Source organism: Rhizobacter sp. P2_G4 (assembly GCF_056403575.1).
The window spans coordinates 1-54,419 of the sequence record NZ_JBFUFG010000001.1 but is presented as its reverse complement, the minus strand read 5'-3'; the positions used below and the strand labels follow the sequence as shown (position 1 = coordinate 54,419).

56 protein-coding genes (1 of these 56 running past the window's edge) are annotated in these 54,419 nt (G+C 66.6%); 20 read left to right on the top strand and 36 right to left on the bottom strand.

All coding sequences use genetic code 11. From position 1 onward, the window contains the following. The 9 genes from AC1DYS_RS00280 to AC1DYS_RS00240 form a co-directional block, all read left to right on the top strand. Positions 1-280, top strand: the end of a protein-coding gene (locus AC1DYS_RS00280; protein ID WP_477894914.1) for an ABC transporter substrate-binding protein. The gene continues 863 nt to the left of window position 1, outside the view; 280 of the gene's 1,143 nt are visible here — the last part of the coding sequence; its start codon lies off the left edge, out of view; the stop codon is at positions 278-280. A 136-nt stretch (positions 281-416) separates the two neighbouring features. Continuing rightward, on the top strand, positions 417-1,292 hold the full coding sequence (locus AC1DYS_RS00275) for a branched-chain amino acid ABC transporter permease (RefSeq protein WP_477894912.1): 876 nt from the start codon (positions 417-419) through the stop codon (positions 1,290-1,292). Positions 1,293-2,121: 829 nt separating this feature from the next. After that, positions 2,122-3,105, top strand: coding sequence for a branched-chain amino acid ABC transporter permease (locus AC1DYS_RS00270; RefSeq protein WP_477894910.1), 984 nt, complete (start codon positions 2,122-2,124; stop codon positions 3,103-3,105). Further along, on the top strand, positions 3,102-3,863 hold the full coding sequence (locus AC1DYS_RS00265) for an ABC transporter ATP-binding protein (protein ID WP_477894908.1): 762 nt from the start codon (positions 3,102-3,104) through the stop codon (positions 3,861-3,863). The genes AC1DYS_RS00270 and AC1DYS_RS00265 overlap by 4 nt, the downstream gene beginning before the upstream one ends. Before the next feature lie 4 nt (positions 3,864-3,867). Beyond that, entirely contained in the window at positions 3,868-4,614 is a 747-nt protein-coding gene (locus AC1DYS_RS00260; RefSeq protein ID WP_477894906.1) for an ABC transporter ATP-binding protein, read from the top strand. Further along, entirely contained in the window at positions 4,614-5,654 is a 1,041-nt protein-coding gene (locus tag AC1DYS_RS00255) for a Gfo/Idh/MocA family protein (protein WP_477894904.1), read from the top strand. Before AC1DYS_RS00260 ends, AC1DYS_RS00255 begins: the two co-directional genes overlap by 1 nt. Before the next feature lie 23 nt (positions 5,655-5,677). After that, entirely contained in the window at positions 5,678-6,136 is a 459-nt protein-coding gene (gene aroQ / locus AC1DYS_RS00250) for a type II 3-dehydroquinate dehydratase (protein WP_477894902.1), read from the top strand. 38 nt (positions 6,137-6,174) lie between these two features. Next, a complete protein-coding gene (locus AC1DYS_RS00245; protein ID WP_477894900.1) occupies positions 6,175-7,056 on the top strand; it encodes a 4-hydroxyphenylpyruvate dioxygenase in 882 nt (293 codons plus the stop codon). Positions 7,057-7,067: 11 nt separating this feature from the next. Then, the gene (locus tag AC1DYS_RS00240) at positions 7,068-7,967 is read left to right on the top strand and encodes a sugar phosphate isomerase/epimerase family protein (RefSeq protein WP_477894898.1); all 900 of its coding nucleotides are present in this window, start codon (positions 7,068-7,070) and stop codon (positions 7,965-7,967) included. Between the two features lie 30 nt (positions 7,968-7,997). Here the strand turns inward: AC1DYS_RS00240 and AC1DYS_RS00235 are convergent, their stop codons facing one another. From AC1DYS_RS00235 to AC1DYS_RS00205, 7 genes are all read right to left on the bottom strand, one after another. Then, positions 7,998-8,495 (bottom strand): nucleoside deaminase, encoded by a 498-nt coding sequence (locus AC1DYS_RS00235; RefSeq protein ID WP_477894896.1) that lies wholly within the window; start codon positions 8,493-8,495, stop codon positions 7,998-8,000. Continuing rightward, positions 8,492-9,508 (bottom strand): ABC transporter substrate-binding protein, encoded by a 1,017-nt coding sequence (locus tag AC1DYS_RS00230; RefSeq protein ID WP_477894894.1) that lies wholly within the window; start codon positions 9,506-9,508, stop codon positions 8,492-8,494. Before AC1DYS_RS00230 ends, AC1DYS_RS00235 begins: the two co-directional genes overlap by 4 nt. Positions 9,509-9,594: 86 nt before the next feature. Next, positions 9,595-10,659, bottom strand: coding sequence for an aromatic ring-hydroxylating dioxygenase subunit alpha (locus AC1DYS_RS00225; RefSeq protein ID WP_477894892.1), 1,065 nt, complete (start codon positions 10,657-10,659; stop codon positions 9,595-9,597). 231 nt (positions 10,660-10,890) lie between these two features. Further along, positions 10,891-11,238 (bottom strand): GFA family protein, encoded by a 348-nt coding sequence (locus tag AC1DYS_RS00220; RefSeq protein ID WP_477894891.1) that lies wholly within the window; start codon positions 11,236-11,238, stop codon positions 10,891-10,893. Next, on the bottom strand, positions 11,235-11,729 hold the full coding sequence (locus tag AC1DYS_RS00215; RefSeq protein ID WP_477894889.1) for an SRPBCC family protein: 495 nt from the start codon (positions 11,727-11,729) through the stop codon (positions 11,235-11,237). Before AC1DYS_RS00215 ends, AC1DYS_RS00220 begins: the two co-directional genes overlap by 4 nt. Then, on the bottom strand, positions 11,713-12,063 hold the full coding sequence (locus AC1DYS_RS00210; protein ID WP_477894887.1) for an ArsR/SmtB family transcription factor: 351 nt from the start codon (positions 12,061-12,063) through the stop codon (positions 11,713-11,715). The genes AC1DYS_RS00215 and AC1DYS_RS00210 overlap by 17 nt, the downstream gene beginning before the upstream one ends. 193 nt (positions 12,064-12,256) lie before the next feature. Next, positions 12,257-12,739 (bottom strand): hypothetical protein, encoded by a 483-nt coding sequence (locus tag AC1DYS_RS00205; protein ID WP_047497994.1) that lies wholly within the window; start codon positions 12,737-12,739, stop codon positions 12,257-12,259. Positions 12,740-12,907: 168 nt separating this feature from the next. Here AC1DYS_RS00205 and AC1DYS_RS00200 point away from each other — a divergent pair, with 168 nt between their 5' ends. Then, entirely contained in the window at positions 12,908-13,702 is a 795-nt protein-coding gene (locus AC1DYS_RS00200) for an SDR family NAD(P)-dependent oxidoreductase (protein WP_477894884.1), read from the top strand. 59 nt (positions 13,703-13,761) lie between these two features. Here AC1DYS_RS00200 and AC1DYS_RS00195 read toward each other — a convergent pair whose 3' ends face one another. Continuing rightward, on the bottom strand, positions 13,762-14,178 hold the full coding sequence (locus AC1DYS_RS00195; RefSeq protein ID WP_477894882.1) for a VOC family protein: 417 nt from the start codon (positions 14,176-14,178) through the stop codon (positions 13,762-13,764). A 150-nt stretch (positions 14,179-14,328) separates the two neighbouring features. After that, a complete protein-coding gene (ggt, locus tag AC1DYS_RS00190; RefSeq protein ID WP_477894880.1) occupies positions 14,329-16,065 on the bottom strand; it encodes a gamma-glutamyltransferase in 1,737 nt (578 codons plus the stop codon). Positions 16,066-16,251: 186 nt separating this feature from the next. On the opposite strand from ggt, the gene AC1DYS_RS00185 reads away from it, so the two are divergent. Both AC1DYS_RS00185 and AC1DYS_RS00180 read left to right on the top strand, forming a co-directional pair. After that, a complete protein-coding gene (locus tag AC1DYS_RS00185; protein ID WP_047497979.1) occupies positions 16,252-16,467 on the top strand; it encodes a hypothetical protein in 216 nt (71 codons plus the stop codon). Positions 16,468-16,553: 86 nt separating this feature from the next. After that, positions 16,554-17,165, top strand: coding sequence for a LysE family translocator (locus tag AC1DYS_RS00180; protein WP_477894878.1), 612 nt, complete (start codon positions 16,554-16,556; stop codon positions 17,163-17,165). A gap of 141 nt (positions 17,166-17,306) precedes the next feature. On the opposite strand, the gene AC1DYS_RS00175 is transcribed toward AC1DYS_RS00180, so the two are convergent. The 9 genes from AC1DYS_RS00175 to bla all read right to left on the bottom strand — a co-directional run bounded on the left by AC1DYS_RS00175 (position 17,307) and on the right by bla (position 25,393). Next, on the bottom strand, positions 17,307-17,630 hold the full coding sequence (locus AC1DYS_RS00175; protein WP_477894876.1) for a GNAT family N-acetyltransferase: 324 nt from the start codon (positions 17,628-17,630) through the stop codon (positions 17,307-17,309). A gap of 77 nt (positions 17,631-17,707) precedes the next feature. After that, positions 17,708-18,916, bottom strand: coding sequence for an MFS transporter (locus AC1DYS_RS00170; RefSeq protein ID WP_477894874.1), 1,209 nt, complete (start codon positions 18,914-18,916; stop codon positions 17,708-17,710). Then, positions 18,913-19,782, bottom strand: a complete 870-nt coding sequence (arsN2, locus tag AC1DYS_RS00165; RefSeq protein WP_477894872.1) for an arsenic resistance N-acetyltransferase ArsN2 — start codon at positions 19,780-19,782, stop codon at positions 18,913-18,915. Before arsN2 ends, AC1DYS_RS00170 begins: the two co-directional genes overlap by 4 nt. Then, positions 19,775-20,515, bottom strand: a complete 741-nt coding sequence (locus tag AC1DYS_RS00160; RefSeq protein ID WP_477894870.1) for an aquaporin — start codon at positions 20,513-20,515, stop codon at positions 19,775-19,777. The genes arsN2 and AC1DYS_RS00160 overlap by 8 nt, the downstream gene beginning before the upstream one ends. A gap of 9 nt (positions 20,516-20,524) precedes the next feature. Next, on the bottom strand, positions 20,525-21,022 hold the full coding sequence (locus AC1DYS_RS00155; protein ID WP_477894868.1) for an ArsI/CadI family heavy metal resistance metalloenzyme: 498 nt from the start codon (positions 21,020-21,022) through the stop codon (positions 20,525-20,527). 19 nt (positions 21,023-21,041) lie between these two features. Further along, a complete protein-coding gene (locus tag AC1DYS_RS00150) occupies positions 21,042-21,368 on the bottom strand; it encodes an ArsR/SmtB family transcription factor (protein WP_477894866.1) in 327 nt (108 codons plus the stop codon). 335 nt (positions 21,369-21,703) lie between these two features. Then, entirely contained in the window at positions 21,704-22,003 is a 300-nt protein-coding gene (locus tag AC1DYS_RS00145; RefSeq protein WP_477894864.1) for a hypothetical protein, read from the bottom strand. A gap of 159 nt (positions 22,004-22,162) precedes the next feature. Beyond that, positions 22,163-24,394 (bottom strand): hybrid sensor histidine kinase/response regulator, encoded by a 2,232-nt coding sequence (locus tag AC1DYS_RS00140; protein WP_477894862.1) that lies wholly within the window; start codon positions 24,392-24,394, stop codon positions 22,163-22,165. Positions 24,395-24,544: 150 nt separating this feature from the next. After that, positions 24,545-25,393 (bottom strand): class A beta-lactamase, encoded by an 849-nt coding sequence (gene bla / locus AC1DYS_RS00135; protein ID WP_477897223.1) that lies wholly within the window; start codon positions 25,391-25,393, stop codon positions 24,545-24,547. Between the two features lie 148 nt (positions 25,394-25,541). On the opposite strand from bla, the gene AC1DYS_RS00130 reads away from it, so the two are divergent. After that, positions 25,542-26,408: a LysR family transcriptional regulator gene (locus AC1DYS_RS00130; protein WP_477894860.1), complete on the top strand. Its 867-nt coding sequence runs from the start codon at positions 25,542-25,544 to the stop codon at positions 26,406-26,408. A 1-nt stretch (position 26,409) separates the two neighbouring features. On the opposite strand, the gene AC1DYS_RS00125 is transcribed toward AC1DYS_RS00130, so the two are convergent. Together AC1DYS_RS00125 and AC1DYS_RS00120 are read right to left on the bottom strand one after the other, a co-directional pair. Then, on the bottom strand, positions 26,410-27,246 hold the full coding sequence (locus AC1DYS_RS00125; RefSeq protein WP_477894858.1) for a phytanoyl-CoA dioxygenase family protein: 837 nt from the start codon (positions 27,244-27,246) through the stop codon (positions 26,410-26,412). A 1-nt stretch (position 27,247) separates the two neighbouring features. Next, entirely contained in the window at positions 27,248-28,441 is a 1,194-nt protein-coding gene (locus AC1DYS_RS00120) for a GGDEF domain-containing protein (RefSeq protein ID WP_477894856.1), read from the bottom strand. Between the two features lie 578 nt (positions 28,442-29,019). On the opposite strand from AC1DYS_RS00120, the gene AC1DYS_RS00115 reads away from it, so the two are divergent. Further along, entirely contained in the window at positions 29,020-29,469 is a 450-nt protein-coding gene (locus tag AC1DYS_RS00115) for a hypothetical protein (RefSeq protein WP_477894854.1), read from the top strand. A 615-nt stretch (positions 29,470-30,084) separates the two neighbouring features. Continuing rightward, positions 30,085-30,492: a GNAT family N-acetyltransferase gene (locus tag AC1DYS_RS00110; protein WP_477894852.1), complete on the top strand. Its 408-nt coding sequence runs from the start codon at positions 30,085-30,087 to the stop codon at positions 30,490-30,492. Positions 30,493-30,673: 181 nt separating this feature from the next. On the opposite strand, the gene AC1DYS_RS00105 is transcribed toward AC1DYS_RS00110, so the two are convergent. After that, positions 30,674-33,565: an autotransporter family protein gene (locus tag AC1DYS_RS00105; RefSeq protein ID WP_477894850.1), complete on the bottom strand. Its 2,892-nt coding sequence runs from the start codon at positions 33,563-33,565 to the stop codon at positions 30,674-30,676. A 397-nt stretch (positions 33,566-33,962) separates the two neighbouring features. Here AC1DYS_RS00105 and AC1DYS_RS00100 point away from each other — a divergent pair, with 397 nt between their 5' ends. Next, positions 33,963-34,367: a YybH family protein gene (locus tag AC1DYS_RS00100; RefSeq protein ID WP_477894848.1), complete on the top strand. Its 405-nt coding sequence runs from the start codon at positions 33,963-33,965 to the stop codon at positions 34,365-34,367. 62 nt (positions 34,368-34,429) lie between these two features. Then, entirely contained in the window at positions 34,430-34,924 is a 495-nt protein-coding gene (locus AC1DYS_RS00095; protein WP_477894846.1) for a GNAT family N-acetyltransferase, read from the top strand. A gap of 27 nt (positions 34,925-34,951) precedes the next feature. Here AC1DYS_RS00095 and AC1DYS_RS00090 read toward each other — a convergent pair whose 3' ends face one another. From AC1DYS_RS00090 to AC1DYS_RS00075, 4 genes are all read right to left on the bottom strand, one after another. Further along, positions 34,952-35,827 carry an AraC family transcriptional regulator gene (locus tag AC1DYS_RS00090; RefSeq protein ID WP_477894844.1) on the bottom strand — a complete coding sequence of 292 codons (876 nt, stop codon included), beginning with the start codon at positions 35,825-35,827 and terminating at the stop codon, positions 34,952-34,954. 132 nt (positions 35,828-35,959) lie between these two features. Then, a complete protein-coding gene (locus AC1DYS_RS00085; protein ID WP_477894842.1) occupies positions 35,960-36,481 on the bottom strand; it encodes a GNAT family N-acetyltransferase in 522 nt (173 codons plus the stop codon). Beyond that, positions 36,468-36,857, bottom strand: coding sequence for a hypothetical protein (locus AC1DYS_RS00080; protein ID WP_477894840.1), 390 nt, complete (start codon positions 36,855-36,857; stop codon positions 36,468-36,470). The genes AC1DYS_RS00085 and AC1DYS_RS00080 overlap by 14 nt, the downstream gene beginning before the upstream one ends. A 2-nt stretch (positions 36,858-36,859) precedes the next feature. Beyond that, complete coding sequence (locus AC1DYS_RS00075) at positions 36,860-37,279, bottom strand: DUF3574 domain-containing protein (RefSeq protein ID WP_477894838.1); 420 nt, start codon at positions 37,277-37,279, stop codon at positions 36,860-36,862. A gap of 286 nt (positions 37,280-37,565) precedes the next feature. On the opposite strand from AC1DYS_RS00075, the gene AC1DYS_RS00070 reads away from it, so the two are divergent. Together AC1DYS_RS00070 and AC1DYS_RS00065 are read left to right on the top strand one after the other, a co-directional pair. Beyond that, positions 37,566-38,483, top strand: coding sequence for a LysR family transcriptional regulator (locus tag AC1DYS_RS00070; protein ID WP_477894836.1), 918 nt, complete (start codon positions 37,566-37,568; stop codon positions 38,481-38,483). A gap of 430 nt (positions 38,484-38,913) precedes the next feature. Continuing rightward, positions 38,914-39,978: an acyltransferase family protein gene (locus AC1DYS_RS00065; RefSeq protein WP_477894834.1), complete on the top strand. Its 1,065-nt coding sequence runs from the start codon at positions 38,914-38,916 to the stop codon at positions 39,976-39,978. A 32-nt stretch (positions 39,979-40,010) separates the two neighbouring features. Here the strand turns inward: AC1DYS_RS00065 and AC1DYS_RS00060 are convergent, their stop codons facing one another. From AC1DYS_RS00060 to AC1DYS_RS00025, 8 genes are all read right to left on the bottom strand, one after another. Then, positions 40,011-42,944, bottom strand: coding sequence for a DUF2135 domain-containing protein (locus AC1DYS_RS00060; protein ID WP_477894832.1), 2,934 nt, complete (start codon positions 42,942-42,944; stop codon positions 40,011-40,013). Between the two features lie 80 nt (positions 42,945-43,024). Beyond that, a complete protein-coding gene (locus AC1DYS_RS00055; RefSeq protein ID WP_477894830.1) occupies positions 43,025-44,563 on the bottom strand; it encodes a sensor histidine kinase in 1,539 nt (512 codons plus the stop codon). Between the two features lies 1 nt (position 44,564). Continuing rightward, the gene (locus tag AC1DYS_RS00050; protein ID WP_477894828.1) at positions 44,565-45,368 is read right to left on the bottom strand and encodes an alpha/beta fold hydrolase; all 804 of its coding nucleotides are present in this window, start codon (positions 45,366-45,368) and stop codon (positions 44,565-44,567) included. 114 nt (positions 45,369-45,482) lie between these two features. Beyond that, a complete protein-coding gene (locus tag AC1DYS_RS00045; protein WP_477894826.1) occupies positions 45,483-46,529 on the bottom strand; it encodes an aldo/keto reductase in 1,047 nt (348 codons plus the stop codon). Between the two features lie 98 nt (positions 46,530-46,627). Beyond that, the gene (locus AC1DYS_RS00040; protein ID WP_477894824.1) at positions 46,628-46,825 is read right to left on the bottom strand and encodes a hypothetical protein; all 198 of its coding nucleotides are present in this window, start codon (positions 46,823-46,825) and stop codon (positions 46,628-46,630) included. A gap of 64 nt (positions 46,826-46,889) precedes the next feature. After that, positions 46,890-48,350: a DHA2 family efflux MFS transporter permease subunit gene (locus tag AC1DYS_RS00035; RefSeq protein WP_477894822.1), complete on the bottom strand. Its 1,461-nt coding sequence runs from the start codon at positions 48,348-48,350 to the stop codon at positions 46,890-46,892. A 102-nt stretch (positions 48,351-48,452) separates the two neighbouring features. Beyond that, positions 48,453-49,034 (bottom strand): TetR/AcrR family transcriptional regulator, encoded by a 582-nt coding sequence (locus AC1DYS_RS00030; protein WP_477894820.1) that lies wholly within the window; start codon positions 49,032-49,034, stop codon positions 48,453-48,455. 69 nt (positions 49,035-49,103) lie between these two features. Further along, on the bottom strand, positions 49,104-49,790 hold the full coding sequence (locus AC1DYS_RS00025) for an NIPSNAP family protein (protein WP_477894818.1): 687 nt from the start codon (positions 49,788-49,790) through the stop codon (positions 49,104-49,106). Between the two features lie 65 nt (positions 49,791-49,855). On the opposite strand from AC1DYS_RS00025, the gene AC1DYS_RS00020 reads away from it, so the two are divergent. After that, a complete protein-coding gene (locus AC1DYS_RS00020; protein WP_477894816.1) occupies positions 49,856-50,869 on the top strand; it encodes a helix-turn-helix transcriptional regulator in 1,014 nt (337 codons plus the stop codon). Positions 50,870-50,880: 11 nt separating this feature from the next. On the opposite strand, the gene AC1DYS_RS00015 is transcribed toward AC1DYS_RS00020, so the two are convergent. From AC1DYS_RS00015 to AC1DYS_RS00005, 3 genes are read right to left on the bottom strand one after another with little or no spacing between them, the layout of a single operon-like run. Next, positions 50,881-51,381, bottom strand: coding sequence for a MarR family winged helix-turn-helix transcriptional regulator (locus tag AC1DYS_RS00015; RefSeq protein WP_477894814.1), 501 nt, complete (start codon positions 51,379-51,381; stop codon positions 50,881-50,883). Next, positions 51,378-53,120, bottom strand: coding sequence for an acyl-CoA dehydrogenase family protein (locus AC1DYS_RS00010; RefSeq protein ID WP_477894812.1), 1,743 nt, complete (start codon positions 53,118-53,120; stop codon positions 51,378-51,380). The genes AC1DYS_RS00015 and AC1DYS_RS00010 overlap by 4 nt, the downstream gene beginning before the upstream one ends. Before the next feature lies 1 nt (position 53,121). Next, positions 53,122-53,862 carry an ABC transporter ATP-binding protein gene (locus AC1DYS_RS00005; RefSeq protein WP_477894810.1) on the bottom strand — a complete coding sequence of 247 codons (741 nt, stop codon included), beginning with the start codon at positions 53,860-53,862 and terminating at the stop codon, positions 53,122-53,124. Positions 53,863-54,419 lie beyond the last annotated feature (557 nt).

Here is a 54,419-nt window from a genome sequence, read left to right as displayed (position 1 = left end):
CGAGAAGGAATACAAGTACGTCTCGGACCACAACGGCATCAAGGGCTACACCAGCGTCTACATGCTGAAGGCCGCCATCGAGAAGGTCGGCAAGCTCGACCGCGTGGCCACCGCGAAGGCTCTGCACGGCCTCACGATCTCGGCCGCCAAGGAACCCGGCGTGCTGATGGACGTGACCATCGATGCAAACGGCGACCTCGACCGCGAGAGCTTCATCGTCGAGGTGAAGAACGGCAAGCAAGAGGTCAAGGAAGTGCTGCCGCCTTTGGGTAAGAAATGACGAGCACCCCCGGAGGCCGCTTCGCAATGAGCAGCGAGCAAGTTATCAAGCAACGCCCCGTGGAACCGGCTTTGCCGGGCCACCGGGGTGGCGCCCCTCGGGGGCAGGAGCGCAGCGACTGGGGGGCCTCACCCCCATGACCGACTTTCTTCAACTGGTGCTGTCCGGCATGGCGACCGGCAGCATCTATGCGCTCGCCGCGTTGGGCTTCACATTGCTGTGGCAGGCCTCCGGCACGATCAACTTCGCGCAGGGCGAGTTCGTCATGCTGCCGGCGTTCACGATGCTGGGGCTCATCAGCGTAGGCCTGCCGCTGTGGGCGAGCTTTCTCGTCACGTGCGCGCTGGCCGTGCTGGTGCTAGGCTGGGGTTTCAAGCGCGGGGTGGCCGACCCGCTGCTGAAGTTCGGGCTGATGCCCATCGTGGTGGCCACCATCGGCCTCGCGATCGCGATGCGCAACGGCATCCGCGCCGGATTCACGGCAGAGGCCCACCCTTTCCCCAGCCTGTTCGCCGACAAGCTGTTCAACGTGGCCGGCGTGACCGTCACGCTGGTCGACCTGGGCACGTTGGTGATGGCGCTGGTGCTGGTGCTGGGCACGCAGGCCTTCTTGGCGAAGACGGTGACCGGCCGCGCGATGCAGGCCGTGGCGCAGAACACCGACAGCGCCACCGTGCTCGGCATCAACGTGCCGCGCATGGTGTTCTATACCTTCGCCATCAACGCGCTGCTCGCCTGCGCGGCGGCGCTGTTGGTGACACCAACCTACCTCGCCAAGTTCGACATGGGCGAGCCGCTTGGCACCAAGGCCTTCTTCGCCGCGATCATCGGCGGCTTCAACAACTCGCGTGGGGCGCTGCTGGGTGGGTTGATCGTGGGGGTGGCGGAGAACCTGGCGTCGGCGTACATCTCGCCGGCTTACAAGGATGCGGTGGCGCTGGTGGTTTTCATGTTGGTGATTTTGTTCAAGCCGCAGGGGTTGTTGGGTGTGAAAGAGGAGCGAAAGGTATGAGCTTCTCGGTTGTGTTTCCTCGCGTATCTCACACCGTTCGGGCTGAGGTATCGAAGCCTCGCTTTTGCGCATTTCTTGTTCACTGCGTGAGGCCGCGCCGGGATGTCGCCCCGGCAGGCGACCTACTTTCTTGTATCGACAAGAAAGTAGGCAAAGAAGCGACCCCTGCCGACTCGGCCCTTGCTGCGCAAGGGCTGCCTTGCGCTGCTCGGTCTTTGCAGCTCGCGCCCAACTCGCTTCGCGGCCTGCGGCCGCTGCGCTCAGACAAACGGCGCGAAGTCAGAGGACGAAGCGTGCTGCGCACGCAGCTGCAAAGCCCTGTGCTGCTCAGCTCGTCCGAAGGGGGAGACGAACACCAGACTCTGCTCGCTTCGCATCGCACGATGACGCGTCGCTTCGCTCGCCCGATGCGAAGCGAGGCGTCGGGAAGTTGCGAAGCAACGACCCGTATTGCTCTTGGGCCCCGTGGGTGGCGTCGAGGAGCGCAGGGGTTTGGGGCCGCGCGCGCAAGCGCGCTTCGTGAACTGACTTCGCGCCGTTTGTCTGAGCGCAGCGGCCGCAGGCCGCGAAGCGAGTTTGGCGCGGGCCCCAAAGACCGAGCATCGCAGAGCAGTCGGCCAAAGGCCGACCGCCACCGTCGGGTCCCCCTTTCTTTGGTGACTTTCTTTCGGGGAAGCGAAAGAAAGTTACTGCCCTGTCGGGGGCACATCCCGACATCGGCCTCACGCAGTGAACAAGACCAGCATGCGAATGCAGGCACGCCGCCGGCAAACGCACGGAGCGAATCGACATCCGCAGACCCGACGACGCGCACGAGCAAGAAACTCCCATGAAACAACCACTCCTCGCCGGCGCCCTAGCCCTAGCGCTGCTCATCGCCGTCCCCCCCTTCATGAAGAGCTACGGCCTCTACCTCTTCAGCTACTGGCTGATCTTCGTGATCGCCAACATGGGCCTCAACCTCACCATCGGCTACGCCGGCCAGAAGTCGCTCGGCCACGCCGCCTTCTTCGGCATCGGGGCCTACACCGTCGCCATCCTGCTGAAGGCCGGCTTCAGCTTCTGGATCGGCCTGCCGCTGGCCATCGTCGGCTGCTTTGTGGTCGGCATCGGCCTCGGCTTCCCGGCGCTGCGGGTGCAGACCATCTACCTCGCGTTCGCGACGCTGGGCTTCAACACGGCCGTGTGGCTGGTCATGCGCAACGAAGAGTGGTTGACCGGTGGCACCTTCGGCATCAACAACATCGCGCGGCCTTCGCTCTTCGGCTTCTCGCTGGACAAGAACCTTCCGTACTACTACTTCATCCTCGGCACGACGCTGGTGCTCGGTGCGCTGCTGTGGAAATTGTTGAACTCGCCCTGGGGCAAGGCCTTCACCGCGCTGCGCGACAACCCGATCCGTGCCGAGAGCCTGGGCGTGAACATCCAGGCCTACACGCTGCTGTCGTTCGCGATCGGCGCGGCGTACGCGGGTGCGGCCGGTGCGCTGTTTGCATCGCTGGTGCAGTTCATCGAGCCGGCGCCGTTCACCGTGGGGGCGTCGATCATGATGTACCTGATGGTGGTGGTCGGTGGCTCGGGCTACTTCTTCGGCCCGCTGATCGGCTCGGCCGTGGGCGTGCTGCTGCCCGAGTGGTTGCGCTTCGCGCAGGGCTGGTACCTGTTCGTCTTCGGCAGCGCGGTGGTGCTGCTGATGCTGTGGCTGCCCGATGGGCTGCTGAGCATTCCCGACCGCATCAAAGCCAAGCGCGTGGCGCGTGAGGCTTCGGCGGCACGTGCTGCGGCCGCGGCTTCCGTCGGAGCTCAGCCATGAGCGTGCCGCTGCTGAAAGTGACGGACCTGAAGAAGTCGTACGGCGCGGTCGTGGCCGTGGCGGGCGTGTCTTTCGAGGTGATGCCCGGCGAAATCTTCGGTGTGATCGGCCCCAACGGGTCGGGCAAGACGACCATGTTCAACAGCGTGCTGGGCCAGATCAAGCCCAACGCCGGCAAGATCGAACTGAAGGGGGCGGACATCACCGGCCTGTCGCCGCTGCAGCTGAGCCACCGCGGCGTGGGCCGCACCTTCCAGACACTGCAGGTGTTCGGCAAGATGAGCGTGCGCGACAACCTGCTGGTGGCTGCGCAAGAGCACCACGGCAGCATGGGCAGCCGCATGTTCGCGCCGAGCGATTCGGGCCTGGGCGCGAAGGCCGACGCGTTGATCGCGCAGTTCCGCATCGGGCATGTGGCGCACAAGAAGGCGGGCGAGCTGAGCTACGGCCAGCAGAAGCTGGTCGACATCGCGATGGCCTTCATGAGCGAGCCCGACCTGGTGCTGCTCGACGAGCCCTGCGCCGGTGTGAACCCGAGCCTGGTGGGCGGCATCAGCACGCTGCTGAAAGACCTGAACCGCGACCATGGATCGGGCAAGGAGCGGAGTAGCTTCATCGTCATCGAGCACAACATGGACTTCGTGATGGACCTCTGCCACCGCATCATGGTGATGGTCGAAGGCAAGGTGCTGGCTATAGGCACGCCCGCAGAAATCCGCGCGAACAAGCAGGTGCTTGATGCCTACCTCGGGAACTGACGCGATGAGCACGGACATCTGCATTGAATTCGATGATGTTGTCGCGGGCTATGGCGACTTCATGATCCTCAACAACCTGAGCCTGAAGGCCAAGCGTGGTCAGATCACGCTGCTGCTGGGGCCGAACGGCGCTGGCAAATCCACCGTGCTGAAGACGCTGTTCGGCATGCTGAAGGTGCGCCAGGGCCGCATCAAGCTCGATGGGCAAGACATCACCGGTGCGAGCGCAAAAGACCTGCTGGTCAAGCACGGCGTGGCCTTCGTGCCGCAGGGGCGCAACCTGTTCGGCCAGCTCACGGTGTGGCAGAACCTCGAGCTGGGCGGCATCACGCTCGGCATGAAGACCACGCACGAGCGCATCCCCGAGGTGCTGGAGCGCTTTCCGCGTGTGAAGGAGCGCATTCACAGTCAGGCGTCTGCGCTCTCGGGCGGTGAGCAGAAGCAGCTGGAGATCGCGCGCGCGATGTTGCTAAGGCCCAAGGTGTTGCTGATCGACGAGCCCTCGATCGGCCTCTCGCCGATGGTGGTGGCCGATGTGTTCAAGCTGCTGCGCACGCTGGCCGAGCAGGGCACCACGGTGCTGATGGTCGAGCAGAACGTGAAGAGCGCGCTGAAGATGGCCGACGAGGCGATCGCGCTCGAATCGGGCCGGCTGGTGCTGCACCGCCGCGCCGACGAACTGCTGGCCGACCCGCACATCGAGCGGCTCTTCCTCGGCGGCGCGCACGCCATGGCGTCGAAGGTGGCGTGATGGCATTGCGCCTCGCGATCGCAGGCGCCGGCCAAGTCGGCCGCGCCCATGCCGAGCGAATTCGCGCGACGCCCGAATGCACGCTGGCAGCGATCGCCGACCCGTCGCCGGCTGCCGCGGCCTGGGTTCGCGAGATGGGCGTGCCGGGCTTTGCGACGCTGGACGAGATGCTCGCCGCCACGCAGCCCGATGGCGTGATCCTCGCCACACCCAATGCGCTGCATGTGTCCGGCGCGCTGGCTTGCCTGCAGCACCGCGTGCCGGTGCTGGTGGAGAAGCCGGTGGCCGACACACTCGCCGAGGCACAGCACTTGGTGGCGGCCACCGAGGCCAGCGGCGTGCCGGTTCTGGTCGGCCACCACCGGCGGCACAGCACCATCCTGCAGGCCGCGCGGCAGGTGATCGCCAGCGGCCGGCTCGGCAGGCTCGTCACGGTGAACGGCAGCGCCACCTTCCGCAAGCCCGATAGCTATTTCACCGAGGGCCCGTGGCGCACGCAGCACGGCGGCGGGCCGATCCTCATCAACCTCGTGCACGAGATCGACAACCTGCGCGCACTGGTCGGCGACATCGTCGAGGTGCAGGCGCTGGCCTCCAACGCCGCGCGTGGTTTCGAGGTGGAAGACACGGTGGCCATCAACCTGCGTTTTGCCAACGGCGTGCTCGGCACCTTCTTGCTGTCGGACGCGGCCGCCAGCCCGCGCAGCTGGGAGCAGACCTCGGGCGAGAACAAGCGCTACGACCGCCACGCCGATGAAGACTGCTATGTGATCGCCGGCGATCGCGGCTCGCTCGAGGTGCCGACCATGCGGTTGCGCCGTTATGCCGGCCCGGCGTCGTGGTGGGAGCCGATGGCCACCGAGGTGATCGCCGTGCCCGAACTCGACCCGCTGCAACAACAGCTGCTGCATTTCTGCGCGGTGATCCGCGGCGAAGTTCAGCCCCTCGTCACGGCTGCAGACGCCATGCGCACGCTCGAGGTCACGCTGGCCGTGGCACAGGCCGCCGCGACGCGCCAGCCCATGCGCCTCGCAGCCTGACTCCCAATGACCCAAGGACACCCATGAAGACCGTTCTCATCCTCAACGGCCCCAACCTCAACCTGCTGGGCACGCGCGAGCCCGGCATCTATGGCGCCACAACGCTGACCGACGTGGAAGCGATGTGCCACGAGGTGGCCGCGCGCCACGAGTTGGCCATCGACTTCCGCCAGAGCAACCACGAAGGCGTGCTGATCGACAGCCTGCACGAGGCCGGTCGCGCCTTCAAGGCCGGCACGCTGCTGGGCGTGGTGTTCAACGCCGGCGCCTACACGCACACCTCGCTGGCGCTGCACGATGCGATCAAGGGCATCGACGCGCCGGTGATCGAGGTGCACATCTCCAACGTGCACGCACGCGAGGCCTTCCGCCACCACTCGTGGCTGTCGCCAGTGGCGGCCGGCATCGTGGTGGGTTTCGGCACCGACGGCTATGCGCTGGCGATCGAGGGGCTGGTGATGCGCGCGAAGGCGCGCTCCTAGCCCGACGCTTCAGCGCCATCACATCAAGGAGCACGACCATGGACACCGCACTGCAACGCGAAGGCCTCCAGGCGGCCAGCAACCCGCTGGGCATGGACGGCATCGAGTTCATCGAATACGCCACCACCAAGCCGCAGGCGCTGGGCCAGGTGCTCGAGACCATGGGCTTTCATCCGGTGGCGCGCCACCGCTCGCGCGAGGTGCTGCTGTACCGGCAGGGCGACATGAACGTGATCGTCAACGCCCACGTGCCCGAGGTGAGCAGTGCCAACGCACCCGGCGCCACACCCACCATTGCCGCCATTGCGCTGCGCGTGCGCGATGCCGCCAGCGCCTACAGGCAGGTGCTGGAGCGCGGGGCCTGGGCGGTGCCGACACACGTGGCGGTGATGGAGCTCAACATCCCGGCCATTCATGGCGTGGGCAGCAGTCGCATCTACTTCGTCGACCGCTACAAGGAGTTCTCGATCTATGACGTGGACTTCATCCCCATTCCCGGCGTCGACCCGCGCCCGCCGGCACTCACCGGCCTGCACTTCTTCGGCGCGGTGCAGTACATCGGCGTCGACCGTTCCTACGACTGGACCGAGTTCTACGCCGAGCTGTTCGGCTTCAGCGCGCTGCCCGACGAAGAGCGCTTCGGCATCCTGCCCAAGGGCCATGTGCTGCGCAGCCCCTGCGGCAGCTTCTATCTGCAGATGATCGAGCCCGAGCCGGGCCAGCTCGACATCGACGGCAGCGAATACTTCACCCGCATCGGCCTGGGCACGCCCGACGTGCAGGCGAGCGTCGCGGCACTGCGCGCACGCGGCGTCGGCTTCTCCGGCTCGGCCGCGGTGCCGGTCGGGCCGCGCGGCGCGCTGACCGACACCCAGCTCGGCAGCGTGTCCTTCGAGCTGGTGCTCGACAGCCGCAGCTGAAGGAGCCAGCCATGAGCCAGTTCACCGGCAACATCGACGACTTCGGCATGGACACCATCTCGCTGGCGGGCCCGCTGCCGGCCAAGCTGCAGGCGGTGCGCGCGGCCGGCTTCACGCAGATCATGCTGTCGGCACGCGACCTCACCGGGCATGCCGAGGGCGTGGACGCCGCCGTGCAGGCCGTGCGCGACAGCGGCCTGCGCGTCACCGGCTTCCAGGTGCTGCGCGACTTCGAAGGCCTCACCGGCCAGCTGCGTGAGTACAAGGTCGACATCGCCAAGTCGATGCTGGAGATGTGCGCAGCGGTGGGCTCGCGCGTGCTGCTGGTGTGCTCGTCGACCTCGACGCACGCCAGCGAGGACCTCGACGTGATCGCGCGCGACCTGCGCCGCCTGGCGATGCTCGCGGTGCCGCACGGCATCAAGGTCGCATTCGAGGCGCTCTCGTGGGGCCGCACGATCAACGAGTTTCCGCAGGCCTGGGACGTGGTGTGCCGCGCCGATGCCCCCAACCTCGGCATCGGCCTCGACTCCTTTCACAGCTTCGCGATGAAGACCTCGCTCGACGAGCTGGAGCTCATCGACCCCGACAAGATCTTCCTCGTGCAGCTGGCCGACTTCATGTGGAACGAGATCCGCTCGGTGGAGGAGCGCATCAACACGGCGCGTCACTTCCGCGTCTTCCCCGGTGAAGGGGTGCACAGCGAGCAGGTGGCCGACATGGTGCTGCGCCTGGACCGGCTCGGCTACCGCGGCGACTACAGCTTCGAAGTCTTCAACGACGACTACCAGCAGATGCGCACCAACGTGGTCGCCGAGCGTGCGCTGCGCTCGGCGCAGTGGCTGGGCGAAACGATCCTGCAACGATCGGTGCCGTTGCCGGGGCAGATGCGGTTGAAGGCGGCGCGCTGACGCAACAGTGCGTGCTGAGCGCACTCCAACTCAGCGCCAGAACCCCACATGCGGCACCGAGGCCTCGCCGATCAGGCAAGGCCCGATCGTCTCGATCGCATGCGGTGACGCACGAAACACATCGCGGCAAGACAACTCCGCATCGCGCTGCTCGCTGACGTCGCCGCGAAACACTCGCAGCCGCACCGCATCGATGCCGAACACCACACGCGGGATGCCCGACCAGAAGATGGCGCCGGCACACATCACGCACGGCTCGCCCGAGGCGTACATCGTTGCGCCGGACAGCAGCTCGCGCGGGTGGCGCGGTGTGGCTTCGCGCAAGGCATTCACCTCGGCATGCGCGGTGCAATCGCCCGTTTCTCCGTTGCTGTTGATCGCCTCGGCCAGCACCTGACCATCGGCGGTCGCGATCACTGCACCGAAGGGCCGGTTGCCACGCTGCCGCGCCATTGCCGACATCTCGATCGCGCGGCGAAGGTAGAGCGCATCGTGCTCACCCAGCGCTTGTTCCAGGGGACCGCTCATGCCTTCACCATCCGCTCGGCCTTGGGCGGCAAGAAGCTCAGGTTGTAGACCGCTGCTGCATCCGGCTTACTCTTCAGCGCGAAGGTCTCGCTGACCTCGGCCACCTGCTGTTCTACAAACGCCCTGCGCACGTCGCCCACACCATGCTCGCGCGTGTCGGCGCCGAGCACATAAGCCTGCGTGATCTTCCAGCGCTCGGCCTCGACCTTCTCGTCGATCATCGGTTCACGCTGCTTCACGTACGCCATCGCGGCGATCGGGTTGGCGATGGTTTCCATCACGCCGCGGTTGGTGGCGCGCACGAACGCGGCCACCGCTTTCGGGTTCTCGTTGATCAGCTTGGTGGCGGCCAGCACCGCGTTGCCATACACCGCGAGGCCGGTGCTGGCGAACGGCAGCACGCTCAGCTCATCGGGCTTGATGCGCTGGAACAGCGAGACAGCGGAGTCGTGGAAGTAGGTGGCACCGTCGACGTCGCCGCGCACGATCACGTTGTCGCGCTGGCTGAAGTCGGTGGTGATCCATTCGAACGCGTCGGCCTTCACGCCCGCGTGCTTGGCGGCCATCGGCCAGCAGCGCTTAGTGGACTCGACCGCGGCCGCGGCGATGCGCTTGCCTTGCAGGCTCTTGAAGTCGGCGGTGATGCCACGGTCCTTGCGGCCGATGATCGCGAAGGGTGCGCGGTTGTAGTACTGGTAGACCGCTTGCACCAAGCCCGGCTGGGTGGCGTTGAACTCGATCAGCGAACTGATGTCGCCGAAGCCCAGGTCGTAGGCGCCGCTCGCGGTGCGGGTGATCGACGCGACCGAGCCGCTGCCGACGTCGATGCTCACGTCGAGCCCTTCGTCCTTGTAGTAGCCCTTGTAGAGCGCGAGCAGGAAGGGCGCGGTCTGGCCGCTGATGCGGAAGTCGAGCGTGAACTTGATGCGGGTGGGGTTCTGCGCGAAGACGAAGGGCGTGGCGATGGTGGCGAGGCTGGCGGCAGTGGATTGGATGAAATGGCGGCGTTGCATGGTGGGGCTCCGGTGGGTTGAGAAGAAACGGATGGCCAACGTCCTGTTCGGGGAAGTACCCGAACGGAACGCGCGCTGGCGAAAACTCAGGCCGCAGCCTGGATGGGAATGACCGCGTGCTCGTGGGCATTCCCGCGGTGGATCTCGCGCTCGCCATGCCGGCCGAGCAGCTCCAGCAGCTTCTTGCGGATCAGCATGCCGGGCCGGTCGCTGTCCATCGAATACTCGACGCCGCGGCGTCGGGTGTCGATCACCGCATCGGGGTCGGTGGACTCGAGGATGTCCTTGTCTTCACGTGTGATCTCTTCGTCGAAGTCGATCAGCATCTGCGCGGGGCAATCGGCCTCGGTGTCGTTGCGGAACAGCCATTGGCACAGCTGGATGTGCCCGTCGTCGATCGGCGTGAAGCAGTTGATGATGATGTGCCTGATGCCGGACGGGTACTCGATGTCCAGCCGCCGCGAGAACGGCAGGAAGTACGCGTTGCGCATGTGGCGCGTGGTGACCTCATCCGTCACGCCGCTGATGCGCTGGTAGCGCGCCGGGTTGGCCGCGGGGATTACCGTCTCGGCGTAGAAGCCGGTGTCGCTCTCCACCAGCTCGTACTTGCTCGGCGTGGGCTGCGCGGCCACGCCGAAGGTGGCGCGGTGCACGAAGCTGAAGTGCGAGTTGTCGAAGCTGTTCTCCAGCGCGCGCATCGGGCTCGTGCTCCAGCGCTCGTAGAACTGGAAGATGGTGCGCCAGCCCGGCGCGCCGAACTCGGGCACGGCGGGAATGTCGGCGATGGGCTCGTCGAGCGCCACCCAGGCGTAGCCGTAGCGCGCCGTGCAGTGATAAGCCGGCGTGCAGTAGTCGGGCGGGATCGGCCGGTCGTCGGCGTACTGCGGGATGCGCACCACACGGCCGCTGCGGTCGTAGGTCCAGCCGTGATAACCGCACTGCAACTGCCCATTCACGCATTGGCCCTTGGACAGCTTGGCGGTACGGTGGCAGCAGCGGTCTTTCAATGCCGCAGGCTGGTCCTGGGCATCGAGAAACAGCACTATGTTTTCGCCCAGCAGCGTGAACGGTTGCGGGCCATCGGCCAGCAGAGACAGCGGCATCACCGCATGCCAGTGCTTGCGGAAGACAGGTTGACGGGTGGTCAGCATGAGAAGCGCTCCTGGCCCGTGCGGGCCATCTCGAAGTGGAGATTCCCGTCAGGGCACAGCGCTTCACCGAGGGGGCATAAAGCGCGGCACTTCTTCAGGGCACTTCGAGAGCAATTTCCGGCCGCTTGGCGCTGATGCGGCACCGGCTGGTGCCGTGCTGGTGCATCTGCGCGTTGCGGTGAACGCTTCTACTCTCGTTGCGCCAGATCAAGCAGATGGCGTGCCAACTTGCTATTTCGAACGGCCATCGAAGTGATGCACCGGCACGGCATCGAGATCGATGTTCTCGAGGCATCGGATGTTGATGGCCGCCATGCGGTTGCCCTTCGGGTCGACGCCCTCGCCGTGCGTGTGGATGCCGCAACGCGTGCAGAAACGATGATGGATGACGTGCTTGTTGAAGGTGTAGTGGCCGGCTGCATCGTCGGGCGTCAGCAGCGTCATCGCGTCGCGCGGCACGAACCACAGCAGCGAACCTTTGCGAGAGCACATCGAGCAATTGCAGGCCATCGCGCCGGTCAGCTCGCCTTCGACCTGGAACGCCACTGCGCCGCAGTGGCAACTGCCTTGGTAGGTCATGTGAAGTCTCCTTTGTCGAGGTAGGCGGCGAGGCGGTCGGCGAACTGCTCCCAGCCGACCAGGTGCTCGTCTCGCGACGTCGCCGTCGGCAGCCCGCTCTGGCGAAAGCGCATCAGCGTCTTGTCGGCTCCTTGCTCGTTGAAGCTCACCTCGATGAGCGTGACGGTGTCGGCCACGCCATCGTTCTCCCACGCGAAGGTGAATGACAGACGCTCCGGTTCGACGATCTCGCGGTAGGTGCCGCGCTGCCACAGGTCCTGGCCCTTCGGCGAACGGATGCAGATGCGGTAGTGCCCGCCGGGGCGGAAGTCGATCTCGCACGAGGGCGTGGTGAAGTCGCGGCCTGACGAATCGCGAGGCCCCCACCAGCGCACCAGGTGCTCGGGCGACGTCCACACGCTGAAGGCGAGCGAGCGTGGCACGTTGAGCAGCCGCGTGATGATGAGTTCGTGCGCATCGGCCAGCTTGGCTGCGTCATTTCTTTCGGCCATGGGCGGTCTCCTTGGTGTGCAGTTCATCGAGGTAGCCGGCCATGCGGTCGAAGCTCGCGTCCCAGAAGCCTCGATAACCGTCCAGCCAGTCGGAAGCCTCCTTCAGCGGCGCGGCCTGCAGGCGGCGCGGGCGCCACTGCGCCTCACGGCCGCGCTCGATCAGGCCGGCGCGCTCCAGCACCTTGAGGTGCTTGGAGACGCTGGGCAGCCGCATGTCGAACGGGGCGGCCAGTTCGTTCACCGTGGCCTCGCCCTGGGTCAGCAGCCCGAGGATGGCGCGGCGCGTCGGGTCGGCCAAGGCGGCGAAGGTGGCGTTCAGGCGGTCGGGGTTCATGTGTATTTACCTGATCGGCTAAGTAGCCATCAAGATAAATACAAAGCCGGCCGACGTCAAGCGAAGTGCCGTGAGCAGCGGGGTCTTGAGGTGCAGGCCCCGCGCTTGGAACGAGATGCTGTCGATCTCGCGGGTCAACAGGGCCGGGCGCCGCGCTCGGCCTGGCGCGGCACCGGGCCCTGCAGTTCGGCGATCAGGCGGCCTTGACTGCCTCGTCGCCCGGTACCACCGTCACGACCGGCCGCCTCTGGAAGCCGCGGGCCTGCGTTTCCAGTTCTTTCAGCGGCTGGCCGCGCAGGGCCTCCTGCCCATGTGCGCCGTTGAAGTTGGCGGTGCGCATCTGCTGGAAGTGGCGCGAGGCCCAGGTGGTGGTGACATCGAGCGCGGCATCGGTGCCGCTGTCGGTGAAGAGCTCCGACTTGGGGTGCGCTGCGTCGTAGTGGATGTAGAAGTAGCCGGCCTCCTTGCGGAAGCCCTTGGTCGGTGCGTCGCGCCAATGCAGGCGGCCGAGCACCTGGAGCTGTCCCTTGCGGCCCTGTGGTGTCTTGAACACCCAGATGAATTCGGGCTGGCCGTCGGCCAGGATCTGCAGCTTCTCCGAGGTCGACTTGAAGTAGCCCGGCAGGCCGGCTTTCATGTCCTGCTCGAAATTTCTCCAGTAGTAGAAGGCGTCCATGGTCTCCTCTTTCTCTTCGTCAAGGGGTTGTGGCGTCCGCGACTCAGCGCTGCGGACATGGACCGAGTGTGACAGCACCGTGGCAGCTGCCCAATGGCCGCACCCCGCTCAGGGCAAACCCGGGGGTCGTACGCTCGGTCACTTCACCCTTTCAAGGATGCAGGCTCCATGAAGATCGACCTCTCGAACAAGACCGCCATCGTCACCGGCTCGACCGCCGGCATCGGTTTCGCCATCGCCCGCGGCCTCGCCGAAAGCGGCGCCAGCGTGGTGGTCAACGGCCGAACGCAGTCATCGGTCGAAACCGCGCTCGCCGAACTGAAGGACGCCTTGCCCGGGGCCAGCGTGCGCGGCGTGGCGGCCGACCAGGGCACGGCCGAAGGCGTGGTGAGCTTGCTGGCCGCGGTGCCGGAGGCCGACATCCTCGTCAACAACGTGGGCATCTACGGCCCGCAGGACTTCTTCGACACGCCCGACGAGCAGTGGCAGCGCTTCTTCGACGTCAATGTGATGTCGGGTATACGCGCCTCGCGCGCCTATCTGAAGGGCATGGTTGCCCGCGGTTGGGGCCGCGTGGTGTTCATCTCGTCGGAGTCGGGGCTCAACATTCCGGCGGACATGATTCACTACGGCTTCACCAAGACGGCCAACCTCTCGATCTCGCGCGGGCTGGCCAAGCGTGTGGCGGGCAGCGGCGTCACGGTGAATGCGGTGCTGCCGGGGCCGACGATGTCCGACGGCGTGGGCACCATGCTCAAGTCGGCGGCCGAGAAGTCGGGCCAGACCATCGAGCAGGTGGGCAACGCCTTCGTGAAGAGCCAGCGCTCCAGCTCCATCATCCAGCGCATGGCCACGGTCGAGGAGGTGGCGAACCTCGTGGTCTATGTGTGTTCGCCGCAGGCCTCGGCGACGACGGGTGCTGCGCTGCGGGTGGACGGCGGGGTGGTCGACACGATTGCGTGACGCCACGGGTTGGCGCCTATCCGCCTGACTGCGGCCAGGCGCGTGTTGTCGCCGAAGGCTCAGCCCTGAGCAGCCGGTGGCATCGACGCCGGATCCATCCACAACGCAGCCCACATGTGGCCATCGGGGTCGGCGAGGTCCCGGGTGTACATGAAACCCATGTCCTCGGCCGGGTTCACATCGGCCTGCCCGCCGTGGGCCGCGGCGGCACGGTTCATTTCGTCGACGGCATCGCGGCTGTCCAGGGCCAGCGAGAGCATCGACCCGGCCGACCCGGCCGCCGGGAATGGCCGCTGCGTGAAGGTGCGCCACTTGGGGTGGGTGACCAGCATCACGTAGATCGCCTCGCTCCACACCATGCAGGCGCCGTCGTCGCTGCTGAATTGCGGGTTCAGCGTGAACCCCAGGGCCTTGTAGAAGGCGGTCGAGGCGGTGAGGTCGGTGATCGGCAGGCTCAGGAAGATCATCTTTGTCATGGGGTTGTTCCAGTTGGTTGTCTGAGGGCCTGAAGCCTTCATTTGTGAAGCGCTCCAACCCCACGACGATCAACTACCGCCGGAATCGACAACAGAGCATCGCCCGTCTCGAAAATCCGGTCGGTCCCGCGCAGCGCGCTCCGATTCCGCTCAGAACCCCAGCGCCAACCCGGTGTTGCGCCGCGGGTCGTTCGCACCATAGAACCGGTTCTTGCCCACCGGCTTGCCGTCGAGCGACGGCGCGCCGACGATGATCGCTGCCACGTGGTTGGCCGGCTGCGGGTCGCTCAGCTTGTGCCCCATCGCGACCAGCAGCTTGCGTGTGTCGGGGCTCAGGCCGCGCGGCTCGACCGAGGTGGTCTCGGGCAGCCACTGCTGGTGGAAGCGCGGCGCGTCTACTGCCTCCTGGATGTTCATGCCGTAGTCGACCACGTTGAGGATGGTGTGCACCACCACCGTGATGATGCGGCTACCGCCGGGCGTGCCCAGCACCATCAGCGGCTTGCCGTCGCGCGAGACGATGGTCGGGCTCATCGAGCTCAGCGGGCGCTTGCCCGGCGCGATGGCGTTGGCCTCGCCCTGCACCAGGCGGTACATGTTGGGCACGCCCACCTTGACGGTGAAGTCGTCCATCTCGTTGTTGAGCAGCACGCCGGTGTTGCCGGCCGTCACGCGTGCGCCGAACCAGTCGTTCAGCGTGTAGGTCACCGACACGGCGTTGCCCGCCTTGTCGACGATGGAGTAGTGCGTGGTGTTGCTGCCCTCGTGCGGCGGCACGCCCGGCTTGATCTCGGCCGAGACGCCGGCCTTGGCCGGGTCGATCACGGCGCGGATCTTCTCGGCATAGGCCTTGTCGAGCAGGCGGGCCAGCGGGTTCTGCACGAACTCAGGGTCGCCGAGGTAGCTGTTGCGGTCCATATAAGCATGGCGCATCGCCTCGATCTGGTAGTGCACGCCTTGTGCCGCGCCGTAGCCCAACTCTTTCAACGGATAGCCTTCGAGCACGTTGAGGATCTCGCAGACCACCACGCCGCCCGAGCTCGGCGGCGGCGCCGACACGATGTGCACGCCGCGGTAGTCGCACTCCACCGGCGCGAGCTCACGTGTGCGGTACTGGGCCAGGTCTTCCCGCGTCACGATGCCGTTGCCCGCACGGCTCGAGGTCGCGATGGTCTTGGCCACCGGCCCGGTGTAGAAGCCGGCCTCGCCCTTCTGCGCGATGAGGCGCAGCGTCTTCGCCAGGTTCTTCTGCACCAGGCGCTGCCCGACCTCGAAGGGCTCACCCTTGTTCAGGAAGATCGCGGCCGAGTCGGCATCCTTGCGGAAGTCTTCGGTTGCGACCTGCAGCATCTCGATGTCACCCTGCTCGAGCACGAAGCCGCGTTCCGCAAAGCGGATGGCCGGCGCCAGCAGCGCGCCGCGCGACAGCGTGCCGTACTTCGCGCGTGCCATCTCGAAGCCCGACACCGAACCCGGCACGCCCACCGCGAGGTGGCCGCGTGTGCTCAGGTTCTTCACGACATTGCCGCTGGCGTCGAGGTACATGTCGGGTGTGGACGCGAGCGGCGCCTTCTCGCGGAAGTCGAGAAAAGTCTTGCGGCCGTCGGCGAGCTGAATGGTCATGAACCCACCGCCACCGAGATTGCCAGCGGCCGGGTAGACCACGGCGAGCGCATAGCCCACGGCCACGGCCGCATCGACGGCGTTGCCCCCTTTCTTCAGCACGTCGACGCCGACCTGTGTGGCCAGGTGCTGGGCCGTCACGACCATGCCGTTCTCGGCCGCCACCGGTGCCACCGAGGCGGCATGGGTGAGAGGTGACGCCAGCACTGACCACAGGCTGGCGAAGGCCGCAGCGAACGTGCGCAGCGAAGGGGCAATGCTCATGATGTCTCCTTGGATCGCGCGGCCGACGTGGCCGCCGAGGTCGAGGCAATGTAGCGCCGGCATACCGCTCGCGTTGCATCAAGGGGTTTCAGAGCAGACCCCGTAAGCGCTCAAGGAACGGCGCAGAGCCAGGCGCGCAGACTGCACAGAAACAGCAGCAAATACAATCGCTCCCCCACTGACGACATGACACTGATCTTGAACACGACCTTGAAAGCAACTCGCCCCAGCAAGAAACTCGCGCAAACCGCAGCGAAGACGGAAGAGGGAGTGAGTCACGCCGCAAAAGAAGCGCAAGCAGCCCAGGCCGCCAAAGCCGTCATAAAGACTGTTCTCGTGGCGTCGTATGGCTGGCCCACCGACGCCATGCTGCCTTCCACAAAGCAAACCTCGAAGCGCTGAGCAGCGAGCAACGGTGCGCAGGGCGCGGCATCCGACACAGCGCTCCGGTCTGAAACTGTCTCGGTCCTGAACGGCAGAGGAAATCGATGGCCTTGCACACCTGGTTGCTCTATCTCGTCGCTGCATTCGGCCTGTCGCTCACGCCGGGCCCGAACAGCCTGCTGGTGCTGACCCATGGTGCTCTTCACGGGCACCGCAAGACGCTGTTCACAGTGGCGGGCGGCGCGATCGGGTTCGTGGTGCTGATCGCGTTGTCGATGGTCGGCATCGGCGCCTTGCTGAAGGCCTCGGCCCACGCATTGACGGTGCTCAAGCTGATCGGCGGCCTGTACCTCGTCTGGCTCGGCATCCAGCTGTGGCGCGCACCGGCCATCCAGCTCCGGGCCGATGCGTCGAAAGAAAACACGCGTGGCACCGAGCTGTTCCGCCAGGGCCTTCTGACGGCAGTGTCGAACCCGAAGGCCTTGCTGTTCTACGGCGCCTTCATGCCGCAGTTCATCGACCCGAACCGCGACCTGCTGCTGCAGTTCGCCATCATGGCGACCAACTTCGTGGTGATCGAGTTTCTGGTCGAGTACCTGCTGGCATTGCTGGCCCACCGCATCCGGCCTGTGCTCGAACGCGTGGGCAAGAAGTTCAACCGGGTTTGCGGCGGCATGTTCGTCGCGATGGGCATCGCGCTGCCGATGACGAACTGAGGCCCGCGTTCAGGCAAACGCGCGGGGCGGCAGCGGGTTCGCCAAAGGTTCCTGAATGGAACACTGCCACCATCCCACGTCGTGCCAGGCGCCGCGCTTGAAGCCGACGTTGCGGTAGATCCCTATCGGCTTGAAACCGACCTACTCATGCAGGCCCACGCTGGCCTCGTTCGGCAGCGCGATGCCGGCGAAGGCCTGGAAGTAGCCGAGCCCGGCAAGCTCTTCGAACAGCGCTCCGTAGAGCGCCTTTCCGACACCTTGGCCTCGGCTGTCGGCGCGCACGTACGAGGTCGTGTCGACCGACCACTGATAGGCCGCGCGCTCGCGATGCCGCCCTGCGTAGACGTAGCCGTTCACCACGCCCTGCTCGTCGAGCGACACCAGCCAGGGCAGCAGCTTCAGCGTGGAGACCACGCGGGCGCGCATCTCCTCGACGGATGGTGGTTCGGTCTCGAACGAGATCACCGTGTCACGACGATCGGTGCGTAGATGGCGGCGATGGCCTCGGCATCGGTGGGGTTGGCAATTCGTATCGACATGGTTCAGGCGTTGGACGCGGGGGCTGTGGGCGCAAGGCGGCGCGGCTCGTTCAGGCGGGGCAGCGCCAGCAGCGCGCCGAAGGCCACGATACCGAGGGCTGCAGACAGGCACAAGGCACCGACACCCCATCGGTCCAGGCAGAGGCCAAACAGCCAGGGCGCGAAGGCTTGCGCGATGCGTGCCGGCACCATCAGCACGCCCTGCCGATGGCCATAGCCTTCATGGCCGAAGATCACCAGCGGCAGGGTGCCCTTGGCGATGGTGAGGATGCCGTTGCCGGCACCGTGGAGCACGCCGAAGAGGGCCGCCGCCGGCGCGCCGAACACCGCCAGCAGCAGCACGCCGAGCGGGTGCATCAGCGTGGCGATTCGCGCCGAGAGCAGCGGGTGCAGCCGGCGCAGAAAACCGAACTCCAGCAGCCGCGCTGCCACCTGGGCCGGCCCGACCAGGCTACCCACCAGCACCGCGGCGGCGAGCGTGGCGCCGCCGGCCATGAGCAGGCGCGGCAGGTGCGCGGCCATCGCGGTGCTGGTGAACCAGGTGACTGCAAAGACCAGGCTCAGCAGGTAAGCCGCCCTCGCAGGCGTGGCGGGCGCTGGTGTGTTGTCGACGGCGAGTTGCTGGTCGGTGGTGGGTGTGGCGATGGTGGTGGCCCGAGGCAACAAGGCGTTCAGCGGCAACCCGAGCACCAGGTGCAGCGCGGCCCACGTGAGGCACGCGCCTCGCCAGCCGATGTGCGCTTCGAGGAAGGTCGACAGTGGCCAGCCCACCGTGCTCGCAAAGCCGGCGAAAAGCGTGACGCCGGTGATCGCCCCGCGCGAGTGCTGGCCATACAGGCGGACCAGCGCCGCGAACGCCGCCTCGTACAACCCGCTGCCCATGGCGATGCCCAGCACGAGCCAGGCAGCGAACATCGCCAGCGGACTTTGCGCCATGCCGAGGCCGGCCAAGCCCAGCGCGAAGACGAGGTTGGTGCCCATCAGCACCGGGCGGCCGCCCCAGCGGTCGATGGCGCGCCCGGCATACGGCCCTAACAGCGCAGAGACCACGAGGGCCGCCGAGAACGCCGCGAAGACGGTGGGCACCGAGATGCCGAGGTCGCGCGCCATCGGCGCAGCGAGCATGGCGGGCAGGTAGTACGACGAGGCCCAGGCCAGCGTCTGCGCAAGGCCGAGCACGGTGACGGCGCGGGCGCGCGCGTCGAAGTTCATGCCGCTGATGTGATTGAGCGAACCATCAACGCCGCCGAGGCCGGGCACGCACCGCGAAATTCGGCCGAGGCCTGCAGTGCGGCCGGTGCGCTGTCTCGTGGTTGCGGCGTGAAGCCGAGGCCAGCAAAGTAGTCGGCCGCCGTGGTCGTGAGCAGGTACAGGTGCGACAGCCCAAGCGTGCGTGCGTCGGCCACCATGCGTTCGAGCATCGCCATGCCCAGGCCTTGCTTCTGGCGCTCGGGCAACACCGCCACGGACCGCAGCAGGCCGATCTCTCTATGCCGCTCGATGCCAGCTGTGCCCACCACGGTACCGCCGACCGTGGCCACGATGTAGGCCGCGAGGTGTTCACGTGCGCCGTCGATGGGCAGGCTGTTCACCTTCAACAAGGCTTCGATGGACGGCCAATCCAGCTGGGACGCAGGGCGCAGCGTCAAGCCGCCCGCGGCGCGCCGCACACCATCGTCTTGCACCGCCTCGCCGTCTTCCTTCACGAAGGGCGGCAGCCGGCCCACCGGCAGCAGCTCAAGCACCTCTTCGGACGGCCGGCACAGCTTGGTGCCCAGCGGCGAGACGACAACCGGCCGGTTCATCAGGATGGGGTGCTGGCCGATGAAGTCGAGCAGTTGCTCGTCGGTCCAGCGAGTCTCACCGAGGCCAAGCTCGGCGTACGGCGTGCCCTTCTCGCGCAGCAGCGAGCGCACCGGCACGCCCATCGAAGCGACGAGTTCGCGCAGCGTGTCTTTCGTTGGCGGTGTCTTCAGGTACTCGATGACGGTCGGCTCAATTCCCGCGTGCCGGATCAGCGCCAACGTGTTGCGGGACGTGCCGCAGGCCGGGTTGTGGAAGATGGTGACGTCAGGCATGGGTGGATGTGGGTTTGGCAATCGATGCATCGGCATTGGTGGCGGCAACAGAAGCTGCTGCTCGCCGGGTGAGGGCGCTGTTCACGGCCAGCGCCAAGGCGGCGCCCGCCAGTTCAGCCAGCACGAAGCTGGGTGCGCTTACCGGCGCAATGCCGGCGAAGCTGTTGCTGAACATGCGGCCGAGCACCGCAGCGGGGTTGGCGAACGAGGTGGACGCGGTGAACCAGTAGGCGGCGCCGATGTAGCACGCCACCATCGCGGCCACGCGCGACTGCGGTGCCCGCAAGATGACCAGCAGCAGCCCGAACGTGGCCACCGCTTCTGCAAGCCACTGGCCGCCACCGCTTCGCAGCTTGGTGGAGGTTTGCAGAATGCCCTGGTCGAACATCGCGTGGGCCAACCAGGCGCCGAGCACCGCGCCCAGCAGCTGCACCGCGATGTAGGGCAGCAGCAAGGGACGCGGCAGCGCGCCCCGCACGGCCATCGCGAGCGAGACCGCCGGGTTGAAATGCGCGCCGCTGACCGGCCCCAACACCTCGATCAGCACATACAGGCCGCCGACTGTGGCCAGCGCATTGGCCAGCAGCGCGATGGCCATGTTCCCGCCGGCCAGGCGCTCGGCCATGATGCCGGAGCCAATGACGACGCAGAGCAGCAGCGCCGTCCCCAGCCCCTCGGCCAAAAGCTTCTGTGCCGGAGAGGGCGCCGCAGGAGGCGGCGATTCAGCAGCCACGGCCCGCCTTCAGCAGCAGCGCGCGGCCGGTGCCGCGTTCACTGCGATGGGCACGGGTTTGCCACGCGGTGCCGCACCGGCGCAGCAGGCTGAAGCTGAAGCCTCAGCCGGTGCCTCGGCCTCGGGTGCCTTCTCGCTGAACACGGGGATGTTGCCCAGCGTGTGGAACTGCTCCCACGCAATGCCTTGCGGATCGGTGAGCCAGTACTTGTCGCTGCGGGCGTAGCAGCACGAGGTCTCGCCGACATCGAGCAAGCTCATGTCCGCCGCTTCGGCCTGGGCCTTCAGCTCGACGAGCTCTTCTTCGGTGTCGGTCTGGATGCCCAGGTGGTCGACACCGGTCTTGCCGCCGCGGGTGGAGATGGCGAAGTTGATGCGCGGGTCTTCGAGCATCCACTTGGCGTAGTCGCTCTCGACGCGCGTGGGCTCGGCTGCGAACATCTTTGAATAGAAGGCGACGCTGGTGGCGATGTCTTCGACGTGGGCATGAACATGAAATCGCTTCATCGGATTCTCCGGTTGAGGTTCAACATTTGCACGCAGGTGCCGCCTCGTCGACGGCGCATTGCGAGCCCTGGCAACAGTTCTCGGTGAGGTAGCCCAGAAGACCGTTCATCTGCTCGTAGGCCGCGCGGTACACCAGCGTGCGGCTGGAGCGCTCGACGCTGGCGAGGCCCGCAGTCGACAGTTCCTTGAGGTGGAACGACAGCGTGGTGGCGGGGATGCCCAGGCCTTCTTGAATCACGCCCGGCGTAAGCCCGCTCGGGCCGGAGACCACCAGGGCACGGAATACCTTGAGTCGCACGGGGTGGGCCAATGCGGCCAGGGCTTTGATCACTTGGTCTTCTGTCATGAAGACTACTATACGAGAATAGTCGAACTATTCAAGCGATAAATTTCACAGAGCCTGCAACGCCACTCACGAAGGGTTGGTGGCTCAGCCCGCCATCCCGGCGGCTGCAGCGCTTCGAGCGTCAGCTCGCGCTATCGCCAACGCAGCTTTAAAGCGACGTGTCTGGCGTTGTTTCTTGGAAGGGGGGCTCCTGGGCCGATGCGAAGCGGGCACAGGGTAGCGACGGCGAGAGGCCGAATGCCTTCGCGGGTGCTGGCCTTCAGCGGCCGAGAAGGGCCGATGGCTGGATGACCATCACCACCGGCGTGGGGTGCGCGCCGGTGGCTGGAGTGCGATCACGAAGGAGCGCGGTCGCGACGAACCTTGACGTACTTGGCGGTCGCAGCAGCTTGACCACGGTCGATACCGCGAGCGCTGCGCAGCGCTTCTTCCTTGCTGAGGCCGTTGACGCTCATCAGGTACTGGGCATAGGGGCCGGGCTGCGCGTCGGAGACCGATTGAACGTTGGTCACGACGCTCTGTGCGCGCTGCTGTTCGAAGAATGCAGGGCCTCCAGTGGCTTGAGCGAAAGCGCTGGGTGCGAAGACGGCAGCGAGTGACAGGGCGGCGGCGGATTGGCGAATGAAGCGGTTCATGGCATTAAGGTCAGAGTGCACCGTTGAAGGCGCGGGACTAAGTAGGTGATTCCGCTTCTGGATGCTTCAAGCGCCCGCCAAATCCAAGAGAGCGTTGCCAATGCCGCAACAATGTGCCGACGATGTGTTGTTCGTCGCCGACCTCGCGCCCTGTGCCGCTCAGGTCTTCACCAAGAGTTCATCGATCGCCGCGAGCAATGCATCGGGTTCGACGGGTTTGGAGAGATGCCGGTCGAAGCCCGCTTCGCGCGCCAGCTTCTTGTCGTTCTCTTTCCCGTAGCCCGTCACGGCGATCAGGCGGCACGAGACGCCGGCCGCCGAGGCATGGATGCGCCGCGCGAGTTCGTACCCGTCCATCTCCGGCAGCCCGATGTCGAGCAGCGCGACATCGGGCTTGAAGTCGGCCAGCAAGGCCAGCGCGTCGCTCGGCCGGTAAACGACCGTGACCTCGAAGCCGCTCAGCTTCAACAGATCGGCTGTCGAGTCGGCCGCATCCCGGTTGTCGTCGACCAGCAGCACGCGCACGCCCTCTTTGTCATTGGCGTTGGCCGTCACACGAACGCTGTGCTCGCCACCCGCCGGCAGTGGGGCGGGCGTCGCGAAATTCATGATCGGCAAGACGACCGACACGGTGCTGCCCAGGCCGACACCATCGCTCGATGCGGTGACGCGCCCGCCATGCGCCTCGACGATGCCCTTCACGATGGCCAGGCCGAGGCCCAGCCCGCCGGATGACCGCTCGATGGATTGCGGCGCCTGGTAGAACGGCTCGAAGATCCGCGCAACCACTGCCGGGTCCATGCCGGTGCCGTGATCGCGGATGGACACCGTCACCTCGCTCTTGCCTTCTTCTGCTTCTCTCGCATCGATGGTGACGATCAGTCGGCGCGAGGTGTCGAACTTGATCGCGTTCGTCAGCAGGTTGCTGAAGACCTGCACCAGGCGCAACTCATCCCCGAGCACAAAGGTGGCTCGCTGTGGGCCGGTGACCTGGGTCGACTCCAGCAGCTTGGGTGCGACCGTGAGCACGGCCTCGAGCGAACGCTCGACGACCACGCCGATGTCCACCGCCTCGCGCCGAATCTCGAGCTGCCTGCGCGTCACGCGCGAGATGTCGAGCAGGTCGTCGACCAGGCGCTTCATGTGGTCGACCTGGCGGCGAACGATGCGGCGTTCTTTCGCGGTCGACGCGTCGGCCTTCATGTCCATCAAATGCATGGCGCTGACGATGGGCGCCAGCGGGTTGCGCAGCTCGTGGCCGAGCACGGCGAGAAACTCATCCTTCACGCGAGAGGCTTCTTCGGCGCGCTGCAAGGCCTCGGCCTGCGAGCGGATCAGTGCCTCGCGATCGGCCGAGGCTGCGGCGAGCGCATGCCCCATGTCGTCCAGCTCGGGGATCTCGCTCGCCTGGATGCTGACCGGCTTGCCTTCGCGCAACAAGGCGGCCTGGCTGCCGATGGCCTCGATCGGGTCCAGGATGCGGCGCGCCTGGTAGAGCGCCAGCAGCACGCAGGCAATCAGGGATGCGAGCACGCCCATCGCGAAGGTGGTGCCCGAAGTCAACGCCACCGCGATCATGTTGGACTGCGGGGCGCCGGCCACGACCATCCAGTCGAGCCCGTTCACGCGGCTGTAGCCGGTGAACACTGTCTCTCCTTCGACGGTCGAGGTGATGCCCGTCCCCTCGGCGAGACCGGGGCTCAGCAGCTTGGCGAGCGACGGCACCGCGCGGGTGCCGATCGTGTGCTCGTGATCCCGCGATCGCGCCACCCGCAGCCCGGCCCCGTCGAAGACCGACATGACCCAGTCCTTGGGCCCTTTTTGCCGCGAGAGAATGTCGACGATGCGATCCGGCGTAACCACCGCCGTCACCACGTAGGCAAGCTCTCCCTGGCGAAGCACCGGCACCCGCACATCGAACTCGAGCTGCCCGCCCTCGCCGCGCTGCAAGCTGCCCACCACGGGCTTCCGGGTTTCGATCACTGCCTTCAATGAGGCACTGTCCGCCTCGTCGGGCTTGCTCTCACCATAGGGCTCACTGGTTCGGAACAAGACCTTGCCGTTCTTGTCGAGCAGCTCCATGCCCGTCCAGTTGCTGCGAGCCTGGACAGCCGACTTCGCCACCGCATAGAAGCCCTGGATGTTGCCGTCCCTCAGAGGCGCGACGTCCGACAGGCCATTCAGCACGGTGATCGTGGCCAGGTGCTCCGATTCGACTGCACTCGCAAGCGCCCGCGAAACGGCCAGCGTGCTGCGCTCCACCTCATCCGTCTGGTACTGCAGAAGAATGGCCAGCCCCCAGGCGCCAAGAATTGCCAGCGGCAGAAGGCCGACGCCGGCGAGCAGCAGCAGCTGGGTACGAAGGGGTCTCGCGTTTCGGAAAAGGTTCATGTCGGGCCTCAGCCGCGATGACGGCTGCCCCGGCATTGTTAGCGAGCGCGTCGCTGAACGAAGTTCGCTTTCGTATCGAGACGCTTCAAGAGCCGTGTAGGCCGGCTGACGGGCGCTGCCGGCCCTCGTTAGTCGCCCCACCCGCCAATGTCATCCGCCCGACGTCACCACATGCGCCACCTGGGCCACCGCCGCGTTGCGCGCCGCCTCGTCGGCATGCGCTTCGGTCAGGTACACGGCCACCACGATGGGCGGGCGCCCCGGCGGCCAGAACACGCCCACGTTGTTGGTGCTGCCGCGCGCACCCGTGCCGGTCTTGCTGGCCAGGTGCCAGTCGTCGGGCAGGTCGGCGCGCAGGCGCTTCACGTCGGTTCGGGTCGCTTCCATCCAGCGGCGCAACTGCTCGCGGCTGGCGGCAGACAAGGCATCGCCGACCAGGGTGGCCCGCAGCGCCGCAGTCATCGCGCGTGGGGTGGTGGTGTCGCGCGGGTCGCCGGGCCGGGCTTCGTTGAGTTCGGGCTCCCAGCGGTCGAGCCGCGTCTTCGTGTCGCCGAGCGTGCGGGCATAGCGCGTCAGTGCCGCCGGGCCGCCGTAGCTCTTGAGGATCAGGTTGCCTGCCGCGTTGTCGCTCACGGTGATGGTGGCTTCACACAGCTCGGCCAGCGTGAGGCCTTCGCCGCCAGCCGCCTTCGAGGTGACGGGCGAGTTCGGCACCAGCACCTCGCGCCCGAAGCGGATGCGCCGGTCGAGCTGCTCCTGCTGCGCGTCGACCCGCTGCAGCACGTGCGCTGCCGCCAGCCACTTGAAGGTGCTGCACATCGGAAAGCGCTCATCCAGCCGGTGGCCGTCGATGCGGCCATCGGCCGTGTCGAGTACCGCCACGCCCAGCCGGCCCTGGGCAGATTGTTCGATGGCTTTCCAGCGTGTGGCTTGCGGCTGGGCCGCAGTTTTTTGCTGAGCAAAGCTCGTCAGCGGGCTGGCGGCCGCCAGGGCGGCCATGAGGTGGTGGTTGAAATGGCGTCGATTCATCGGGATCGATCTCCTGTGGAAACTGAGGGTGTGCTTTGAAGGCCGAGCGCACGATAGCCAAGCCTGCATCGGCTCACAAACGGCGATTTCGATGGGAAAGGCGCAGAAAATCTTGGGCATGAACCTGCCATTGAATGCACTGCGCGCCTTCGAGGTTTCGGCCCGCCACCTGAGCTTCACGCGCGCCGCCATCGAGCTGAACGTGACGCAGACCGCCGTGAGCGCCCAGGTGCGCAATCTCGAAGACCGGCTCGGCACGCCGCTCTTTCGCCGCCTGCCACGTGGTCTTGCGCTCACCGATGAAGCGCAGGCGCTGCTGCCGATGCTGACCGAGAGCTTCGAGCGCATTGCCACCGTGCTCGACCAGTTCCAGGGCGGCCGCTTTCATGAGGTGCTGACGGTCGCCGCCGTGGGCACCTTCGCCGTGGGCTGGCTGATGCCGCGGCTCGACACCTTTCACCGCCAGCACCCCTTCATCGACCTGCGGTTGATGACCAACAACAACCGCGTCGACCTGGCAGGCGAAGGGCTCGACTTCGCCATTCGCTTCGGTGATGGCGCGTGGCACGGCACCGAGGTCGATGCCTTGCTGGAGGCGCCGCTGTCACCGGTGTGCAGCCCCGCGCTCGCCGCCCGCTTGCGGTCGCCCGCCGACTTGGCCGGCGAGACCTTGCTGCGCTCGTACCGCGCCGATGAATGGACGCGCTGGTTCGGCGTTGCCGGCGTGCCCGCACCGCTGCTGCGCGGCCCGGTGTTCGACTCGTCGCTCACCATGGCCGCCGCCGCCGTTCAAGGCGCGGGCGTGGCGCTGCTGCCGCCGGCGATGATCGCGGCTGAGCTTCAGCAAGAGCGGCTGGTGCAGCCCTTCGACATCGAGGTGTCGACCGGGCGTTACTGGCTCACGCGCCTCAAATCGCGCCCGGTGTCACCGGCGATGCGCGAGTTCAGAAAGTGGCTGCTGAGCGCCGTGAACGACGCGGCGTGAATCAGAAGCCACGCACGGGGAAACTGACCGGTCGCTGCAACCAGTTGGTCGGCGCGTAGCTCGTGCGGCCGTCGGTGGCGTGCAGCGTGTAGGCCAGGCGCGAACGTGCCGAGCGGTTGGGCGCGCTGTAGTGCGGCAGCAAACCGTGGAAGACGATCAGCGTGCCCGCCTCGCACGGCAGTGGCACGGCGGTACGCTGGTCGGGCCATGGGGTGCGGTCGAGCACCTCGAGGTTCAGCTGCTGGCCGTCGCGCACGAAGCGCTCGCGCAACGGGCCGCGGTGGCCGCCCGGCTCGGCCCACAGGCAGCCGTTGTCCACGGCCGCGTCTTCGAGCGCAAACCAGAACGTCGTCACGCTGACCGGCGTGCTGACGAAGAAGGTGGCGTCCTGATGCCAGCGCACTTCACCGCCGATGGCCGGCTGCTTGAAGATCACCTGCGACTGCCACACCTTCGGATCGACTAAGCCAAGATCGCTGGCCAGTGCAGCGAGTTCGGGGCCGTGCGAGAAACGTTCGAAGACCGGGTCGAGGTCGTGCAACGCATGGCCGATCTTGTTGATGGCGTGCTCCTTGGGCACCACCAGTCGGCCTTCGGCATCGAAAGCCTCTTCTTCGAAGAAGCAATGCACCTGGTCGGCCGAGGCGATGAGTGCTGCATCGGCCGTGCGCGCCTGGTTGCGCGTGGAGAACACACCGGTGCTGCCATCGGGCTCGAACGCGTCGACCAGCGCCTGAGCGCGGGCGCGCACCTCGGCAAGATCGGCCGCACTCTTGAAGCCGGGCAGCACCAGGAAGCCGTCGCGGTCGAACTGTTCGCGTTGAGTCGATGTGAGCATGTCAGCCTGTGAGTGGGTCTGTGTCGCGTGGCAGTGATTGGGTCTGGTTGCGGCCATTGGCCTTGGCGCGGTAGAGCGCCCGGTCGGCGCGCTCGATCGCCTGGTACGTGTTCTCGCTCGGGCCGCATTCGGTGGCACCGGCCGAGAAGGTGATGCCCAGGCCGGGAACGATGTGGTCGAACGAAGCCCTGGCCAGCTCCGCATGCATGCGCTCGACCATGGAGACCGCCTTGTCGGTCGTCGCGTCGGGCGCTGCAAGCAGAAACTCTTCGCCGCCCCAGCGGCCCAAAAAATCACTGCCGCGCAAGCAGCTGCGCATGACAGCGGAGAACTCGCGCAGCACCGAGTCGCCGACGGCATGGCCGTGCTGGTCGTTGACCAACTTGAAGTGGTCGATGTCGATCAGCACCAGTGCGAGCGGCTTGCCGTTGTGGCGGCTCACCAGCTGTTCGGCCGCGAGCAGCTCCATCACGTGACGGCGGTTGCTCAGGCTGGTGAGCTCATCCGTCTGCGCCAGGTCTCGAATGCGGTCCAGCGCGTTCTGCAGCTCGACCTTGCGATTGGTGAGGCGCTTGCGAAGCGCGCCCATCTGCGTCGACAACGCGGAGGTAGACACCAGCAAGATGACCGCGAACGCAAAGTGAATCACCTCGATGCGCGGCGGGAAGCGCTCCGGGTCGGTCACGCCGAGCCACAGCATCGTGGCGCCCAGCAGGCACAAGGCAAAAGCACACAATGCAAATGCCTGGCGGGTCCGCAGCACGAACATGCCCCAAATCAGGTTGAGCAGCATGATGGCGATGATCGCGCCACGCAGCGGCGGGTTCACCGCATAGCCGATCGCCGTCGACACCACGCCGAAGAGCGACTGCAGCATCGTGAGCGACCGGTCCGCGCTGATGCGCTCGCTCCACCCCGTGCGCACCAGCAGGTAGAAGCCGAGGATGCCCGTCAGGCTGATGACCGCCCACACGATGGCAGGCCCACGCCCCATGAGCCCCAGCTGCACTTCAACCGCGACGATCAGCGTGAAGAGCACATACACCAGCACCGCGATCAGCGTCAGTTTGATCGGACCCTGACGAGAGGCATCACGGCCGAGGAGCAGGCGCGCTACCGCACCCGGCGTGCCCAAGCGCGGCGCCGGGGCGCCTGCTTCGCCGATCGGGTCGTCAAGAGAGGGGCTGGAAGACATGGCTGAGTGCTCGCGCTGCGCCACCGCAGGAGGTCATGGCACGCGACACATCGAGCGGCCGCGCCCGCTGATGAGGTGGGCAAAAGCGTGGCGGGATTATCACCGGCTGGGCTGCGCCGAGCGCCTTGTGAATTGGGTGGTGCAGGCCGCGGATGCTGGACTGGGCCTGAGGCCGCTGCCAGAATCGCCCGAGCTCGGTGCGGATGAGGCGGTTTTCGTCGGCAAATTATTCGGCGGCTTAACACGTTCAAACGAGACGGGGCCGCTTGTACAAAGTCAAAAGGGGAGAGAGGGATGAAAGCCAGTTCGAAGCGGCGCGTTGGCCGGATCGCTGTTGGAGCGCGTGCGTCCGTTCAATTTGCGGTCGTTGCTCCATGAGTCGAAAACATGCATGGGCGCTGTTGTCAGGTCTTCTCGCCTCGATGTGCTTCGCAGATGAAGGGCCGTCAAAGGACCCTTTGAACTGGTGCCCTCCGGCTGGGCCAGGTCTCTCTAAACAGCTGTCTACAGAAAACGTGGGCTCGATGAAGTCCGGCTGGGTCACCGCTCGCATGCGAGTCCGGCCTGGGGCAGTCCCTGTGACCGACGTGCGAGTGATCAGCGAAGCAGGCGGTTCGGGGCTGCCCCGCACATGGGTCCCGCTGGTTCGTCAGTGGGTTGGCTGCGCGGCCAACGAGCGTGACACGATGTTTGAGACGAAGGTCACGCTCGGTGTGCTTGGCAACTATCAACTTCCAGCAAAAGAGGGTTTCAGCCCCAATGCATTCCTGCAGCCAAGAGGTGCGCCCGTTCTTCCGCAAGGTGACATGGGAGTCGGTGTTTGCCCGATCAGCGCCACCTTGCAGTTGCGCCGCCCAGAGGCGCCGAACGTCGTCATCGAGCTGGAGAGCAAAGGGGGTGTTCCGGTATCCACATGGCTCGAGCAGATCGTTCCGGACCGCGAATACATGACCCCTTCTCCACAAAGCAATCGCATCGAGTTTGCCTGCCGAGTCAACAACGGGGTCGTCTCCTTCTACGACAACTGAGAACGCAGGCGACATGGGAAATATGCACGACTATCGCCTTCATTTGATGGGGCGTTGCCTGGCAAGTCGGGCGACGCCTCGCATGTCAAACGCGAGAGGTAACCCTTGACATCAGCGAGTCTCCTGAAGGCTTCACTTTTGGTCGCGCTCCTGCTTCCCGGCTCACTCGTGGGGCTTTCCGTCTGGGCTTGGTGGAGCCGCTTGTCAAAGCCATGGCTTTTCATTCTGCTTGGTCTTGTGTTTCTCTACTCCCTGTCTGCTTACCTCATGCTTCGCCAGTTTGGCCAAATCGGTATCTCAGGCCAGCCCACTGCAGGCGGAGCCGAGGCCGAGGCTTTGCGCTCGCTTCTCACTCGCGAAGCAAGGTCCAGCCTCATCCTGTTCTTCGTGGTTTCAAGCGTCGCCCTGTGGTTGCTTCGCTGGCTTCTGTCATCCCCGCGCGCATCGGGCAGATGACATCTAACGCCGCCATGTGGACGCCTGACGGCGCGGCTCAAATCGAACCTTAAGCGTTACAAGGAATCCGAGATGCTCACAGTCCGAACCTTGTCATCAAACGACTCGGTCGTCGCGCTTACGCAGTTGCTTCATCGAGCTTACGCACGGCTAGGCGCAATGGGCCTCAACTACACGGCAGTCGATCAGACGCCGGAAGTCACGGCCAAGCGGATAGAAGGTGGGCAGTGCTACATCGCCGAGTGGTCGGGCTCGTTGGCCGGAACGATCGTGGTCAAACCGACGTATGAAACCAATGACTGCGAGTACTTCACCAAACCTGGCGTAGCGGCCGTGCATCAATTCGGAGTCGAGCCGTCCTTTAAAGGCAAAGGCATTGGCAAAGCGCTGCTCGGCATGTCAGAGACGTGGGCACGCGAGCGCGGCTTCCGTGAGATCGCGATGGACACCGCAGAACAAGCCAGCCACCTTCTGAGTCTGTACTCCAGCCTCGGGTACAAACACGTCGGGTTTGTGCGGTGGCCGGGCAAGGTCTACCGCAGTGTGGTGTTGAGCAAAGCGCTGTAGTGACGCTGGTGTGCGGGTCTACGTCTTTGGCGTCTCAGGAACAACATTCGAGGGAGCCGTTCCCAGAACCTGTTCTCGGAATCGGTCAACGTCGACGATCCAGAGTTGAACTGAATCGTCGCGTTAACTCCACCGTTGAGACGGTGGTTGAACGCATTGCCATACGTTGCGATCGACCTGCTCACCAGCGCAGGCGCACACCCACAGAGCCCTGCACCGAAGACTTCAGGTCCACGTCGCCGCCCGCACTGTAGGTGCGCCCCAGCTCGCCGTAGAACGCGGCGCCGGATGTCAGCGCGAGCGTGAAGCCGCCGGCGAGTTCGACTGCGCTGTAGCCGTTCGGGCTCTCGACGCGGGTCGTCGTCGCTTCAGAGACGAAGTCGGTGAGATCGGCGTGCCCGCTGGCTCGGTAGACGTTCACGCGCGCATAGGGCTGGACCCAACCCGCGGCAATGTGCAGGCTGTTCTTGATGCGCACGCCGAGCCGACCGACGGTGCCGTCGGTGGCGCGTTGCTGGATGGTCGCGCCACTGATCTGCACGTCGTTGACGTGCGAGTGCTGGTGGATCAGCTGTGCCTGGGGCTCGAGGCTCCAAGTTTCGTTCAGCGGGAACGATGTGCCTGCTTCGAGCGAGACCGTGAGGCCGCCGGCCTTTCCCGATGCGTTCGCTGCGCCGTCCGGTCTCAGGGTGTAGCGGTGATTGCCGGCCTGAAGGACGGCATCGGCATACGCGCCGCTGGCGCCGGCCCAGGTGGCATAGCCACCGAGGTAGCGCGACAGCAGTGCGTTGTTGCCGACGCTGCCGGTGCTGCCGCGCGCATTGCCGCTCACGTCGGCCGCGCCGTCGAGAAAACCGGCGTAGAGGCCGGCGCGCCAAGTGCCGTCGGCGAGCAGGTCGGTACCAACCTGCAGGCCGCTCATGTGGCCGAGGCTCCGCGTGTCGCCGCTGCCGCCCTGGCGGATGTCGAGATCGCTGTAGACGGCGCGCGCCCAGGCGCGGCGGTCGAGGTCGGTGCGGTCGCCCGGCTCGTCGCCGCGGCGGCGATGCAGGTTACCCAGCATCGCGAGATCGGCCTGGCGCAGCTGCGCGGGGAGTGCCGTCGCCAGCGGCACTTCGGCGCGGTACGCCGAGCGCAGGTACCAGTTCTCGCCGGCGCCGTTGGCATCGGCCGCATACAGCCGGTACTCGTAGGCGCCCGCGTCCACGTGGCCGTTGGCCAGCGAGAACGCGTCCTTGCTCGTCTGTGCCGTCGTCGTTCCACCATTGACTGCGTCGACGAGCAGGATGCCGTCGCCTGCCGTGGCCGCGCCCAGCCCATCGACATTGCGAACCTGCAGCGTGGTGTGGCCGCTGGCCGCGCCACTGCTGATGACGACCCGGTCGGTTGCCGAATCCGATCCGCCCAGCGAGGTGTTCAGCTGCACCGTGCCGCCCTGTCCGACCCAATTGCCGTTGACGGTCAAGGTGCGCGGAGTGAAGGTGGTGGCGGGTGCCTGGAACGTGACGCCGCCGGCCAGCGTCAGCTGGTTCAGCGTGGAGCTCTCGGTCATCGTCCAGCCGCTGGTGGCGTCGACGTTCAGCGCCGCGCCACTGATGGCGCCGCTCAGGCGGGAGGCATTGCGCAGGTTCACGGCGACGCTGCTGCTGGCATCCGCCGCGATGCTGCCGCTCAGGCGGCTGTTGTCGGCGTTGAGCGTGAAGCTGCTGCCGTTGCTGACGCTCAGCAGCCGGGTCCCGGAGACTGCCGCGGCCAAGCTGTTGCTCAGCGTCAGCGCGCTACCCGTGGCCGCGTCGACCTGGATCAAATCGCCCGAGGTGTTGCCGATGTCGAAGCCGTTGAGGCTCGCGTTCTGGTTCGCGCCGGACGAGAAGCCGAGCGCGACGCCCGCCGTGCGGACCGTGCCGCCGCCGCTTGCCGTCACGCTGGTGTCATCGCGCAGCAGCAGCGCGCCGTAGCTGGTCGCGTCGGTGGTGTTCAGTTGCAGCGCGCCGCTGACCGTGATGGCGCCGCCTGCATCGGACAGCAGGCCGGCCGCAAAGGGTTCGAGGTTGCCGCTCGGGAAGTTGGCCTGGGTCGCACCTGTGACGTCGATGCGCGTGGCGCCGGCCAGGTTCACCTGCGAGCCGGCATCTCGCGACGAGACGCCGGCACCATTGATGCCGCTCACGTTGATCGATGTCGTTGATGAGGCGCCGGCATTCACGACACCTGCGGTCACGGCACGGATGCCCGAGCCGTTGACACCGCTGACATCGATGGTGGCCGACCCGTTGTAGTTGATGCTGGCCGCGCTCGTGACCTTCAACCCCGAGGCCTGGAGGCCGCTGGTCGTGAGGCCCAAGGCACCGTTCAAGGTGACCTGGGCCGAGTTGTCGGCCGCGATCGCGTCCGAGCGCGAGTCGCCTGCCGTGTGGACGGTCACGTCACCGTTGGCAACGAGTGCAGCGCCGGCACTGGCACGCATGCCTGGCGAAAAGGCAGCTCCGCTGCCCATCGTGATGTCGACAGGCCCGTTCAGCGTGATGAGGCTGCCGCTGTCTTGCACGAGAACGCCGTGGTTGCCCGACCCGTTCGGCAGGGTGATCGTCAGCGGCCCGTCGACGGTGATCGCCCCGCCGCCGATCGCGCGCAGGCCGGACAGGCCGGTGCCCGAGCCGGTCTTGCCGAGGATGGCACCCGCTTGCAGATTGATCTGCGAGCCGATACCGGACGCGAAGGCGCCGGTCAGGCCGTTCTGCGCCAGCGGCAGCGTCAATGAACTCGTGGCGTTGATCACGCCGCCGGTCAGCGACGTGAGTGCGCCGCCGCCGCTGCTGACGCCGGCACCGCTGTAGCTGCCCGCGGCCACGCAGGTCGAGCCCGCGTCGGCTTGCAGCGATGCGCCCGCGGCGGTGATGCAAGCGGCTTGCGCGGCACCTGGTGCCAGGCCCGCCGTCAGTGCAAGCAAGGCCATCGCCATGGCGGGGGTGTGTGCGTGGTCGCCGTCCGGCCTGAAGAACTTGCGCACGGCACGGGCGATCGGATGGATGCGCCGTTGCGCATTTCGATGGTCAAGGGGGTGGTGCTTCATTCGGCGTCCGTTCGATGCTGTCTTGATGGGGAAGGCAGGGCTGCCGTGCGGCGCCCGATCTGTCGATGAAAAGGCGCGCAGCCATGCCGCCACCGCGTCGACCCTGCGGCCGAAACCAAGCCGCGCGGCATTCTTGCGAGAGCACGCCCAGCCGTCATGACGCTGGCCTTACCAATCAGTGCTCGATGCTGCGACCGTGCTGAATGACACCGTTGTGGCGTGATTTCTTCGCACGAGGCTCGCCCCGCCAGTTCACGTGCCCGAAGTCGTCAAGCCGGTTGCCCTTCGCAGCCGCCGCGCGGAAACTTGAGCCGCCGCGCCGGGTCCAACTCGGGCCGCTGAGATCGATCAATCCAATCGCACGTTCAATCACGCCACAAAGCCGAAAGGAGCCACGATGTCCCCAGACGAAACCGAAATCCGCCGTCTCGTGTCGACTTGGATGAGCGCCTCCAAGGCCGGAGACGTCACCACGATCCTGAGCCTGATGACCGACGACGTTGTCTTTCTGGTCCCTGGCAAGGCGCCCATGCGCAAGGCCGACTTCGAGGCCGGCGCGAAAGCGCAAGCCGCCCATACTGCGCCCAAGTTCGACGGCTCCAGCGAGATCCAGGAAGTGCAGGTGAATGGCGACATGGCATTCGCCTGGGCGAAGCTGAAGGTCGTCGGCACACCGCCGGACGGCTCGGCCCCCAGCACGCGCACCGGGCACGCACTCACAGTGTTCAAGAAGGTGGACGGCAAGTGGCTGTTGGCGCGCGACGCCAATCTGCTGGGGCCACCGGAGCAAGCGGGCCGGTGACGACCGAGACGGCCCTCACTCAGGCACAGTCCAGCTCAGCGCTTTTACCGGCACCATTCGACATGCACACCATCCGAAAGTACCAAGCGGCCGACTGGTCATCCGTCTGGCCCATCCTGCAGCGCACCTTCCAGGCCGGCGACACGTATTCGTTCGACCCTGCGAGCACGGAGGCCGACATCCACAAGGCGTGGATCGAGCTGCCTGCGGCCACTTTCGTGGCCTGTTCGGATGCAGGCGCCGTTCTCGGCACCTACTTCATCAAGCCCAACCAGCCCGGCCTGGGTGCCCATGTGTGCAACTGCGGCTACGTCGTGGCGCCTGAAGCGCAGGGGCAGGGCATTGCTTCTGCCTTGTGCGAACACTCGCAGGCCCAGGCGCTTGCCATGGGCTTCCGGTCCATGCAGTTCAATCTCGTGGTCTCGACCAACGAGCGCGCGGTGCGCTTGTGGGAGAAGCTCGGCTTCTCGGTCGTCGGCCGGCTGCCCGGAGCGTTTCGCCACCAGCGCCTGGGGTTCGTCGATGCGCTGGTGATGTTCAAGCAGCTGGCGGCCTGATCGCTCCTTCGGGCGAAAACGAAGCGTTCAGAGATACACCGTCCGCCCGCCGGTCGCCGCGCGGAAAGCTGAGGCCATCGGCGTTTGCCGTGGCCGGACGAAGTCGCGCGGCGTGAGCCCGGTCATCTGGCGGATCGAGCGTGACATGTGGGCCTGGTCGGAGAAGCCCACATCGGCTGCGATGTCGGCGAGTGACGCGCCCGAGCGTGCGCGGCGCGACACCCACTGCACCCGCGCCACCTGCGCCAGGTGCCGTGGCGAGGTGCCGAGGTAATGCGAGAAATCGCGCTCCAGCTGGCGGCGCGACACATGTTCGGCGTCGGCGAGAGACTCCACCTCGGTGCCGGGCTCGGCGCACAGCCGCATGGCGGCACGGCCGGCGCGCAGTGCCGCGGTGGATTGCTCGCGCCGCTCGAAGGCGCGGTCGTCGAACCACTTCGCGAGCGTGTGCAGCTTGCCTTCAAGCCCCGACGCGAGGGCGAGGGCCGATTCGAGCTGGCGCGTGATGCGCTGGTCGAGCAGCTCGGCCACGCGCGCACGAATGCGCGGCACGCCGTCGAGCGGCTGGCTCTCCAGCAGGCGCACCGCGCCCAGCGGCGTGAGCATGGCAAAGAGCGACACGCAATCACCCGCGCCGATGAAGCTGCCCCGCCAGCGGCGGATGCCGGTGACGCGGGTGTTGTGTCCGTGCTCGCCCTTGGCCTCGATGCAGTCGGCCGAGCGGCCGAACTGCACGCTGAGCATCACCGAGTCGTGCGGCGCGATGGCAAAGGGAATGCGCCCGCTCACCTCGACCTCCACCGCCATCAAGGTCGTGACCAGGCCTTTCAGCGAATCGCTGACTGGCATGTGGTGGATGCGAAAGCCGTCGCGCGGCGCTTCGTTGGCAATCGAGGTGTTCATCGTTCAACTCCAGACACGGAACCGTCGTGCGCGCGATTGTTGAGAATCCAGACCGGCTGCGCATGAGACCTGTGTCCCGATCGATGCCGCCCATGCCAGTGAACCCGGGACAAGAGTCCCAGATCCCGGCGCTCAGCGCTCAGCGCGCTCCAGGATCACCAGGCGCACGGGCGGCCGCCCCTTGAAGAACGAGATCACGCGGGCGAGGCGGCCGAACAGGTGGTTGCGCCGCACATGCCATGGCGCCCGCCGCGGCTCGATGCGCTCGAACCCCCACTGCCGGTAGCGCGCCGCATGCTCGCCGTTCGTGATCATGTGTACCGGGCCGCGCTGGTCGGCCAGCAAGGTGTCGATCAGCCTGGCGGCAATGCCCTGCCCACGCACCTGCGGCAAGACGACGAGCGAGCCCAGTTCACGCGAGCCGTCGGCATGGCGGCGCAGCTGTACCGCGCCCACGAGCACGCTGTCATCCACCGCCACGATGAAGTTGTGCCAACGCAGGTCGGTCGGGTTGAGCCGCTCGCTCAGCACCAGGCGGCGAATGGCCTCCTGCTCCCAGGCCCGCGCCGGCCGCACCGTGATGCGACACAACGCGAAGCGCGAGGCCGCGGGCCGTGGCGGCTCGAAGGCATGAGCCAGGTTATGGCGCTTCATGCACCACCCCCGCGCCGAGCCGCAGGCACACGTTGAGCGCGAACACCGCCACGCCCACTGCCACCATCGAGGCCCCCACGGCCACCGGCATGAAGGCGAACACGCCCGTGACGGTGCCCCACGCAAAGCCTCCCATGAAGGAGACGAGCCCCAGCGTGTGAAACCAGTAGTGCACCTGCGGCCACCAACCCTGCTGCAGCTGTGGGTGCACGCCATAGATCAGGCCGCACAGGCCCAGCGCCACCCAGCCGAGCAGGTTCACGTGCGCGTGCACATGCGTGAAGCGGAAGTCCTTGGTGATGCCCATGTAGATGCCGAGGAACACGCCGATGACGAAGAACACCGCGGCGGTGCGAATGAATCGGTTCGAGACCATGCTCAGGCTCCTGAGAAGTCCATGCACTGGTAGGTTGGCGAGGTCGACACCAGCACCGACTGCTGCGCAAACCGGTGCTGGTAGTCGACGGCCACCGAGCGCACGCGCGCCCGGGTGCGCGGGTCGTCGCTGTGCACCACTTCGATCACGCGCGTGGCTTCCTTGCGCACCGAGCCGTCGGCGGCGCGCCATTGGCCTTGCGCGTCGAGCACGGTGAAGCCGTCGGGGAAGCGGGGCGTCACCGTCTCGGCGACGAACTGCTCCCACTGGCCTTCGGTCAAGGCGCCTGCCGGCGTGTCGCGGCCGAGGTACAGGCGCGTGACGCTGCCGAAGGCGCAGCCCTTGGCAGCGGGCAGCGGCCCGCAGGCCACGATCATGGCGGACAGCAGGGACGCTGCAGCGATTCTGTAGAAATTGAACATGGCAAATCACCTCACGAATAAGAAGGCAGATCGTGCCGAGCGGGTGGGCAGCGGTCTTGAAGAATTGCGACAAGCGTTTCATGCATCCACGAACGGCCTGCTCCGCAGCGCAGTCTTCATCCCATGTGGCCCATCGCAAGCTGCGAAGAGACGGCCCCGGAGGAAATGAAGGAGCGTGATGCTGCTCGCGAGCGAAGTCGTTGTCGATTCACGATGTGCGCAGAGCCCTGTGCAGCCAGGCACAACCGCGCTTTTTTTCGGCTGCATTGACGCGTAGAGTGCGGCCGTGGCCGACGACACCGATCTCAATTGGGACGACCTGCGCTACTTCCTGCTCGCCGCGCGGGCCGGGACGCTGGCGGGCGCTGCGCGCTCGTCGGGCGTGCAGCACACGACCATCGGGCGCCGCCTGTCGGCGCTCGAGCGCTCCTTCGGTGCTCCGCTGCTGCTGCGCAGTCCCGACGGGCTGTCGCTCACGCCGCTGGGTGAACAACTGCTGCCGCTGGTGGCCGACGTGGAGCGCCATGTGCTCGCCGTGCGCGAGCGCGCAGCAGCGCAACGAGGGCGCGTGCGCGTGGCCTTGCCGTCTGGCTTCATCGGCCTCTTTGCCGACGAACTGGTGCAGCTGCGTGCCGCTCATCCCGAGGTGATTCTGGAGACGGTGAGCGGCGGCCAGCTGCTGGACCTGCAACGCGGTGAAGCCGAGCTGGCCGTTCGCCTCGGTCCCATTGACGACGAATCACTGGTGGCGCGCTCGCTCGGTGAGGTGGGCTGGTCGCTGTACGCCTCGCCGCGTTACCTGAAGGACCACTCGGCGCCCGCGCAACCCGAAGCGCTGCACGGCCACAAGGTGATTGCCTACGGTGCCGACCTGGCCTCCATGCCGGCAGCACAGTGGCTGGAGCGCCATGCCACCGATGCGGTGCTGGTGCTGCGCACCAACGAGATGGCCACGATGCTGGAGGCCGCGAAGTCCGGTGCCGGCATGGCCGTGCTCCCCTGCATGCTTGCAGACGATGACCCGGCGCTGGTGCGGCTCACACCGAAGGTGTTGGCCAGCAGGGCGCTCTCGCTGGTCTACCGGCGCGAGGTCCGGCTGAACGAGTCGGTGCGCGTGGTCGTGAACTTCCTGGCGGAGGTGATGCGCGGCCACGCGGTCCGCCTGGCCGGCGTGCGCGAAGACCGCGGGTCAGCGCCGGGCTGAGCTCGCACTTGCGACAAGCGCCGGTCGAAGCTGCGTGTCGCCACCCAACTTCGACTCAGTTTCGCTGCTCCGCTCGCAGCTTGTTGCGGAGCATGAAACGCCACGACAACAAACGCGACACGACGCCGCGTGGCGAATCGCCGGTGATCTGGCAGAGTGCGTTCTGTCGCCATGAGCGAGCCGAGTTAGCACCGATGAGGAGGCCCTGCCCGGCTTTGCGCACCGATCTGGCCCCCGAAGCCAGCCGCGTTGCGGTGCGTCGGCTCATGGCAATCAAGGTCGCAAAAAGAACGCACCGCTTTGAGCGGTAAGCATCAGCACGGAAGTTGCATTGCACCGGCCAGGGAGTTGGTTTGCAAGCACGCCACGCAGATATCAGGTTATGAGCGCGTAGTGATCGTGCGGCAATAAAACCACCGAGGGATAAACAATGAGCCGCATCGGCTTTCTGGACGGGCATCGCGGGCTCGCGATCATGCTCGTGCTCCTGTACCACGCCTTCACCCGGTGGGCGGCCGTCGTTCCGTACGGTGGCCAGTTCGCGAACTTTCCGTTCTTCAAATACGGCTGGCTGGGCGTCAACCTGTTCTTCCTGATCTCAGGCTTCGTCATCTTGATGACGCTCGAGAGCTGCAGCAGCGCCAAGACCTTTTTGGCCCGCCGCTGGTTGCGGCTCTTTCCGGCGATGTTGATCTGCTCTCTCATCATCTATGGAACGTCAGGGTTCTTCCCGGAGCGGCCGGCCGGCGAGCCCACACCGCTGAGCCTGCTGCCCGGCCTCACCTTCATCGAGCCGGCCTGGTGGTCCGCGCTCACCGGCTACCGCGTGCTCCCGCTCGAAGACGCGTTCTGGTCGCTGTTCGTCGAGTTCAAGTTCTATGTGTTCGCCGCCGTCGTTTACTACTGGCGAGGCAGGAACGTGCTGTTCGTCGCGCTGCTGTCGGCCTTTGCGCTCAACCTGCTCTCGGCCGCGGCACGAAGCCAGGGGAGCGGCCTGGTCTCCGTCGCAGTGAACGACCTGTCCAACGCCCTGTCGTTCGACAACTTCGGGTGGTTTGCATCGGGGGCCGCGTTCTACGTCTTCCACAAGACGAGAGAGCGCCGGTGGTTGTGGTTCGGGCTGGGCGTCGCCCTCGTGAGCCCCTTGGGCTTCCACCAGCAGACGGTGCCTCGCTTCCTCGCGGCAGCCGCCATGTCGCTGCTGTTCGCCGCAACGCTGGTCTACCCGTCGCTGCGTATTCCGTTGAACGCCCGGCTGTTCCAGTTCCTCGGCTTGGTCAGCTACCCGCTCTACCTGATGCACGAGAACCTGATGATCGCGATGGTCATCAAGGCAGGGAGCGAGGCGGCTTTCATTCCCGGCTGGGCCCTGCCTTTCATGGCCATCGCGGGGCTCGTGGTCCTGGCCTACCTGATCGTCCGCCATGCTGAACCGCGTGTCCGCGCGGTTCTTTCGCAAGCATTCACGCGTCGCGTCGCTGCCGCGCAGGCTTGACCACCCGGGGCGGAGGTCAAGCCCGCCATCCGTTACGGCTGGCCGACTTCGAAGGTCCCCACCGTGACCATCTGCGACTGACCCGCCAGCCGCAGCGTGGCCATCTCGTCCTTCTGGTCGGCGCGGCCGAAGCCGGTGGTCAGCCGCATCATCAGCGTGGTGGCCGGCGCCACCACCTGCTGGCGGTGGCCATAGAACTGCGCCTGCACGGTGTACTTGCCCGGCTTGGCGACACGCAGTGCGAACTCTTCGGGGCCGTAGCCACCCGTCACGTCGCGCGAGACGCGGCCGCCCTGGTGGCTCAGGCGGTGGCCGTAGAAGGCTTTCTCGCCGTTGGGGTCGATGACCCAGAGGTCGATGTCGGTGTTGTCGGCGTCCCAGGCGAGTGTGATGCGCAGGTCGAGCGGCAGGTTGCGCAGCAGACGCTTGTCGAAGGTGTCGGTCTTCAGCGGCTGGCCGCTGCGGGCTGCGCGGGCGATCACGGCGTTCATCTCGGCCAGTGCCGTCATGTCGATGTCGGGGAAGCGGCCGTCCCAAGGGCGCGAGACCACTTGCCAGAGTTGCTCGGCACTGTCTTGCCATTGGTTGGCTTCGGCCAGCGCGAGGCCGAGGTCGCGGTACGACTGCGGCTCGTTGGGGCTCAGACGCTGCACCGTCTTGAAGACGGGGATGGCGAGCGCCGGCTGCCCAGCCTGCATCAGGCGGTAGCCGAGCACGCGCAGGATGTGGCGGTTCTCGAGGTCCATCTCAGCCAGGTTGGAGAGCACGCGCAACGCGAGTTCCGGCCGGCCCTTGGCGAACAGCACGTCGGCCGAATCGAGGAAGAAGGCGGTGCTGCTGGTGAAGTCGGGGCGCTCATCTAGGTAGCGCTGGTACACGGCTTCAGGGGCGGCCTCCCGCAGGCGTTTGGCGTACGGCGCATCGGGTGCCCATGGCGTGAGCGTGATGGTGGCCGGCGCTGGGCCGGTAGCGCCGTTCGCGCTGTTTGATTTTTGGAGGGTGATGTCGCTCTTCGCATCGCGCGCGTCAGCCGAGCGCTCGGCCCGTACCGGCGCCATGGCGCGTGCCGCGGGGGCCGGCGGTGGCGAGGCCATCTCCTGCAACACGCCGGCGGCGATACCGCCGGTCTGGCGCTTCTGCTCCTCGGACACGGCGCGCCAGTCGTCCTTGGGGAAGCTCTTGTCCCACCACGCCTGCTGCTCGGCAAAGCGGGCGACGACCTGGTCGATGTGACTGGCACGCCCGAGCTTCATGCGCTGGCCCTGCTGCGCGAGCTGGCGTTCGTACTCGGCGCGCAGCGCAGTGGGCGGCTCGATCTCGAAGCGCACGTAGTCGGCCACCGCGTCGAGCACGATCAGCGAGGTCTCGCGCGTCACCAGGCCGAAGGCCTTGCCGAGGCGACGGATCTCGCCACGCTTGTCGTCGTAGTCGGCTTCCAGCTCGGCCACGCGCAGGCTGGCCCAGCGCTGGGCCACCTGTGTGGCGCCTTCCTGCGTCGCATTGCTTCGCGGCGCGACCTTGACGGCTTGCCGCTCGACCTGCCCGTTCGGCAGCTCGAACTCCAGCACCAACTCGGCCTGTGGCTCGCTCAGCACACCGGCAATGGCGATGTGGCCGTTGCTGGCATAGGGTGACGAGGCGACGAGGTGGCGTGCGCCGTTGCTGCCCATGCGGAGCAAGCGCGCCTTGCGGGTCTGCAAGGCCTTGGTGGCTTCGGCCGTGGGTGTGCTGACGAGTTCGAGCCACTCGCCGCCGCTGCGCTCGGCGAGCTGGCGCAGGCGCGTGGCATCGACGCTGGCTGACGCGCTCACGGCATAGAGCGGCACGGGACTCGGGGCGAGCGTGTTCGTCGTGCCCCAGTTGGAAAGGCCGTCGGTGAAGAGCAGCGCGAGGTCGTTACCTTCGGGGGCGATGAGCGCGGGCAGATTACTGGCGCCGTCGTAGGCCAGCCCGTCGAGCACGCGGCGCAGCTCGTCCCAGCGGCCGTCCTTGATGCTGAAGCGTTGCGCCGGCTCGGCCACGTCGCGCCCCACGCGCAGCGTGACCTCCACGTTGCGCAGGGCGCCGAAGTAGGCGCCGAGCAGGGCGAACTCGCGGCCGTGGTCGCGGCGCGCGCCGGAGCCCGAGGCGTCCCACAGCAGCGCGATGCGGCGCGGTGCAGTGCGTGCGGCCACGCGCTGGGTGACTGGCAATTCGGCGTAGAAGTAGGTTTGGTCGCCGGCGGTCTGCGTAGCGACCAGCGTGTCGCTGCGCTGGGGCAAGGCGATGCTCAGGCCCGCCGCACCGGCGTAGTCGAGCTGGTGCAGCGAGAGCTCAGCCCAGCCGTTGTTCGCCTGGCTGCGCGTGATGGCCTGCGGCGGCAGGCCGGGCGCGCTCGCGGTGAGGGCGGCGGGCGACACATCGGCCACGCGCACCTCCACGTCGAGCCGCGGCACCGTGTCGGCGAACTTGAGTGGCAACTCGAGGCGCCCGCCTAACCCGAGCGTCTGTGACAGGTGCAGCACCACGCGGCGTGTGCCTTGCGGCGGCAGCGGGTAGACGCGCAGCTTGTAGTTGTTGCCCTCGGTCACCTCGAGCAAGGCGGGGTCGACGCGTGCGCGGATCACGTCTTCGAACACCTGCTGGCCTTTGGCTTTTTCCACCGGCACGGCGGGGCGCAGCTCGCCGTTGATGTCGAGCGCGAAGCCGGTGACGAGCTGGCCTTCACGCAGCGGGAACTGCAGCTCGCCTTCGAGCACGCGGTCGTTGGGGTTGCGAAAGACCAGTTCGACGCGCGTGCTCACCGCATGGCCGACGACCTCGGCACGCAGGTCGACCGATTCGAGCCGCACCGGCACGCGTGCATCGCGCACGAGCAGGCGAGGGATCGGCTCGGCAATGCGGCGCTGGCTCGTCTGGGCAGGGGTGCCGATGCTTGCGCTCAGCAGGGTGATGGCGGCCAGCACGCCGGGCAACAGGGTTCGCATGGTGGTGTGAAAAGTGTGGGACACACACCTTCCACGGCCGAACCCGCCGAACGGGGTGAAAGTATTTTCGGAGGGTGAACTCAGGCCGGCTGAGTGGGCACTCGCCTGGGGAACATGGCCCGGAAGTTCGTGCCGTCTTCGGCCGTGGAGGTGGCCAGGATCTCGCCGCGGTGTGCCCGCACGATCTCGCGCACGATGAAAAGGCCGAGGCCCACGCTGCGCTTCGCGTCGGCCGAGCTGCCGTTGCCACGCACCATCGGCTCGAACAGCGTGCGCAGCGAGGCGGCCGGGATCGGCTCGCCATGGTTGTGCACGCTCAGCACGAACATGCGGGCCTCGATCTGCGAGGTGACGGTGATGGGCTCGGCCGGGTCGCCGTAAGCCACGGCGTTGCCGACCAGGTTGCCGATCAGCTGCGACAGGCGATCGGCGTCGGCCAGGCTCATGCCTTCGCCGCGCCTCTCGTGCCGCAGCAACCGGGTCGGGAAGGCGTCGCGCAGCTCGGTGAGGTTGTCCGCGACCAGCAGGTGCAGGTCGACCGGCTGCGGGTCAATGGCCAGCCCGCTGCCGATGCGCGCGACGGTGAAGTCGAGCAGGTCGGCGATCAGCCGGTTGGCGCGGCTGGTTGAGTTGGTGATGCGGCTCAGCACTTTGTACTGCTCGGCCGACAAGTCGCCGCGGGCCAGCAGGTGGGCGCTGGTCTGAATGGCGGCGAGCGGGTTGCGCAGGTCGTGGCTGACGATGCCGATCATCTGCTCGGCGAGCAGGGCGCGGTCTTCGGCGGTGGCGCGCAGGTGGGCAGCATCGGTCACGTCCTGCAGTGCGCCGACGAAGGTGAGCAGGCGGCCATCGGGCCCGAAGAAGCCCTGGCCCGAGGAGCTGATCACACGCTCCACACCATCGAACCCCTGCAGCCGGTAGCTGCACTGGTACATCGTGCCCGGCATGCTCACGGCGAGCCTGAAGGCTTCGGCTTCGTCCTCGCGGTCGTCCGCATGGATGCGGCCGACGAACTGTTCGTGGTCGACGCGCTGACCCGAAGGCAGGCCCAGCAGGCGCGTCACGCTGTCTTCGTACTGGCGCTTGCGGGTGGACGCGTCCACGGCCCACACATAAAGCTGTGCCAGGTCGAGCGCGAGCCTGAGGCGCGCCTGCGCGACGGTGAGCGCGTCCTGCGCCTCCTGCTCGTTGGCGAGCAGGGCCTCGGCGTTCTTGCGTGCGCGCAGGATCTCGCTCTCGTAGCGGTGGCGGTCTTCGGCGACGAACACGGCCAGCTCATGGAACACCGAGTCGCCATGCTGGCGGCGCACCGCGTTCAGCATCATCGGAATGCTGTGGCCGTCGGCATGCACCACGTCGAGCTTGACCTCGGCCACCGAGCCTTGAATTTGCAGCAGCGGCGCCCAGTGCGTCTGGTGAAAGATGCGCCCGCCCATGCTCAGCAGGTTCTGCAGGCGCTGCAGGCCCACGAGTTCGGCACGCTCAAACCCGAGCCAGCGGCAGAAGGTGTTGTTGACCTTGAGAATCAGGCCGTTCTCGCTGGTCACCAGCAGGCCGCAGGCGGCGTCATCCCACAGCAGCTCGGCCGAGGGGGGCAGGTTGTCTTGAGCGGCGCACACCTTAGGTATCGAAGCCTCTGACGAATTCGCTGATGGCCTCGGCGCACGCGTGCGGCGCGCTGAGGTGGGGGCAATGCCCGATGTTCTGGACGATGCGCAAGCTGCTCTGCGGCCACTGTGCGTGCAGGTACTCACCGACCGAGCATGGCGCGATGAAGTCGTCGCTGCATTGCAGGATCAACGTGGGCGCGGTGTGCCGCAACACATCGGCGCGGTGGTCGGAGGTGAAGGTCACGCGGGCGAAGTGCCTGGCGATCTCGGGGTCGGTGCGGCAGAAGCTGTTGGTCAGCTCCGCGCCCAGCTCGGGTTGGTCGGGTGCGCCCATGATGGCGGGCGCCATGTTGCTGGCCCAGCCGAGGTAGTTGCCGTCGAGCGTGGTGAGCAGGTCTTCGATGTCGGCCCGCACGAAGCCGCCGGCGTAGTCGCCATCGTTGATGTAGCAAGGCGACGGGCCGATCATCACCTGGCCCTTGAACAGGCCCGGCGCGCTGATGCCGGCGAGCATGCCGATCATCGCGCTCACCGAGTGGCCGACAAAGATGGCCGGGCCGGCAGCGGTGGCTTCGATGATTTCGATCACGTCGTCTGCATGGCCTTGCAGGCTGCTGTATTTGTGGCGGTCGTACGCGCGGAGCTCGGAGCCGCCGCTACCGACCAAGTCGAACAGCACGACCTTGAAACGCTCGGCGAACGCTGGTGCCAACAGGCGCCACATGGTCTGGTCGCAGCCGAAGCCATGTGCGAACACCAGCGTGCTGGAACCGCTTCCGATCACCTGTACGTTGTTGCGCTCCAGTGCGCCCATCGTTGATTCCCTTCAAGCCGAAGACCGTCAGGGAACTGAGCGGGTGCAACGCGTGAGGCGCGATTCTTCCACAGGGTTCGGCGTTGCGAACCCCGTGAAGATGCGTCATTCAACTCAGATTCGTGGCTCTTGCATCTGCTTGCGGCGGTACTCGCCTTGGCGCTCGAACATCCATCCCGGATATTCCGATGGCAGCTTGCTCACAGCATCGAGTTTGTCGATCTCATCGACGTTGAGCGTGACCTTGGTGGCGGCCAGGTTGTCGGCGAGTTGTTCGGGCCGCTTGGCGCCGATGATCACGCTCGTGACCTGCGGTTGGTGCAGCAACCAAGCAAGAGCTATCTGGGCCACCGATACGTCGCGTTCCAGGGCCATGGGCCGCATCGCTTCGACGCAATCGTAGGCGCGATCCTTGTCCACCGGCGGGAAGTCGAACGCGATGCGGCGGCTGCCTTCTTCGCCTTGCTGGTTGCGGGTGTACTTGCCGCTGAGCAGGCCACCGGCAAGCGGGCTCCACACCATCAGGCCGACGCCTTCGCTCTTCAGCATCGGCACGATCTCGCGTTCGAGGTCGCGGCCGGCCACGGTGTAGTAGGCCTGCAGCGACTCGAAGCGCGCGAGGCCGAGCCGCTCTGAGATGCCCAGTGCCTTGGCGATCTGCCAGGCCGCCCAGTTGGACACGCCGATGTAGCGCACATGGCCATGGCGCACCAGCTGGTCGAGCGCGCGCAAGGTCTCGTCGATCGGCGTGGCGGGGTCGAAGCCATGCACCTGGTAGAGGTCGATGTGGTCGAGCTGCAAGCGTGTGAGGCTGGCCTTCACGCCGTCGATGATGTGGCTGCGCGACAGGCCGCGCGTGTTGGGGCCGTTGCCCGTTTCGCCGAAGACCTTGGTCGCGACGACCACCTTGTCGCGCGGTATCTTGAGGTTCTTCAGCGCCTGGCCGGTGATCTGCTCGGAGAGGCCGCCGGCATAGACGTCGGCGGTGTCGATGAAGTTGATGCCGGCGTCGATGGCCTGGCCGACGAGGCGCTCGGCATCGCTTTGCTGCAGCTTGCCGATCTTGCCCCACAGGCTGGCGTCATCGCCGCCGAAGGTCATGGTGCCGAGGCACAGCTCGGACACGAAGAGGCCGGTGCGGCCGAGGGAATGGTTGCGCATGGTGATGGGCTCCGTCCGCTGAATGGGGAACCCGGGCCGCTGGGTCCGGGCGAGCGGCCCAGCATATGCGCAGGCTGTAAGCCTGGGGCGCGTCGCGGTTATCTGCTTGCCGCTGCCCGCTGCGCCGAAGGGCAAGCGCTCGTCATGCGTCTGGCCGCCACGTCCAGGGTCGGCGCATTCGACGCCGCCGCGTCGTCCCGCTTGGCAAAGACTGCCGGCGCATGCATTGCCTGGTGGCGGCGCTGGGCGCGGACCAGCATGCTGGCAAAGCTGAGGGGAGAAGGGCGGGTGTTCATGAGGAAGCTCCTGGCGGATGTTGGTTCGTCGTGGCTGTCTCGTTTGTTTTTATGGGGTGTCGGTTCATTTCTTGGCGGGGCGTGTGTCGACCGGCAGGCACAGCAGGGCTGTCAACAAGGCCAGGCCCACGTGCAGCGCGTAAAGCGGCACGAAGTCGGCGCGCTGCACGCCGGCGTGGCCGAGCAGCAGCACCGTGATCGCAACGCCCATCACCGAGCCGATCTGGCGGGTGGCCTGGTTGACCGCGCTGCCCACGGCGTACTGCTCGGCCGGCAACTTGTTCACCGCCGCGGCGGAGAGCGAGGGCAGCACCATGCCGACCCCCAGGCCGCTGAGGATCACGCCCGGCAACCACTGGTGCAGGTAGTCAGGCGAAAGGCCGGGCACCAGCAGGAACCAGGTGCCACTGGCGGCATAGATCAGCGCGCCGCCGACCAGGAACGGCCGGTGGCCGATGCGCGCCGCGATGCGGCCGGTGATGATGGCCGTCGCCACCACCAGCAGGGGCCCGGGCGTGATGGCCAGGCCGGCGCGCGGCAGGCTGTAGTGCCACACCTCGGTCATGTAGAAGAAGAAGCCGAAGAACATCATCGCGAAGGCGATACCGAAGCTCAGCGTGGCCAGGTTCACGAAGGTGTAGGTGCGGTGCTTGAAGAGGCTCAGGTCGACCAGCGGCTCGGCGGCCTTGCGCGCCCACACGATGAAGGCGACGAGCGCGATGACGCCGGTGGCCGCCGCGACGAGCAGCTCGCTGCGCGACCAGGTCGGCGCGTCCAGCTGCACGATGCTCAGCGCGAGCGCGCCCACGCCGACGATGACCATCGCCATGCCGACCATGTCGAGCCGGCGCGCAACGCCCGGGCGGCGCACTTCCTGCAGCAGCGAGGCGCCGCGCCAGATGGACAGTGCGCCGAGCGGCAGGTTGATGAAGAAGGCCCAGGGCCAGCCGACCGAGTCGACCACGAAGGAACCCAGGCTCGGGCCGATGGCCGCAGCCAGGCCGCCCACCGCGCCCCACAGACTCACCGCTACGGCACGCTTGCTCTGCGGGAACGCCGCCAGCACGATGGCGAGCGAGGCCGGTGTGAGCAGCGCTGCGCCCACAGCCTGCAGCGCGCGCGCCGCGATCAGCCAGCCCACCGTGCCGGCCAGCCCGCACGCCGCCGACGCCGCGAGGAAGAGCGTCACGCCGATCATGAAGATCTTCTTGCGGCCGTGTGTGTCGGCCAATCCGCCGGCCGGGATCAGCATCGCGGCATAGACCACCGTGTAGGCGTTGAGCACCCACGACATGTCGGCCGCGCTGGCCTGCGGGAACCCGGCGCGCAAGGCACCGAAGGCCGCGTACAGCATCGTGGTGTCGAGCGACACCAGGAACACCGCCACACTCGCCACCCAGAAGATGGGCCAGGGCGACGCCGGTGCCGCCGTGAGGGTGGCCGCGTTGGCTGCAGTGGCGGTCGCGTTGATGGAGGCTGCAGCCGGGGCTGCGGCAACCGCCGCCGGGGTGGGGTGGGGCTTCATGGTGGGCTCGCTCTGTGGGTGACGCTCAGCGCTGTTTCAGATAAATATGATGTTCGTCATATTTTTGGCAGAAAACGAAAACGGGTGCGGTGTGCTCCGCGCCTAGGCTTGGGTGTCGTATTGGTCGAGCAGCGCCGTGCGTGCGGATTTCAGCAGCGCGCGTGCCTGCTTCTCATCGCCGAGTGCACGCGCCAGCTGCAGGGCGCCCACCATCGTGCTGGTGATCACACCGGCGGCATCGGGCTTGACGCTGGGTGGCAGCGATTGGCGAACGCGGTTGATCAGCGCCTGCACGCGTTCGGCCGAAGCCTCGCGCACCTCGGGCGCCTGGCGCGGGATTTCGGAGACCAGCGCCGAGACCACGCAGCCGGTTTCGGCCGAGGTGAGGTGCGTCTCGGACAGGTAGCCTTCAACCAGCGCACGCAAGGCGCTCGTGTCCTTGCTGCGGTTCTGTGCACGGCGCTCGACCAGGGCCGCGCTGTCACGCCCGGCCCGGGCCACGGCCTCGGCCAGCAAGGCGTCGCGTGATTCGAAGTGGGCGTAGAAGCCGCCATGCGTGAGGCCGGCCTCGCGCATGATGTCGGCGACGCCGGTGCCGGCATACCCGCTGCGGCGAATGGCGCGCGAGGCGGCTTCGACGATGCGGTCATGCGAGATCTCTCGGCGGCTGAGCGGTTTGTCCACAGAATGGCCTGCGATTCAAAATATGACGGTCATCATAATTCGTGTTTCGGTGCTTTGCAAGTTGGCCGATTAACGGGACAAGAAGGCGGTGGGCACCAGGCGCAGCACCTGTGGCGGCGAAGCCAGCCGGCGTTGCAGTTGCGGGAACGCCTGCTTCAACCATGCCGTCGACTGCGCCGGCGTGGCCTGGAAGCGCGTGTGCGCTGTGCCATCGTCGAATCGCGTCCAGGTGACGATCACGTTCTCGCCTTCGCGCACTGGCAGGCGCGGAAAGGTGTTGGGGCCGGGCTCGGTGACCAGGGTCGCGAGGCAGTCGCCCCCGGCATCACGCCATAGCGGCATGACGGTCTCGTCGAACAGGGCCAGCAGTTCGTTATCTGCTGCTTCCGCCAGCTGCCACGTGGTGATGACGTGCAGGCCGGTTCGCGGCGTGATGGCACCCGGTCGTGCGGGCTTCAGCAGCAGCACGTTGTCGGAGTCGATCATCGTGGCGTTGGCTGCGTCGCGGTGGCGCTTCCACACCGGGCCGCCGTAGAAGTCGCCGAGCGCCTGCGCGCGCTGCTGCATGTCGGTAAAGCCGCGCAGCCAGACGAAGCGGTCGGCGTCGTCGAGATCGCGGAACTGGCCGAGCAGCGTCATGCCGGCGTCCTGCTGCGGCGTGATCAATTCGCGCTCGAAGAGCTCGATCAGCGCCTCGCGCTGGCCGGGGTGGAGTGTGTATTGGCGGAGTTCGATGATGGCAGGCAGGTGAGGCATGGCGATCCTTTCGTTGGAGGTGGGTCTCGGCCAGAGGTGAATGACGCCATGCTGCGCCCCATTCCATGCCAACGCATGTCATGTATGGCGTGACAATCCGTCTCATGCAAGCGAGCCGATTGCTTTCCCTCCTGATGCTGTTGCAGACCCGCGGGCGCATGAGCGCGCAGCAACTGAGCGCCGAGCTCGAGGTGTCGGTGCGCACCATCCACCGCGACATCGATTCACTCAGCGCCTCCGGCGTGCCGGTGTGGGCCGAGCGCGGTCGCCAGGGCGGCTTCGTGTTGCAGGAAGGCTGGCGCACCAAGCTCACCGGCCTCACCGCCACCGAGGCGCAGGCGGTGTTTCTCGGCGGGCTGCCGGGCCCGGCACGCGAGTTGGGGCTGGGCGAGGCGATGGCATCGGCGCAACTGAAGCTGCTGGCCGCCTTGCCCCCCGGCTGGCAGGAAGACGCGCGCCGCGTCAGCGCGCGCTTTCACCTCGACCCGATCGACTGGTACCGCGGCAGCTCGCCGGTGAACCATTTGCCCTCTGTCGCGCAAGCGGTGTGGCATGAAGAGCGGCTGCGGCTGCAATACGAAAGCTGGGAACGCACCTCCGAGCGCGAGGTCGAGCCGCTCGGCCTCGTGCTGAAGGCCGGCATCTGGTACGTGGCGGCGCGCACCGCCGTGCCCAACGGCAAGGTGCGCACCTATCGGCTGAGCAGCATCCTCTCCTTGACGGCCACCGGCGAGCACTTCACGCGGCCGAAAGACTTCGACCTCGCGTCGTACTGGACGGCCTCGACCCAGCGCTTCGAGGCCGAGCTGTACCAGGACGAAGCCGTGCTGCGCGTCACGCGCCAGGGCCTCAAGACCTTGAACAACTTCAGCCCGGCCGTGGCTGAAGCTGCAGGCCGCACGCAGGCGGCGGATTCACAGGCCGGCTGGCTGCAGGTCACGATTCCGATCGAATCGGTGAGCCACGCGGCGGCGCAATTGTTGAGACTGGGTGCGCAGGCCGAGGTGCTGAAACCAGCGGCCTTGCGCCGCGAACTGCGCAACACGTTGCGCGACTGGACCGCGCTTTATGCCGATTAGCGCCGGCTAGCTCAGCGCCGCTTGCCGCCGCCCTTTTCGCCGGAGACCTTGAGCAGCAGCTCCAGCAGCAGCAGGCGTTCGGCGGGCGAGAGCACGCGCAGGGTTTCGTCTTCCATCGTGGCGGCGATCCTCTGTGCGCGCTTGACGAGCTGGCTGCCACTCGGGGTGAGCACCACGATCTGCGCACGCCGGTCTTCGGTGCTGCGCACCCGCTCGACCCAGCCGCGCTCGACCATGCGGTCCAGCGTGACGGCCAGGTTCGGCGGCGACACGTCGAGTGCCTTGCCGAGCTGCTTCTGGTTGACCTGGTCGTTCGAGGCGACCAGCGTCAGGATCGCGAACTCCACCGCCTTCAGCTGCAGCGGGCCGATGTGCTTGCTGAACGACTTCTTCAACTCGACCGACGCGCGCGTGGCCGCGTAGCCGACCAGGTGCGTGAGGCCCGACTGGTCGAGCGGCGCGGAATGCGCCCGGGTCTCGGTGATGTCGTCGTCGAGTTGCGAGTCGTTCATGCAGGCAAGGTCGTGAGATGCGGCAATGGATTCTGCCCTGCGTGAATGCGCGCGACGCACAGGCTGGCTTCAGGCAACACGAGGTCGAAGTAATAGCGCGCCGTCTCGCGCTTGGCTGCGTGGAAAGCCGAATCGGTTTGCGCCGCCACGGCGTCTGCACGCGCCCAGCCTTGAGCTAGCAGCACCAAGCCGGCCAGGCGCAGGTAGTCGTCTGCCACGCGGTAGGGCAGCTCGCTGTCGGCGGCCGACTGCTGAACCAGCTGCTGCGTGAGTTGCTGCCACTCGGTCAGCCAGCCTTTCGCCCGCGTGGCCAGTTCGCTCGCAGGCAACTCCGCATCGAGGCGGCAGATCAAGGCGCCGAGCTTGGCGCCCCCATCGGGCAGCACCTTGCGCACCAGCAGGTCGATGGCCTGGATCTCATTCGTACCTTCGTAGATCAGCGAGATGCGGCTGTCGCGCACGCACTGCTCGGCGCCGAAATCGTGCATGTAGCCATGGCCGCCGAACACCTGCTGCGCCGCGACGGCGGCGGCAAACCCGTTGTCCGTGAGAAAGGCCTTGATCACCGGCGTGAGCAGCGAGACCTCGTCGTGCGCGGTGGCGCGCACCGCGGCGTCGGGGTGCTGCTCGGCCACGTCGAGCCAGTGCGAGGTTTCGTACGCCAGCACGCGCCCACCTTCGAGCAGCGCGCGCTGCCGCAGCAGCTTGTGGCGCATGGCCGGGTGCAACGCGATCGGGTCAGCCGCTTCGCTTGCGCGATCGGCAGGCCGTTGCGGTGCACGCATCTGCGTGCGGTCGAGCGCATAACGCAAGGCGTTCTGGTACGCGCTCTCCGAGTGGCCCACGCCCTGCAGGCCCACGTGCAGGCGCGCCGCATTCATCATCGAGAACATGGCCGCCAGGCCGCGGTTCGGCTCGCCCACCAGCCAGCCGGTGGCGCCGTCGAAGCTCATCACGCAGGTGGCGCTGCCTTTGATGCCCATCTTCTTTTCGAGACCATCACAGCGCAGCGTATTGCGCTCGCCGCTTGGCAAAAATTTTGGCACGAGAAAGAGCGAGATGCCCTTGGTGCCGGCCGGCGCGTCGACGATGCGCGCCAGCACCATGTGCACGATGTTGTCGCTGAGGTCGTGCTCACCGCCGGAGATGAAGATCTTGGTACCGCGGATGCGAGAGCTGCCATCGGGCTGCGGTTCGGCACGCGTCTTCAACAGGCCGAGGTCGGTGCCGGCATGGGCTTCGGTCAGGCACATGGTGGACAGCCATTCGCCACTGACGATCTTGCTCAGGTACCCGTTCTTCAGCTCGGGCGTGGCATGCGCCCTCAGGCATTCGTAGGCGCCGTGCAGCAGGCCCGGGTACATGTTCCAGGCGTGGTTGGCCGAGTTCAGCATCTCGTGCAGCACGGCGTTGATGGCGTGCGGCAGGCCTTGACCGCCCACGGTCGGGTCGCAGGCCAGTGCGGGCCAGCCGGCGGCCACGAAGGCCTGGTAGGCCTCGCGGTAACCGCGTGGCGTCTTGACCTCGCCGTCGCGCAGCGTGCAGCCTTCGAGGTCTCCGACGGCGTTCAACGGAGCCACCACGTCTGCGGCGAACTTGCCGGCTTCTTCGATCACCTGTCGTGCGGTGTCCACATCGAGCTCGGCATGCGCCGGCAGCGTGGCCCAGTGCGCAGGCAGGTTCAGCAGCTCCTCGGTGACGAAGCGGATGTCGCGCAGCGGAGGGGCGTAGTGCCACATGTCAGGCTTCCTGTTTCTTGCGCGCGGCGCCCAGGTAGGTGTCGATCACGCGTGGATCCTTCGCCAACTCGGCGGCCGGGCCTTCGAGCGCGATCTCGCCCATCTCCAGCACGTAGCCATGGTCGGCCACTTCGAGCGCGGCGCGTGCGTTCTGCTCGACCAGAAGGATGGTCACGCCGGTGGCGCGCAGGCCGGTGATGGTCCTGAAGATCTCCTTGACGATCAGCGGCGCGAGGCCGAGGCTGGGCTCGTCGAGCATCAGCAACTGCGGCTTGCTCATCAGCGCGCGGCCGACGGCCAGCATCTGGCGTTCGCCGCCCGAGAGCGTGCCGGCGAGCTGCTTGCGGCGCTCTTTCAGTCGGGGGAAGAGCGTGAACACCTCTTCCATCGCTTGCTGGCTGTCTCGCTTGCCCAGGCGGAACTGGCGGTAGGCGCCCAGCAGCAGGTTGTCTTCGACCGGCATGCTGCCGAACAGGGCACGTGTTTCGGGGACGAGGGCGATGCCCTGCATCACGCGGTCTTCGAGTTCCTGTTGCTCGATGGGGTGGCCGTTGTAGTGGATCTGGCCTTTCGACGGGAGTACGCCCATCAAGGCATTGAGCAGCGTGGATTTGCCGGCACCGTTGGGGCCGATGACGGTGACGACGCTGCCCTTCTTGGCTTCGAGGTTGAGGCCGTGGAGGACTTCGGCTCGGCCGTAGCCGGCGTGGAGGTTCTCTACTTTGAGCAATGGGGCTGTCATGGTTTGGTACCCGTTGAGGTTGGGCTTGTCGAAACCCATGCCGGCATCCCACTGGCCGTTCGGGCTGAGGTATCGAAGCCTTGCTCGTTTTGTCGTAGATGTTGTTCACTGCGTGAGGCCGAGTCGGGATGTCGTCCCGACAGCCGACTCACTTTCTTTCGCTTCCCCGAAAGAAAGTAAGCAAAGAAAGGGGGACCCGACGGTGGCGGTCCGGCTACGCCGGACTGCTCTGCGGTGCTCGGTCTTTGGGGCCTCGCGCCAAACTCGCTTTGTTCACTTCGTTCACGCCGCTCAGACAAACGTCGCGAAGTCAGTTGTTGATGCGCGCTGACGCGCGCGGCCCCAAAACCCTGCGCTCCTCGACGCCACCCACGGGGCCCAAGAGCAATGCGGTCGTTGCTTCGCAACATCCCTCCACCTCGCTTCGCATCGGGCGCGAGCGAAGCGATGCGTCCTCGTGCGATGCGCAGCGAGCCGAATCTGGTGTTCGTCTCCCCCTTCGGACGAGCTGAGCAGCACAGGGCTTTGCGGCGCGCGCGCAAGCGCGCATCCACAAC

Excerpts from the sequence above, each read along its gene's own strand:
- AC1DYS_RS00010 (WP_477894812.1), bottom strand. The coding sequence starts at position 53,120 with ATGTGGCACTACGCCCCTCCGCTGCGCGACATCCGCTTCGTCACCGAG.
- AC1DYS_RS00035 (WP_477894822.1), bottom strand. The coding sequence starts at position 48,350 with ATGAAGCCCCACCCCACCCCGGCGGCGGTTGCCGCAGCCCCGGCTGCA.
- AC1DYS_RS00245 (WP_477894900.1), top strand. The coding sequence starts at position 6,175 with ATGGACACCGCACTGCAACGCGAAGGCCTCCAGGCGGCCAGCAACCCG.
- AC1DYS_RS00180 (WP_477894878.1), top strand. The coding sequence starts at position 16,554 with ATGGCCTTGCACACCTGGTTGCTCTATCTCGTCGCTGCATTCGGCCTG.
- AC1DYS_RS00150 (WP_477894866.1), bottom strand. The coding sequence starts at position 21,368 with ATGACAGAAGACCAAGTGATCAAAGCCCTGGCCGCATTGGCCCACCCC.
- AC1DYS_RS00195 (WP_477894882.1), bottom strand. The coding sequence starts at position 14,178 with ATGACAAAGATGATCTTCCTGAGCCTGCCGATCACCGACCTCACCGCC.
- AC1DYS_RS00130 (WP_477894860.1), top strand. The coding sequence starts at position 25,542 with ATGAACCTGCCATTGAATGCACTGCGCGCCTTCGAGGTTTCGGCCCGC.
- AC1DYS_RS00090 (WP_477894844.1), bottom strand. The coding sequence starts at position 35,827 with ATGAACACCTCGATTGCCAACGAAGCGCCGCGCGACGGCTTTCGCATC.
- arsN2 (WP_477894872.1), bottom strand. The coding sequence starts at position 19,782 with ATGCCTGACGTCACCATCTTCCACAACCCGGCCTGCGGCACGTCCCGC.
- AC1DYS_RS00025 (WP_477894818.1), bottom strand. The coding sequence starts at position 49,790 with ATGCCTCACCTGCCTGCCATCATCGAACTCCGCCAATACACACTCCAC.
- AC1DYS_RS00015 (WP_477894814.1), bottom strand. The coding sequence starts at position 51,381 with ATGAACGACTCGCAACTCGACGACGACATCACCGAGACCCGGGCGCAT.
- AC1DYS_RS00255 (WP_477894904.1), top strand. The coding sequence starts at position 4,614 with ATGGCATTGCGCCTCGCGATCGCAGGCGCCGGCCAAGTCGGCCGCGCC.
- AC1DYS_RS00100 (WP_477894848.1), top strand. The coding sequence starts at position 33,963 with ATGTCCCCAGACGAAACCGAAATCCGCCGTCTCGTGTCGACTTGGATG.
- AC1DYS_RS00140 (WP_477894862.1), bottom strand. The coding sequence starts at position 24,394 with ATGAACCTTTTCCGAAACGCGAGACCCCTTCGTACCCAGCTGCTGCTG.
- AC1DYS_RS00145 (WP_477894864.1), bottom strand. The coding sequence starts at position 22,003 with ATGAACCGCTTCATTCGCCAATCCGCCGCCGCCCTGTCACTCGCTGCC.
- AC1DYS_RS00040 (WP_477894824.1), bottom strand. The coding sequence starts at position 46,825 with ATGAACACCCGCCCTTCTCCCCTCAGCTTTGCCAGCATGCTGGTCCGC.
- AC1DYS_RS00005 (WP_477894810.1), bottom strand. The coding sequence starts at position 53,862 with ATGACAGCCCCATTGCTCAAAGTAGAGAACCTCCACGCCGGCTACGGC.
- AC1DYS_RS00085 (WP_477894842.1), bottom strand. The coding sequence starts at position 36,481 with ATGAAGCGCCATAACCTGGCTCATGCCTTCGAGCCGCCACGGCCCGCG.
- AC1DYS_RS00220 (WP_477894891.1), bottom strand. The coding sequence starts at position 11,238 with ATGACCTACCAAGGCAGTTGCCACTGCGGCGCAGTGGCGTTCCAGGTC.
- AC1DYS_RS00060 (WP_477894832.1), bottom strand. The coding sequence starts at position 42,944 with ATGCGAACCCTGTTGCCCGGCGTGCTGGCCGCCATCACCCTGCTGAGC.
- AC1DYS_RS00260 (WP_477894906.1), top strand. The coding sequence starts at position 3,868 with ATGAGCACGGACATCTGCATTGAATTCGATGATGTTGTCGCGGGCTAT.
- AC1DYS_RS00205 (WP_047497994.1), bottom strand. The coding sequence starts at position 12,739 with ATGGACGCCTTCTACTACTGGAGAAATTTCGAGCAGGACATGAAAGCC.
- AC1DYS_RS00270 (WP_477894910.1), top strand. The coding sequence starts at position 2,122 with ATGAAACAACCACTCCTCGCCGGCGCCCTAGCCCTAGCGCTGCTCATC.
- AC1DYS_RS00020 (WP_477894816.1), top strand. The coding sequence starts at position 49,856 with ATGCCAACGCATGTCATGTATGGCGTGACAATCCGTCTCATGCAAGCG.
- AC1DYS_RS00275 (WP_477894912.1), top strand. The coding sequence starts at position 417 with ATGACCGACTTTCTTCAACTGGTGCTGTCCGGCATGGCGACCGGCAGC.
- AC1DYS_RS00155 (WP_477894868.1), bottom strand. The coding sequence starts at position 21,022 with ATGAAGCGATTTCATGTTCATGCCCACGTCGAAGACATCGCCACCAGC.
- AC1DYS_RS00265 (WP_477894908.1), top strand. The coding sequence starts at position 3,102 with ATGAGCGTGCCGCTGCTGAAAGTGACGGACCTGAAGAAGTCGTACGGC.
- AC1DYS_RS00235 (WP_477894896.1), bottom strand. The coding sequence starts at position 8,495 with ATGAGCGGTCCCCTGGAACAAGCGCTGGGTGAGCACGATGCGCTCTAC.
- AC1DYS_RS00125 (WP_477894858.1), bottom strand. The coding sequence starts at position 27,246 with ATGCTCACATCGACTCAACGCGAACAGTTCGACCGCGACGGCTTCCTG.
- AC1DYS_RS00200 (WP_477894884.1), top strand. The coding sequence starts at position 12,908 with ATGAAGATCGACCTCTCGAACAAGACCGCCATCGTCACCGGCTCGACC.
- AC1DYS_RS00075 (WP_477894838.1), bottom strand. The coding sequence starts at position 37,279 with ATGTTCAATTTCTACAGAATCGCTGCAGCGTCCCTGCTGTCCGCCATG.
- AC1DYS_RS00170 (WP_477894874.1), bottom strand. The coding sequence starts at position 18,916 with ATGAACTTCGACGCGCGCGCCCGCGCCGTCACCGTGCTCGGCCTTGCG.
- AC1DYS_RS00240 (WP_477894898.1), top strand. The coding sequence starts at position 7,068 with ATGAGCCAGTTCACCGGCAACATCGACGACTTCGGCATGGACACCATC.
- AC1DYS_RS00215 (WP_477894889.1), bottom strand. The coding sequence starts at position 11,729 with ATGGCCGAAAGAAATGACGCAGCCAAGCTGGCCGATGCGCACGAACTC.
- AC1DYS_RS00230 (WP_477894894.1), bottom strand. The coding sequence starts at position 9,508 with ATGCAACGCCGCCATTTCATCCAATCCACTGCCGCCAGCCTCGCCACC.
- AC1DYS_RS00105 (WP_477894850.1), bottom strand. The coding sequence starts at position 33,565 with ATGAAGCACCACCCCCTTGACCATCGAAATGCGCAACGGCGCATCCAT.
- AC1DYS_RS00120 (WP_477894856.1), bottom strand. The coding sequence starts at position 28,441 with ATGTCTTCCAGCCCCTCTCTTGACGACCCGATCGGCGAAGCAGGCGCC.
- AC1DYS_RS00050 (WP_477894828.1), bottom strand. The coding sequence starts at position 45,368 with ATGGGCGCACTGGAGCGCAACAACGTACAGGTGATCGGAAGCGGTTCC.
- AC1DYS_RS00210 (WP_477894887.1), bottom strand. The coding sequence starts at position 12,063 with ATGAACCCCGACCGCCTGAACGCCACCTTCGCCGCCTTGGCCGACCCG.
- AC1DYS_RS00095 (WP_477894846.1), top strand. The coding sequence starts at position 34,430 with ATGCACACCATCCGAAAGTACCAAGCGGCCGACTGGTCATCCGTCTGG.
- AC1DYS_RS00110 (WP_477894852.1), top strand. The coding sequence starts at position 30,085 with ATGGGCCTCAACTACACGGCAGTCGATCAGACGCCGGAAGTCACGGCC.
- AC1DYS_RS00065 (WP_477894834.1), top strand. The coding sequence starts at position 38,914 with ATGAGCCGCATCGGCTTTCTGGACGGGCATCGCGGGCTCGCGATCATG.
- AC1DYS_RS00080 (WP_477894840.1), bottom strand. The coding sequence starts at position 36,857 with ATGGTCTCGAACCGATTCATTCGCACCGCCGCGGTGTTCTTCGTCATC.
- AC1DYS_RS00225 (WP_477894892.1), bottom strand. The coding sequence starts at position 10,659 with ATGCTGACCACCCGTCAACCTGTCTTCCGCAAGCACTGGCATGCGGTG.
- aroQ (WP_477894902.1), top strand. The coding sequence starts at position 5,678 with ATGAAGACCGTTCTCATCCTCAACGGCCCCAACCTCAACCTGCTGGGC.
- ggt (WP_477894880.1), bottom strand. The coding sequence starts at position 16,065 with ATGAGCATTGCCCCTTCGCTGCGCACGTTCGCTGCGGCCTTCGCCAGC.
- AC1DYS_RS00045 (WP_477894826.1), bottom strand. The coding sequence starts at position 46,529 with ATGCGCAACCATTCCCTCGGCCGCACCGGCCTCTTCGTGTCCGAGCTG.
- AC1DYS_RS00185 (WP_047497979.1), top strand. The coding sequence starts at position 16,252 with ATGACACTGATCTTGAACACGACCTTGAAAGCAACTCGCCCCAGCAAG.
- bla (WP_477897223.1), bottom strand. The coding sequence starts at position 25,393 with ATGGCCGCCCTGGCGGCCGCCAGCCCGCTGACGAGCTTTGCTCAGCAA.